The sequence below is a fragment of the Luteibacter rhizovicinus genome (assembly GCF_004342265.1).
In the GTDB taxonomy this organism is placed as follows: domain Bacteria; phylum Pseudomonadota; class Gammaproteobacteria; order Xanthomonadales; family Rhodanobacteraceae; genus Luteibacter; species Luteibacter rhizovicinus_B.
Window position 1 is genome coordinate 800,329 of sequence record NZ_SMCS01000002.1, and the last position, 56,360, is coordinate 856,688.

General features: G+C 61.6%; 57 protein-coding genes (2 of these 57 only partly in view). 28 read left to right on the forward strand and 29 right to left on the reverse strand.

From position 1 onward, the window contains the following. Positions 1 to 262 carry the 5' portion of an MAPEG family protein gene (locus tag EC912_RS07745; protein ID WP_132142553.1) on the reverse strand. Its footprint begins 128 nt before the window's first position, so the window shows 262 of its 390 coding nt (coding positions 1-262); the start codon lies at positions 260 to 262; the stop codon falls past the left edge of the window. Positions 263 to 326: 64 nt separating this feature from the next. After that, complete coding sequence (gene ftrA, locus EC912_RS07750) at positions 327 to 1,280, reverse strand: transcriptional regulator FtrA (protein ID WP_207906782.1); 954 nt, start codon at positions 1,278 to 1,280, stop codon at positions 327 to 329. 116 nt (positions 1,281 to 1,396) lie between these two features. On the opposite strand from ftrA, the gene EC912_RS07755 reads away from it, so the two are divergent. Continuing rightward, positions 1,397 to 1,804, forward strand: a complete 408-nt coding sequence (locus EC912_RS07755; RefSeq protein ID WP_132142555.1) for a rhodanese-like domain-containing protein — start codon at positions 1,397 to 1,399, stop codon at positions 1,802 to 1,804. Positions 1,805 to 1,806: 2 nt separating this feature from the next. On the opposite strand, the gene EC912_RS07760 is transcribed toward EC912_RS07755, so the two are convergent. Continuing rightward, positions 1,807 to 2,493, reverse strand: a complete 687-nt coding sequence (locus tag EC912_RS07760) for a TMEM175 family protein (RefSeq protein ID WP_132142556.1) — start codon at positions 2,491 to 2,493, stop codon at positions 1,807 to 1,809. A 788-nt stretch (positions 2,494 to 3,281) separates the two neighbouring features. On the opposite strand from EC912_RS07760, the gene EC912_RS07765 reads away from it, so the two are divergent. From EC912_RS07765 to EC912_RS07780, 4 genes are read left to right on the forward strand one after another with little or no spacing between them, the layout of a single operon-like run. Continuing rightward, a complete protein-coding gene (locus EC912_RS07765) occupies positions 3,282 to 3,947 on the forward strand; it encodes a response regulator (protein WP_132142557.1) in 666 nt (221 codons plus the stop codon). 5 nt (positions 3,948 to 3,952) lie between these two features. Further along, entirely contained in the window at positions 3,953 to 5,353 is a 1,401-nt protein-coding gene (locus EC912_RS07770; RefSeq protein WP_343136933.1) for a sensor histidine kinase, read from the forward strand. Between the two features lie 36 nt (positions 5,354 to 5,389). Further along, complete coding sequence (locus EC912_RS07775) at positions 5,390 to 6,169, forward strand: hypothetical protein (RefSeq protein ID WP_132142559.1); 780 nt, start codon at positions 5,390 to 5,392, stop codon at positions 6,167 to 6,169. Positions 6,170 to 6,217: 48 nt separating this feature from the next. Further along, entirely contained in the window at positions 6,218 to 6,754 is a 537-nt protein-coding gene (locus tag EC912_RS07780; RefSeq protein ID WP_132142880.1) for a DUF2058 domain-containing protein, read from the forward strand. Between the two features lie 10 nt (positions 6,755 to 6,764). Here EC912_RS07780 and EC912_RS07785 read toward each other — a convergent pair whose 3' ends face one another. From EC912_RS07785 to hmpA, 4 genes are all read right to left on the reverse strand, one after another. After that, positions 6,765 to 7,106 (reverse strand): hypothetical protein, encoded by a 342-nt coding sequence (locus EC912_RS07785; protein WP_132142560.1) that lies wholly within the window; start codon positions 7,104 to 7,106, stop codon positions 6,765 to 6,767. 30 nt (positions 7,107 to 7,136) lie between these two features. After that, positions 7,137 to 7,904 carry a LytR/AlgR family response regulator transcription factor gene (locus tag EC912_RS07790; protein ID WP_132142561.1) on the reverse strand — a complete coding sequence of 256 codons (768 nt, stop codon included), beginning with the start codon at positions 7,902 to 7,904 and terminating at the stop codon, positions 7,137 to 7,139. Then, entirely contained in the window at positions 7,897 to 9,141 is a 1,245-nt protein-coding gene (locus EC912_RS07795; RefSeq protein WP_132142562.1) for a sensor histidine kinase, read from the reverse strand. The genes EC912_RS07790 and EC912_RS07795 overlap by 8 nt, the downstream gene beginning before the upstream one ends. A gap of 299 nt (positions 9,142 to 9,440) precedes the next feature. Further along, positions 9,441 to 10,622, reverse strand: a complete 1,182-nt coding sequence (hmpA, locus tag EC912_RS07800; RefSeq protein ID WP_132142563.1) for an NO-inducible flavohemoprotein — start codon at positions 10,620 to 10,622, stop codon at positions 9,441 to 9,443. A 276-nt stretch (positions 10,623 to 10,898) separates the two neighbouring features. Between hmpA and EC912_RS07805 the strand changes: the two genes are divergently transcribed. From EC912_RS07805 to EC912_RS07820, 4 genes are all read left to right on the forward strand, one after another. Beyond that, a complete protein-coding gene (locus EC912_RS07805; protein WP_132142564.1) occupies positions 10,899 to 11,381 on the forward strand; it encodes a hypothetical protein in 483 nt (160 codons plus the stop codon). 86 nt (positions 11,382 to 11,467) lie between these two features. Continuing rightward, the gene (locus EC912_RS07810; protein ID WP_132142565.1) at positions 11,468 to 12,646 is read left to right on the forward strand and encodes a low temperature requirement protein A; all 1,179 of its coding nucleotides are present in this window, start codon (positions 11,468 to 11,470) and stop codon (positions 12,644 to 12,646) included. Between the two features lie 107 nt (positions 12,647 to 12,753). Beyond that, the gene (locus EC912_RS07815; RefSeq protein WP_207906783.1) at positions 12,754 to 13,485 is read left to right on the forward strand and encodes a helix-turn-helix domain-containing protein; all 732 of its coding nucleotides are present in this window, start codon (positions 12,754 to 12,756) and stop codon (positions 13,483 to 13,485) included. 70 nt (positions 13,486 to 13,555) lie between these two features. Continuing rightward, entirely contained in the window at positions 13,556 to 14,329 is a 774-nt protein-coding gene (locus tag EC912_RS07820; protein ID WP_132142567.1) for a class I SAM-dependent methyltransferase, read from the forward strand. Positions 14,330 to 14,341: 12 nt separating this feature from the next. Here EC912_RS07820 and EC912_RS07825 read toward each other — a convergent pair whose 3' ends face one another. Next, complete coding sequence (locus EC912_RS07825) at positions 14,342 to 14,761, reverse strand: VOC family protein (protein ID WP_132142568.1); 420 nt, start codon at positions 14,759 to 14,761, stop codon at positions 14,342 to 14,344. Positions 14,762 to 14,837: 76 nt separating this feature from the next. After that, the gene (locus tag EC912_RS07830; protein ID WP_132142569.1) at positions 14,838 to 15,653 is read right to left on the reverse strand and encodes a helix-turn-helix domain-containing protein; all 816 of its coding nucleotides are present in this window, start codon (positions 15,651 to 15,653) and stop codon (positions 14,838 to 14,840) included. Positions 15,654 to 15,775: 122 nt separating this feature from the next. Here EC912_RS07830 and EC912_RS07835 point away from each other — a divergent pair, with 122 nt between their 5' ends. The 3 genes from EC912_RS07835 to EC912_RS07845 all read left to right on the forward strand — a co-directional run bounded on the left by EC912_RS07835 (position 15,776) and on the right by EC912_RS07845 (position 18,968). Further along, complete coding sequence (locus EC912_RS07835; RefSeq protein WP_132142570.1) at positions 15,776 to 16,963, forward strand: FAD-dependent oxidoreductase; 1,188 nt, start codon at positions 15,776 to 15,778, stop codon at positions 16,961 to 16,963. A 166-nt stretch (positions 16,964 to 17,129) separates the two neighbouring features. Further along, complete coding sequence (locus EC912_RS07840) at positions 17,130 to 18,008, forward strand: alpha/beta hydrolase (RefSeq protein WP_207906784.1); 879 nt, start codon at positions 17,130 to 17,132, stop codon at positions 18,006 to 18,008. Positions 18,009 to 18,185: 177 nt separating this feature from the next. After that, positions 18,186 to 18,968, forward strand: coding sequence for a DUF2846 domain-containing protein (locus tag EC912_RS07845; protein WP_132142571.1), 783 nt, complete (start codon positions 18,186 to 18,188; stop codon positions 18,966 to 18,968). A 74-nt stretch (positions 18,969 to 19,042) separates the two neighbouring features. Here the strand turns inward: EC912_RS07845 and EC912_RS07850 are convergent, their stop codons facing one another. Together EC912_RS07850 and EC912_RS07855 are read right to left on the reverse strand one after the other, a co-directional pair. Beyond that, positions 19,043 to 19,357 carry an antibiotic biosynthesis monooxygenase family protein gene (locus EC912_RS07850; RefSeq protein ID WP_132142884.1) on the reverse strand — a complete coding sequence of 105 codons (315 nt, stop codon included), beginning with the start codon at positions 19,355 to 19,357 and terminating at the stop codon, positions 19,043 to 19,045. Positions 19,358 to 19,389: 32 nt separating this feature from the next. Then, positions 19,390 to 19,653 (reverse strand): hypothetical protein, encoded by a 264-nt coding sequence (locus EC912_RS07855; RefSeq protein WP_132142572.1) that lies wholly within the window; start codon positions 19,651 to 19,653, stop codon positions 19,390 to 19,392. Positions 19,654 to 19,822: 169 nt separating this feature from the next. Here EC912_RS07855 and EC912_RS07860 point away from each other — a divergent pair, with 169 nt between their 5' ends. Together EC912_RS07860 and EC912_RS07865 are read left to right on the forward strand one after the other, a co-directional pair. Beyond that, positions 19,823 to 20,233: a VOC family protein gene (locus EC912_RS07860; RefSeq protein WP_132142573.1), complete on the forward strand. Its 411-nt coding sequence runs from the start codon at positions 19,823 to 19,825 to the stop codon at positions 20,231 to 20,233. A 72-nt stretch (positions 20,234 to 20,305) separates the two neighbouring features. Further along, positions 20,306 to 20,794: a hypothetical protein gene (locus EC912_RS07865; protein WP_132142574.1), complete on the forward strand. Its 489-nt coding sequence runs from the start codon at positions 20,306 to 20,308 to the stop codon at positions 20,792 to 20,794. A gap of 145 nt (positions 20,795 to 20,939) precedes the next feature. On the opposite strand, the gene EC912_RS07870 is transcribed toward EC912_RS07865, so the two are convergent. Next, positions 20,940 to 21,371, reverse strand: a complete 432-nt coding sequence (locus EC912_RS07870; protein WP_132142575.1) for a GFA family protein — start codon at positions 21,369 to 21,371, stop codon at positions 20,940 to 20,942. 71 nt (positions 21,372 to 21,442) lie between these two features. Between EC912_RS07870 and EC912_RS07875 the strand changes: the two genes are divergently transcribed. Continuing rightward, on the forward strand, positions 21,443 to 21,664 hold the full coding sequence (locus EC912_RS07875) for a hypothetical protein (protein WP_132142576.1): 222 nt from the start codon (positions 21,443 to 21,445) through the stop codon (positions 21,662 to 21,664). A gap of 17 nt (positions 21,665 to 21,681) precedes the next feature. On the opposite strand, the gene EC912_RS07880 is transcribed toward EC912_RS07875, so the two are convergent. Then, positions 21,682 to 22,554: an AraC family transcriptional regulator gene (locus EC912_RS07880; protein ID WP_132142577.1), complete on the reverse strand. Its 873-nt coding sequence runs from the start codon at positions 22,552 to 22,554 to the stop codon at positions 21,682 to 21,684. A 148-nt stretch (positions 22,555 to 22,702) separates the two neighbouring features. Between EC912_RS07880 and EC912_RS07885 the strand changes: the two genes are divergently transcribed. Next, a complete protein-coding gene (locus EC912_RS07885; protein WP_132142578.1) occupies positions 22,703 to 23,683 on the forward strand; it encodes an alpha/beta fold hydrolase in 981 nt (326 codons plus the stop codon). Positions 23,684 to 23,691: 8 nt separating this feature from the next. On the opposite strand, the gene EC912_RS07890 is transcribed toward EC912_RS07885, so the two are convergent. The 4 genes from EC912_RS07890 to EC912_RS07905 all read right to left on the reverse strand — a co-directional run bounded on the left by EC912_RS07890 (position 23,692) and on the right by EC912_RS07905 (position 32,819). Continuing rightward, positions 23,692 to 26,757 carry a hybrid sensor histidine kinase/response regulator gene (locus tag EC912_RS07890; RefSeq protein ID WP_132142579.1) on the reverse strand — a complete coding sequence of 1,022 codons (3,066 nt, stop codon included), beginning with the start codon at positions 26,755 to 26,757 and terminating at the stop codon, positions 23,692 to 23,694. A 141-nt stretch (positions 26,758 to 26,898) separates the two neighbouring features. Beyond that, positions 26,899 to 31,578, reverse strand: coding sequence for an autotransporter outer membrane beta-barrel domain-containing protein (locus EC912_RS07895; RefSeq protein ID WP_132142580.1), 4,680 nt, complete (start codon positions 31,576 to 31,578; stop codon positions 26,899 to 26,901). A gap of 237 nt (positions 31,579 to 31,815) precedes the next feature. Beyond that, entirely contained in the window at positions 31,816 to 32,004 is a 189-nt protein-coding gene (locus EC912_RS07900; protein WP_132142581.1) for a hypothetical protein, read from the reverse strand. Between the two features lie 119 nt (positions 32,005 to 32,123). Continuing rightward, positions 32,124 to 32,819: a response regulator transcription factor gene (locus EC912_RS07905; RefSeq protein ID WP_165973534.1), complete on the reverse strand. Its 696-nt coding sequence runs from the start codon at positions 32,817 to 32,819 to the stop codon at positions 32,124 to 32,126. 167 nt (positions 32,820 to 32,986) lie between these two features. Between EC912_RS07905 and EC912_RS07910 the strand changes: the two genes are divergently transcribed. Together EC912_RS07910 and EC912_RS07915 are read left to right on the forward strand one after the other, a co-directional pair. Further along, on the forward strand, positions 32,987 to 33,643 hold the full coding sequence (locus EC912_RS07910; protein ID WP_132142583.1) for a response regulator transcription factor: 657 nt from the start codon (positions 32,987 to 32,989) through the stop codon (positions 33,641 to 33,643). Between the two features lie 44 nt (positions 33,644 to 33,687). After that, on the forward strand, positions 33,688 to 34,188 hold the full coding sequence (locus EC912_RS07915; RefSeq protein ID WP_207906785.1) for a GNAT family N-acetyltransferase: 501 nt from the start codon (positions 33,688 to 33,690) through the stop codon (positions 34,186 to 34,188). 120 nt (positions 34,189 to 34,308) lie between these two features. Here the strand turns inward: EC912_RS07915 and EC912_RS07920 are convergent, their stop codons facing one another. From EC912_RS07920 to EC912_RS07925, 3 genes are all read right to left on the reverse strand, one after another. Continuing rightward, entirely contained in the window at positions 34,309 to 35,277 is a 969-nt protein-coding gene (locus EC912_RS07920; protein ID WP_132142584.1) for a hypothetical protein, read from the reverse strand. 165 nt (positions 35,278 to 35,442) lie between these two features. Continuing rightward, positions 35,443 to 35,595 carry a hypothetical protein gene (locus EC912_RS19520; RefSeq protein ID WP_207906786.1) on the reverse strand — a complete coding sequence of 51 codons (153 nt, stop codon included), beginning with the start codon at positions 35,593 to 35,595 and terminating at the stop codon, positions 35,443 to 35,445. Positions 35,596 to 35,721: 126 nt separating this feature from the next. Continuing rightward, a complete protein-coding gene (locus tag EC912_RS07925; protein ID WP_132142585.1) occupies positions 35,722 to 36,663 on the reverse strand; it encodes an alpha/beta hydrolase in 942 nt (313 codons plus the stop codon). A 459-nt stretch (positions 36,664 to 37,122) separates the two neighbouring features. Here EC912_RS07925 and EC912_RS07930 point away from each other — a divergent pair, with 459 nt between their 5' ends. The 4 genes from EC912_RS07930 to EC912_RS07945 all read left to right on the forward strand — a co-directional run bounded on the left by EC912_RS07930 (position 37,123) and on the right by EC912_RS07945 (position 42,339). Continuing rightward, the gene (locus EC912_RS07930; protein WP_132142586.1) at positions 37,123 to 37,470 is read left to right on the forward strand and encodes a hypothetical protein; all 348 of its coding nucleotides are present in this window, start codon (positions 37,123 to 37,125) and stop codon (positions 37,468 to 37,470) included. Positions 37,471 to 38,110: 640 nt separating this feature from the next. Continuing rightward, on the forward strand, positions 38,111 to 39,217 hold the full coding sequence (locus EC912_RS07935) for a hypothetical protein (RefSeq protein ID WP_132142587.1): 1,107 nt from the start codon (positions 38,111 to 38,113) through the stop codon (positions 39,215 to 39,217). Between the two features lie 60 nt (positions 39,218 to 39,277). After that, positions 39,278 to 41,605, forward strand: coding sequence for a kelch repeat-containing protein (locus EC912_RS07940; RefSeq protein ID WP_165973535.1), 2,328 nt, complete (start codon positions 39,278 to 39,280; stop codon positions 41,603 to 41,605). Beyond that, positions 41,602 to 42,339 (forward strand): hypothetical protein, encoded by a 738-nt coding sequence (locus EC912_RS07945; protein ID WP_132142590.1) that lies wholly within the window; start codon positions 41,602 to 41,604, stop codon positions 42,337 to 42,339. The genes EC912_RS07940 and EC912_RS07945 overlap by 4 nt, the downstream gene beginning before the upstream one ends. Here the strand turns inward: EC912_RS07945 and EC912_RS07950 are convergent. From EC912_RS07950 to EC912_RS07970, 5 genes are all read right to left on the reverse strand, one after another. Next, on the reverse strand, positions 42,228 to 43,205 hold the full coding sequence (locus EC912_RS07950) for a class I SAM-dependent methyltransferase (RefSeq protein ID WP_132142592.1): 978 nt from the start codon (positions 43,203 to 43,205) through the stop codon (positions 42,228 to 42,230). The two genes, EC912_RS07945 and EC912_RS07950, sit on opposite strands and share 112 nt — an antisense overlap. 2 nt (positions 43,206 to 43,207) lie before the next feature. Further along, positions 43,208 to 44,371 (reverse strand): M23 family metallopeptidase, encoded by a 1,164-nt coding sequence (locus EC912_RS07955; RefSeq protein ID WP_132142594.1) that lies wholly within the window; start codon positions 44,369 to 44,371, stop codon positions 43,208 to 43,210. Next, positions 44,371 to 44,781, reverse strand: coding sequence for an SRPBCC family protein (locus EC912_RS07960; protein ID WP_132142596.1), 411 nt, complete (start codon positions 44,779 to 44,781; stop codon positions 44,371 to 44,373). Before EC912_RS07960 ends, EC912_RS07955 begins: the two co-directional genes overlap by 1 nt. A 33-nt stretch (positions 44,782 to 44,814) precedes the next feature. After that, entirely contained in the window at positions 44,815 to 45,813 is a 999-nt protein-coding gene (locus EC912_RS07965) for a hypothetical protein (protein WP_132142598.1), read from the reverse strand. Between the two features lie 82 nt (positions 45,814 to 45,895). Next, positions 45,896 to 46,357: a GNAT family N-acetyltransferase gene (locus tag EC912_RS07970; protein ID WP_132142600.1), complete on the reverse strand. Its 462-nt coding sequence runs from the start codon at positions 46,355 to 46,357 to the stop codon at positions 45,896 to 45,898. A gap of 333 nt (positions 46,358 to 46,690) precedes the next feature. On the opposite strand from EC912_RS07970, the gene EC912_RS07975 reads away from it, so the two are divergent. The 3 genes from EC912_RS07975 to EC912_RS07985 all read left to right on the forward strand — a co-directional run bounded on the left by EC912_RS07975 (position 46,691) and on the right by EC912_RS07985 (position 51,273). Then, on the forward strand, positions 46,691 to 49,123 hold the full coding sequence (locus EC912_RS07975; protein ID WP_132142602.1) for a TonB-dependent receptor plug domain-containing protein: 2,433 nt from the start codon (positions 46,691 to 46,693) through the stop codon (positions 49,121 to 49,123). 120 nt (positions 49,124 to 49,243) lie between these two features. Further along, positions 49,244 to 50,824 (forward strand): flavin monoamine oxidase family protein, encoded by a 1,581-nt coding sequence (locus EC912_RS07980; protein ID WP_132142604.1) that lies wholly within the window; start codon positions 49,244 to 49,246, stop codon positions 50,822 to 50,824. Next, positions 50,821 to 51,273 carry a c-type cytochrome gene (locus EC912_RS07985; RefSeq protein WP_207906787.1) on the forward strand — a complete coding sequence of 151 codons (453 nt, stop codon included), beginning with the start codon at positions 50,821 to 50,823 and terminating at the stop codon, positions 51,271 to 51,273. Before EC912_RS07980 ends, EC912_RS07985 begins: the two co-directional genes overlap by 4 nt. A 40-nt stretch (positions 51,274 to 51,313) precedes the next feature. Here EC912_RS07985 and EC912_RS07990 read toward each other — a convergent pair whose 3' ends face one another. Continuing rightward, a complete protein-coding gene (locus EC912_RS07990) occupies positions 51,314 to 52,192 on the reverse strand; it encodes a MipA/OmpV family protein (RefSeq protein ID WP_132142606.1) in 879 nt (292 codons plus the stop codon). Between the two features lie 3 nt (positions 52,193 to 52,195). After that, complete coding sequence (locus EC912_RS07995; RefSeq protein ID WP_207906788.1) at positions 52,196 to 52,852, reverse strand: DUF3313 domain-containing protein; 657 nt, start codon at positions 52,850 to 52,852, stop codon at positions 52,196 to 52,198. A gap of 234 nt (positions 52,853 to 53,086) precedes the next feature. Between EC912_RS07995 and EC912_RS08000 the strand changes: the two genes are divergently transcribed. The 3 genes from EC912_RS08000 to EC912_RS08010 are packed head-to-tail and all read left to right on the forward strand — an operon-like array spanning position 53,087 to position 54,657. Next, entirely contained in the window at positions 53,087 to 53,704 is a 618-nt protein-coding gene (locus EC912_RS08000) for a TetR/AcrR family transcriptional regulator (protein ID WP_132142608.1), read from the forward strand. Between the two features lie 13 nt (positions 53,705 to 53,717). Next, positions 53,718 to 54,281 (forward strand): hypothetical protein, encoded by a 564-nt coding sequence (locus tag EC912_RS08005; protein WP_132142611.1) that lies wholly within the window; start codon positions 53,718 to 53,720, stop codon positions 54,279 to 54,281. Further along, entirely contained in the window at positions 54,271 to 54,657 is a 387-nt protein-coding gene (locus EC912_RS08010; RefSeq protein ID WP_132142613.1) for a hypothetical protein, read from the forward strand. Before EC912_RS08005 ends, EC912_RS08010 begins: the two co-directional genes overlap by 11 nt. A gap of 36 nt (positions 54,658 to 54,693) precedes the next feature. Here the strand turns inward: EC912_RS08010 and EC912_RS08015 are convergent, their stop codons facing one another. Next, positions 54,694 to 56,115: an MBL fold metallo-hydrolase gene (locus EC912_RS08015; protein ID WP_165973536.1), complete on the reverse strand. Its 1,422-nt coding sequence runs from the start codon at positions 56,113 to 56,115 to the stop codon at positions 54,694 to 54,696. A 70-nt stretch (positions 56,116 to 56,185) separates the two neighbouring features. Further along, on the reverse strand, positions 56,186 to 56,360 hold the end of the coding sequence (locus tag EC912_RS08020; protein WP_132142617.1) for a YceI family protein. It continues 467 nt past the right edge of the window; only the last 175 of its 642 coding nucleotides appear in the window; its start codon lies off the right edge, out of view — the gene reads right to left on this strand; the stop codon is at positions 56,186 to 56,188.

The following is a 56,360-nucleotide window of genomic DNA, read 5'->3' on the forward strand; positions in this document are numbered from 1 at the left end:
CACCCAGGGCGGTTGCCGGCGACGTTCGTTGCGCCAGCACAACCGTGAGCACCGCGGCGGCAAAGAATACAAAGGTTTCAAGCAGGTTGTGCACGGCGCGGTCCGCACGAGCCGCGGCCCCGGTCAGGGCAGGCGTCGATCCGTCGCGGTTGCTTGCGTTCCAGGCCAATCCACGTTGCATGGCCCCCAGACCGGTCGCCACAACGATATAAACCAACCCCAGCAACACCGACCAGCCAAGCATCTTCAATTCGATGGGCATACCGCCTCCACGGCATTGATGGTGACCGGATCATGCGCCACGACGATCGATAGCGCCATCATGGTCAATTACCGGCGAAACGGGCCCTGTAACTGGTGGGACTGGCACCCAGACGTTCCCGGAAATGATGACGCAACGTCATCGACGTACCGAATCCGCTTTGCTGTGCGATCCGGTCCATCGACAGGCTCGTGGTTTCCAGCAGTTCGCGCGCGCGTTCCAGCCTCGCTTTGACGAGCCAGTCGCCCGGCGTCTCGCCTGTCGCCTGACGAAAGCGGCGGAGGAACGTGCGCTCGCTCATCGTCGCGCGGGATGCCAGCGCCGCGATGGTGAGTGGTTCGACGGCGTGTCGTTGCATGTAATCGAGTACCGAAGACATCGCATCGCGTTCGCGCGTGGCGACGGGTCGCTCCACGAACTGCGCCTGCCCGCCTTCGCGATGGGGTGGAACCACCAGTCGACGCGCCACCGCGTTCGCAATCGCAGGTCCGTGATCGCGGCGTACCAGATACAGGCAAAGGTCGAGGCCCGCAGCGCTTCCCGCCGACGTCATCACCTGGCCCTCGTCGACGTACAGCACATCGGCATCCACTTCGATGGCGGGATAACGCGTGCGCAGCGCATCCGCATAACGCCAGTGCGTGGTCGCCCGACGGCCATCGAGAAGACCCGTCGCCGCGAGTACGAAAGCTCCCGAACAGATCGACACCAGTCGCGCGCCGCGTTCGTGCGCGGCGCGCAACGCGCGAATCAAAGCTGGCGGAACGGGAACGTCGATACCCTTCCACCCCGGCACGATGATCGTCCCGGCCTCGGGCAACCGGGAAAGACCGTGGTCGGCCGCGATACGCATACCGTACGCCGCACGCAGCGGTCCGGATTCCGTCGCGCATGTTTCGAAGCGATACCAGCTCGCATCGAGTTCGGGGCGTGGAAGTCCGAAGACCTCGGCCGCGCAAGCGAATTCGAAGTTGCACAACCCGTCGTAGACAAGGGCCATGACAAGCGGATTGGGCATTTTCGCGGGCATCGGCATGAATGGCCTGATTTGATCGAACAATGGCAATACCGCCACTGTAAGACCGAAGGGCCCGGGGGAACAATGGCCCCACATCCACCACCCGGAACCCGCCCATGCCGACCGCAGTCACCCGCACTCCCGCCGCTCCGTCCGCACTGGCCCTGGCGCATTTCGAGGCCGGCTTCGCGTTCGAAACCGACTGCTGGGATACCCACGAAGCCATGGCCCAGCCGGACCCGGATTTCGTCGTGCTCGATGTGCGGTCGCCCGCGCTGTACGAACGCGGCCACCTGCCCGGTGCCGTCAGTCTTCCGCACGGAAAGATCATCGAGTCGCGCATGGCCGCCTGGCCGGCCGATACGCTTTTCGTCGTCTACTGCGCGGGACCGCATTGCAATGGCGCTGCACGAGCGGCGGTACGCCTGGCGCAACTGGGGCGTCCCGTAAAACTCATGGCCGGCGGTGTGACGGGCTGGCTGGACGAGGGTTTCCCGCTGGAAGAAGCGTACTCGCCCGCGTAATTTCAGCCACCCACCGCCCCGGCGTCCGGCTCGGGACGCTTCCCCCGGCGCCAGCGCGCGAACAGAACGACCACGCCCGGCATCAACACCAGCGGAAGATTGCTGAATCCGGGCCAGAAGAAGCCAAGCACGAAGGCGATGGACGCCATGATCGGCAACGCAAGACTGCGCCGGCGGATCATGGCGATATCGGCGGCGGATACGTCGGGCTTCAGGAAAGGCTCGCGCAGTGCGCGCCGGATCAGGCGTATCTGCAACAGCCCGGCCACGATCAGCGTGAACGCATAGAAAAGTTCCGGCACTCTTTCCGCCGAGTGGGAACTCATCAATGCCGTGGAGAACGGCATGAAGGCAACCGCCATCAAAAGGACGAGGTTCGGCCAGACCAGGGTGGGATCGAGGCGCCGCAGCATCCCGAACACCCGATGATGCGCGACCCACATCGCACCGACCACGATAAAGCTGAGTATGAAACCGGCGAAATTCGGAATGAGATTCGCGAGCGTAATGAGCCATTCCTTATCCGTGGACACCTCCGGATGCGGTACATGGATCTCGATAATCAACAACGTGATCGCGATCGCGAACACCGCATCCGAAAAAAACGTCAGCCGTCGAGCTGCTGATCCTGACCGGTCGACATGTATTTTCCCCAAGTGATGCTTCCCCGATCGGCATTGTACGGCCATATAACTGTGGCGCAGATCGAATGGAAAACCGGAAGCGCGACCTGCCCGATTTCCGTTGGCATGCCTCCCCCTCACCGCCGCTCCTGTGCAGGCAGGAGCCCAGTGCGGTGCAGTGGGTTATCGCGATCACGCTCGATCATCTCTTCGCCGTAGCGTCGTGCATCGATGCTTACCGCGCGCGTTTCTCGGATTAAGTCGAAAACATCCATCCGCCCTCACCGTCACCCCGGCGTACGCCGGAACGACGGTGAGGGAGTGGCAGCGGTTCGCGCGCAGGTCGCGGCAGGTCTTGTGTAGGAGCGCTCCTGAGCGCGATGTCCTCGAGGTTGCAGGAAGTGCTGAATCACCGTTATCGCGATAACCCACTGCACCGCACTGGGCTCCCGCCTGCGCAGGAGCGACGGTGAGGGGTGAGATGGACAAGGGATTGTCAGTGGTGCGCTTTGCTCGTCACACCTATTGCGTCGCCGCTCGGTGGAACCAGCCGGCCCCCTCGCCGGGCCCGGTAGGAGGGCGAGGGTGGACTGGCGGAAAAGGCCCCGCAGGGGGAAGGGGCAGGACGCCCCTTCCTCGGTGCGCGGGCAGGAAGCCCGCTCACCGAGCCCCGTCAGTCCACCCGCGTCGCGCAGCGACCGCCCGACGTGGGCCCGGCGAGGGGGTCGGCTGGTTCCATGCAGCACCCGCTCAAGTCGCGACGCTCCTCCAGCGAATAACTGGTCAAACACCGCGCAGAACACAACCAATACGATATGGTTCGCTCCGAAGGAAGACCAAGGAGACACCCACCCGTGCACATCATCGTCGTCGAGGACGACCTCCAGTTGGGCGCAGCCATTCAACGTGCGTTGGAGCGCCTCTCCTACACGGTTACCTGGCTTCGCAACGGTGGCGAGGCGCTGATGGCGCTTCGCGACCAGACCGCCGACCTGATCCTTCTGGATCTCGGCCTACCGGGTAAAGATGGACTGGACGTGCTGATCGAGGCCCGACGTGCCCGGGTCGGCACGCCCGTGATCGTCATGACCGCCCGCGACGCGCTGGAATCGCGCATTCAGGGACTGGATGCCGGTGCCGACGACTACATCGTGAAGCCCTTTCATCTCGACGAACTGGCGGCACGCATTCGTTCGCTGACCCGGCGCGCCCAGGGTCTCGCGGACAATCTTGTGGAAGCGGGTACCCTGTCCATGAATCTTGCGACATCCGAAGTCATCTATCGCGGCCAGCGGGTGGACCTGACCCGCAGGGAGTTCTCGCTGCTGCAGATCCTGCTCGAACGGGCGGGACGGATCGTGCGGCGCGAAACGCTGGAAAACTCCATTTACGGACTCGACAGCGCCATGAGCGCGAACGCGCTCGAAGTGCTGGTGCATGCCGTGCGACGCAAGCTCAGCTTCGAAGCGATTCAGACCGTGCGCGGTTTCGGTTACATGATTCCGCGGGACGCCGCATGAAATCCATGAGTATTCTGACTCGCCTGCGCTGGCTGATCATCGGCCTGATGCTGGTTATCCTCGTGCCGCTCGGTTTTTTCAGTTTCAAGAAAACACTGGCGGAAATCGACGAGCTTTCCGATGGCCGGCTGGCCCAGGCCGCGCGAACGCTGGATGTGCTGGTCAGGCATATCGGCGTGGACGCGCTGCGCGAGCAAGTGGACAGCCGACTTCACGTGCCGATTTCCGGGGTTCACGACAATCCGATCACGGTGCAGGGACACACGTTCGAATCGGAAGTCGGCTACCAGGTGTTCGATCGGCAGGGCCACGCCATCCTCGCTACCGACAATCTCCTCGTGCTGCCGCGCCCGGACGGCGCCGATGCGGATGGCGATTTTCAGGACACAAAAGCCAACGACCATTTGTGGCGCGTGTATACGTTGGCCGATCCGGATGAGGGCGTCACCATTCGCGTGGGTGAGCGCTACGACAGCCGGCACGACATTACGCATGCGTTGTGGATCGAACATGGGCTGCCGCCGCTGATCCTGCTGCCGTTGCTTGCGTTGCTTATCGGCTGGGCGGTCCGGCGCGGACTGCGTCCTCTCGACGCCCTGGTCGGCGCGCTGACGGCGCGCGAGCCCGGAAGCCACGCACCTATCGTGCTGGACGATGCGCCGCGCGAACTCGAACCGGTCGTTGCCGCGCTCAATGCGCAGATCAGCAGTATCGAAGACGCACTGGAGCGCGAACGGCGCTTCAGTGCGGACGTCGCGCACGAACTGCGCACGCCGCTTTCGTCCACCATGATCAACCTCGAAAACGCCATGGCCGTGCCGCGTGGCGAAGACGCCAGTGTCGCGCTCGGCTCCGCGCGTGAATGCCTGGAATCGCTTGCGCGACGCATCGAGCAGTTGCTGGCCCTCGCCCGCCTCGAAGCCGGTGCGGCCGCAGGACCGCGCGTGGCGGTCGATCTGGGGCGCGTCGCACGGGACACCATCGAAGAATTATCTCCGCTGATCGCCGATAGCGACGTCGAACTCAGCGTGGCGTCGCTGCCCGAACATATTCCGATGCTGGGTTACGAGGCGGCGCTCGGGGCCATGCTGCGCAATCTGCTGGAGAATGCGCTGCGCCATGTGCAGGCGGGAGGCCAGGTGTCCCTGTCTATTGCGCAGGACGCGAAGGAAGTCACGATCGACGTCGTCGACGACGGTCCCGGCATCCCTCCGGAACGCCGCGAGCTGGTATTCGCGCGTTTTCACCGTGAGCCGGGAACCGGCGGCGATGGATTCGGCCTGGGGCTTTCCATCGTGCAGCGTGCAGCGCATTTCCACGGCGCGACGATCGATTTGCTGGATTCGCCACTGGGGCGCGGACTGCGCGTCCGCGTGCGCATTCCCAATAACGGACAAGCGGCCTGACGTCGCTTTCACGGTACATCGGGAGATGATGTTTCGATGGATGCTTCCTGGCTTTATCGCATCGATGCCTTTGTCCTTTGCATGGGCCTTGCCGTCGCCATGCTGCTCGCTACCCTGGCGGGCACGGTACTGGCACGTCGTGCCAGAAGGCGCGGCATGCGGGATAATTCGATCCGTGCCGTCGAAGGTGGCCTGCTGGGTCTGTTGAGCCTGCTGCTGGCGTTTACTTTTTCGGGCGCCGCATCGCGCTACGACGCACGCGGCGCGATGATGATCGATACCGCGAACGCTATACGTACGGCGATCCAGCGTACCGAACTCTATCCCGACGATGCGGGAGCGGCGATCCGGGCCGACCTGGCGCGATACGTCGACGGGCACGTAGCGCTTTATCGCGCGGAGCAGGACCCGTCGACACGCGAAGAGATCGCGGCCCGGTTGACCGTGCTCGAAAACGATATATGGGAGCGGGTAGCAAAGCTCTCGCACGATCCTTCCAACACGCTGGCTACCGGCCAGATGTCCCCCGCGCTGGATCGCATGTTCGGTCTGTCGCATACGCGGCAGGTCGCGCTGGCCATCCATATTCCCGACGTCATCGTCCTGCTGCTGTTCGTGATGGCGACGGCTACCGCATTGACCAGCGGCTATGCCTCAGCGCTGTCCGGCGTCGTACACCCCTTCGGCCATCTGGGTTTCGCCTTGCTCACGGCACTCGTGGTCTACGTGACGCTGGATCTGGACCGGCCCGGACGCGGCATGATTCGCCGCGATGCGCAGGAACAGGCGTTCGTAACGCTGACGACAAGCCCCTGAGACGGCCACGAGCTACAATCGGCCCCGACTCAACGAATAACGATGCAGATGCGTAACCCTTTGCAGGAACAATTACTTAAGGCCGGCCTGACGACCAAGGGCAAGGTAGCCCAGGCGGTTCGCGAGCAGACGAAGCAGCGCCAGGGCAAGGCACCGGTCCCGCCGGCGGCGGAACAGATCGATGCGCAGCGCCTGAAAGCCGAGAAGGCCGAGCGCGATCGGGCCATCGAGGCCGAACGCAAAACGCAGGCCCAGGCAAACGAAGTGCGCGCGCAAATCCGCCAGATCATCGGTGCGCACAAGGTCAAGCGCGAGGGCGAACTGGAATACCGGTTCACCGATGGCGACAAGATCAAGACACTGCTGGTCAACGAAGCCCTTCGCGCACAACTAGCGAAAGGCGTCCTGGTCATTGCCCGCGACGACAACAGCTATGCGCTGCTGCCGCGCCCCGCCGCCGACAAGATCTACACGCGCGATGCGTCCGTCATCCTGCTAGACCACGGCACGCCCGGCGAAAGCACCAGCAACGAAGACGACGAGTATTACAAGCAGTTCCAGGTACCCGACGATCTGACCTGGTAACTACGCCGGCTTACGATTTCCGCGCCGCCGGCTTGCAATCGGCGGTGACCGCATCGGGCTGCTGCGTTACGCATTGCACGAAGTCGTCGGGAAGCCCTACCAGTTTCAGATCGTCGCCCGCCGCAAGCGAGAAGGTCCGGAACGAACTGCCATTGACGAACAACGCGTAGTGACATTGGCCCGACGCGCTATGCAGGCAATGAAACGCCGCCGTACCAAGATCGAGATCGGTGCGGCTGTCGAGTATGGAGTCGCCGTTGACGCTGGAGTTCACGACCATCGTGCGGCCGCGTCCATCCGTGCAACCCGCGAGCGACATCAGGCAATAAACGAATGCGACAAGGATGCGCATGACCTTTGCTCCCATCGATTGGCGCCCGCGCTACATCGCACGGAACAACGCCATGAACGGCTGGCTTACGCTCAGCGTTTCCGGCCGGTTGCGCAGTCGTAGCGCCCCCTTGCCGGTATCGTCGCGAATCACCGAGGCAATCTGCCGGAGATTCACGATCGTCGAACGGTGGATCTGGCGGAACATTCTCGGATCGAGCTGACGCAACAGGTCGCGAAGCGGCCGCGTCAGCAGTGCCTCGCCTTCCGCCGTCGCCACCAGCGTGTATTTGCTGTCCGCCCGGAAATACACGACGTCGTCGATCAGGATCAGGCGCGTTTCCCTGCCTGCGCTGGCGGTGATCCAGGTCAACGGCTCTTTCGCGGCATCCGGCTCCGGATCGTGCAGTTCGTTGGCAAGCGTCGCCAGCGCGGCCGGATCGCGACGTCCTTCCGCCAGCCTTGCGCGTACGCGGGCCAACGTGCGTTCCAGACGTTCGGCCGTGACCGGTTTCAGCAGATAGTCGATGGCGCCGCGATCGAACGCTTCGATGGCGTGCTGGTCGTAGGCGGTGACGAAGACGATCAACGTGGACGGACTGGCTTCCGCCGCGGCCGCAGCCACCTGCAAACCGTTCAGTCCCGGCATGCGGATATCGAGAAAGGCTATGTCGGGATGGTGCGTGGCAATGGCGTCGAGTGCTTCGCCACCGTCCTCGCACGACTGTGCGATATCCAGCGAAGGCCATGCGTCGCGCAACATACTGGCGAGCGCATCGCGCAGCAGCGCTTCGTCTTCGGCGATGATGCAATCAGGCATGAGCGACGCCCTCCTTCGTTCCGACCGGCACCGCGATCGTCGCGGCGACGCCATTCGGGAAGTTCGCGACGATGACGAAGGTCGCCGCGGCGCCGTAAGTCAGGCGCAGACGTTCGCGCAGATTCTTCAGGCCGATGCCCGTTCCCGCACCATCGCTGCGGAAGCCCAGGCCGTCGTCCGCCACGGTAAGCGAAAGCACGCCGTCCTGCCGCGTGGCGCGAATCCACACGCCGCCACCGCCGGTCTTCGGTTCGAGACCATGTTTGATGGCGTTCTCCACCACGGTCTGCAACATCATCGAAGGCAACGGATCGCTGCGCAGATTCGCAGGTACGTCGACGTGCACGGCCAACCGGTCGCCCATGCGCAGCCGCAGGATTTCGAGATAGGCCAGCGAACGGTCCAGCTCCTCACCCAACGTGGACAGCGATCCGTCGACGCGCGGCAAGGAACGGCGCAGGTAGTCGATCAGGTGCCCGAGCATCTCATCGGCACGGGGTGGGTCGATGCGCACCAGTTGCTGGGCATTCGCCAAGGTGTTGTAGAGAAAATGTGGCTCGACCTGGGCTTGCAGCAGACCAAGTTGCGCGACGGTCAGTTCTTTTTCGGTCGCGGTCTGTCGCGCTTCGGCCTGTTCGCGGCGACGACGCTCAGCGACACGACGCGCCATGGCACGGACGATCGCTTCGGCATTCTCGAGGCTCCCGCCACCGTCGGCGACGAACCAGTCGAACCATGCCCCATGCTCGGGTTCGCAGATAAGCGTGACGCTGCTGCTGCCGTCGCCCGGCGTGACCGTGGCCTGGAGCATGAAACGGTGCTCGCGCCGGCCTTTGCCTTTGCCAGCCGGCTGCTCACGGCTAAAGGGTTCGACCTGACGAATGCGGGCGCGAACCTGCAGGCTGTCGCGAGCACTTTCCACATGGGTAACGCGCGGCAGTTCGCGCACGGCGGCGTCGATAATGTCGAACGCTTCGTCCGCGTCGTACGGCACTTCGATATGGCGGCGCTGGCGGTTCGCCAGGAGGCTGCTGTCTTTGCGACCGGCAATCAGCTGTACGCGATGCAGGTGACTGGCCGCACGAATCAGCAGAAAGCCCAGCCATACGAAGCCAGCGGCGAACAGCACCCACGGCGGATCGCCGAACCAGCCGATGGCCAGCCACGCGATGATCGCGATGGCCATTGCCACCGCCCATGCGAACACGATCCGTGCAAGAAAAAACAGGCTGCTCATCCGATTAGCTCCCCCATCAGTTGCCGGCGAGCATAGCGCCGGTACCCGGGCAGGGAAGGCCTCTTCCGACGAAAGGCCCTTCAGGCGGGGCGAAACACCGTGTAACCCGACGTCCCTGGCAGCCACCCTCCCTGTAGGAGCCCGCTTGCGGGCGAAAGCCAACAGGGCGAGGAGGACGGATGCTCACCTCCGCGAGCCCGATCTACGGGCTGCGGATGTCACGCATGGCATCGCCGCTACGTTGGCTTTCGCCCGCAAGCGGGCTCCTGCAAAAGGCTCAGCGTGGCGCTGCAGCTGACTCAATCCAGCGACGATGGCGACCCGAAGAACCCGTAACGAACCTGTGCATCCGGCACGCCCAGCTCGCGCAAGTGGGACCGGATGGCCCGCATGAACGGCCTGGGGCCGAGGACGTATACGTCGACATCTTGCGTCGACGGCATCCATGTCGCCAGCAGGGCCGCATCGAGAAAGCCTGTTGCATCGGGCATGGGTGTCTCGCCGTCGTGTACTTCGTAGCAGTAATAGCGTTTCAACCGGGGATGATGCTCCGCCAGATCGTCGATCCAGTCGCGGAATGCATGAGCATCGCTGTGCCGTGCCGCGTGGATGAAATGAATCGGACGATCCGCGGCCAGCGCCGCCTGAAGCATCGGCAGGGTCGACGTAATACCCACGCCGCCACTGATCAGGACGAGCGGCTTCCCGCTATCGTCCAGCACGAAATCGCCCGCCGGGGGAAACAGTTCGACGGTATCGCCAGGATGCATGCAATCGTGCAGATACTTCGATACGACACCATTGGGACGACGCTTCACGCTGATGCGATAACGCTTGCCGTCCGCGACGGACGAAAGCGAATAGCTGCGACGCACTTCCACACCGTCGACGAACGCACGCAAGCCAACGTGCTGTCCGGGCTCGTGCGCGACGACCGCATCGCCGTCCGTCGGCTCGAACCAGAACGAGGTAATTTCATTGCTTTCGCGGATCTTCGCCATGACGGTGAATGAGCGTGCACCGCGCCAGCCGCCCGGACTATCGGCGACGCTGTCGTAAGCCGTTTTCTCCGCACCGACGAGAATGTCGGCCAGTTGGAAATACGCTGCGTGCCATGCCTCGATCACCGCATCGGTGGCGATGTCTTCGCCAAGCACCTCACGCATGGCGCGCAGCAGGCAGGCCCCCACGACCGGATAGTGTTCGGCACGTACCTGCAACGACACGTGCCTGTTGACGATCGTCGTCACCAGATCGCCCAGGTGTTGCAGCCGGTCGATATGCCGGGCATACATCAGCACGCCATTGGCGAGAGCTCGCTGCTGTTCGCCGCTTTGCTGGCTGGCCTGATTGAAATAGGGCCGCAGTTCCGGGTGATCGGTCAGAAGCATCCGGTAGAAGTGGGTCGTAAGCGCCTCGCCTCCGGCTTCGAGCAACGGAACGGTTGCCTTGACGATGGCGCGGTGTTCGGGAGAAAGCATGTCGTGATCTCAACAGGTGGATACGGGGCTGTATCAACGACCATGCCAAGCACGTGCCACGTATCCGCTCAATGACTTATCCGTCGACCGGGTCGTTCTGACCGGGTCAGTGGCCAGGTCGGCGAGACTCCTGACAACGTCGTTATGACCTCATTGTCGTCAGGCCAGCGGCCGTATCCCCTTCGCCACCTCGCGCTAGCTTTGTCCAAGACCCTATCGCGGGCATCCCGCACCATGCGAAACGCCACCCGCACGCCACACCGCCTGGAGAGCCCCATGAGCACCGGACTTGCCGCACTCACCGCCATCCATACGCTCATCAGCTTCGTCGCCATCCTTCTCGGGATCGGCGCCATCGCCAGTCTGATCGGCAAGCCCCGCGCCGTGGGCTGGACCACGTGGTTCCTGGCGTTCGCCGTGGCCACCAGCGTCACCGGCTTCTTCTTTCCGTACCATGGTTTCACGCCGGCGATCGGCGTCGGCATCGTTGCGCTGATCGTCCTGGCCGGTGTGTACGTGGCGATGCGGGTCGCCAACCGCGGCGGATTCTGGTGCTGGGTGTACGCGGGCGGCATCGTCGCCAGCGAGTATTTCCTGGTTTTCGTACTGGTCGCCCAGGCCTTCGCCAAGGTGCCGGCCCTGCATGCGGCGGCGCCCACCCAGCAGGAGCCGCCCTTTGCCGTGGCACAGCTGGTAACACTATTGGTCTTCGTCGTCCTTGGTGTCATGGCCGGACGCAGGTCCCGCCGGCTGGCATAACGCATGACCTGCGGGAGCGTTGAGGGTATGGTCGTTCCTGCGCCCTGACCGTAGCGGGGACGACCTTCCGCTCAGGGGAGCCTGCGATGAAACTGTTGGGATCGGCGAGCCTGCTTCGTGCGCGTGACGGCCACGAGGCGAAAGTCTCGAACATCGAATTATTTTTCGACCTCGTCTATATGTTCGCGGTCACCCAGCTGTCGCACCATCTGCTTACGCACATGGATGCCGTCGGCGCATTGCAGACGCTGGTCCTCTGGTTCGCCGTCTGGCTGGGCTGGCAATACACCTCCTGGGTGACCAACTGGTTCGATCCCGAACGGCTTCCCGTCCGTGTACTGATCATTGCGATCATGCTCGTCGGTCTGGTGATGGCCGCCTCCATTCCGGAAGCCTTCGTCGGACGCGGCCTGGCTTTCGCCGCGTGCTACGTCACGATCCAGGTCGGACGCACGCTGCTCGTCCTGCTGCACCTGGGGCGCGATCATTCGCTCGCGGCCAATTTCCGGCGCATGCTCGTCTGGTTGTGCATTGCCGCCGTGTTCTGGATCGCGGGCGCGTTCGCGACCGGCAGCACCCGCATGATGTTCTGGATCGTCGCTGTACTCTGCGAATACATATCGCCCATGACCGGCTTCCGCCTGCCCTTTCTTGGCCGGTCGAGTACGCGCGACTGGACCATCGAAGGCGGACACCTGGCCGAACGCTGCCAGCTGTTCGTGATCGTTGCACTCGGCGAATCCGTCCTCGCCGTGGGCGCGAGCTTCGCGCATGTCGCATGGGACATGCCGATCCTGATCGCCCTGCTCACCGGCTTCATCGCCAGCGTCGCCATGTGGTGGCTGTACTTCGACACCAGCAGCGGCGACGGAAGCGAAACCATCGTGCGCTCGACGGATCCCGGTCGCGTAGGCGCGTACTTCCACTATGTGCACGTCACGTTGGTGGGCGGCATCATCGTTGGCGCGGTGGGCAACGACCTGATCGTCGCCGAGCCCGCGGCGCATTCGGAGCCAGCGGCACTCGCCGTACTGGTGGGCGGACCGGCGCTGTACCTGATCGGAAACCTGGCTTACAAGGCCGTGGTTTACGGTCGCGTACCGCTATCGCACCTCGCAGGACTCGCCGCGTTGGCGGTCGTCGCCGCACTGGGCAGCCTTACCGACCATCTCATGGTCGGTGGACTCGTTACCCTGGTTCTTGTCGGCGTCGCGATATGGGAATCGTGTTCGCGGCGAATGTTTAGCCAGCAAGAAAAAACTTGACGACCACTCGCGTACGGCTGTGTTAGCTTGGTGAATTCCTGCATTGCCGCTCTCGTCATTTGGCCACCCGAAACAAAAACGACCATGTTCCGGCGGACGATCCTACCTTGACGACGCGGGATGCCGCGACGTTACTTGGCGTCTCGGTCAGCACGGCGCAGAAGTGGATCGAAAGCGGGGATATCGCTTCGTGGAAAACACCGGGGGGCCACCGTCGAATACGGCGAAGCGCCGTACTCGGGCTGCTCGACGAGCGCACTGCCGGCGGCACCCAGGCAACGGATATCCACAAACTCGTTACCGACGTATCCACCGAACTGCATCCCCTGGACGAACCCGGCTATCCGGTATCCGATGAAGAGAAAGCACGCCTGCGCGCCGTTGCACGCACCGGCCTGCTCGACACGCCCGCCGAACCCGCATTCGATCGCATCACCTGGCTGGCGGGTCTTATCGTGGGAACGCCGGTCTCGCTGCTGACCTTGCTGACCGGGCAACGGCAATGGTTCAAGTCGCGCCAGGGCACCGAGATGCACGAGACGCCACGCGACTGGGCCTTCTGCGATCACGCCCGCTCCGACAACGGCGTACTCGTCGTCGAAGACGCACGCCAGGACATTCGCTTCGCGAACAACCCCCTGGTGACCGGCGATCAACACATCCGTTTTTACGCGGGATACCCGGTCCGGTCGCCCGACGGGCATACGGTAGGCGTCCTGTGCGTACTGGACCGCAAACCGCGCTCGCTCGATGCGGTGCAGGATCGCGGCATGCGCGCGCTGGCCGCCATCGCGAACGACGCGATCCGGCTGCGGATGGTCGAGCACGGGACGTCATAAGCCGCCACACAGCGCATACACAATAATTTGGCGCACAATGCCGCGGCTACCACCCGTCATGGAGTTCGTTATGCGCCTGAACGCTATCGCTATCCTGATTGCCCTCGCCCTGCCAGCCTCCGCCATGGCTTCGCCCCCGGCGAAAACGGCCGGCGCGGCACCGGCTTATGTCACCGCCGCCGTGAACGACCCGGACCGCAAGGACGACGCCAAGAACGACGCCCGCCGGAAAGTCGCCGATCTGGCCACGTTCGCGGGTATCAAACCCGGTCAGCGCGTCGCCGAACTGATCCCCGGCAGCGGCTATTTCACCCGCGTCTTCAGCGGCATCGTCGGACCGCAAGGCCGCGTCTTCGCCATCTGGCCCACCGAGTACGCCAAGGAAGCCCAGTCCGACGTCGACGGCTCGAAGGCCCTGGCGGCGAAGCCGCACTATGCCAACGTCGTGGTGCTCGTGCAGCCCGCGGCGGCCGTGAGCCTGCCCGAGCCGGTGGACGTGGTGTTCACCTCGCAGAACTATCACGACTATCCCGATCCCTTCATGGGCAAGGTCGACCTGGCCGTCTTCGACAAGCAGGTATTCGACGCCCTGAAGCCCGGCGGCACGTTCGTCGTCGTCGACCATGTGGCCGAAGCCGGTTCGGGTCTTCGCGATACCAATACGCTGCATCGCATCGACCCGGCGCTGGTGCGCAAACAGGTCGAATCCGTCGGTTTCGTATTCGACGGCGAGAGCGATGTGCTGCGCAATCCGGCCGACACGCACACCGTCAAGGTGTTCGACCCGTCGATCCGGGGCAAGACGGATCAGTTCGCTTACCGGTTCAAGAAACCGGCGAAGTAACGCTTCGTACCGCTACGACCCCTGCCAGGGGTCGTAGCTTCCGAACCACCACAGGTGGCCTTCCGGATCGCGTGCGCTGTAGCCCGCGCCGCCGTAATCCTTTTCGGCATAGTCGTCCACGATCGTGGCCCCTACGGCTTTCGCCGTTTCGTAGTGGGCTCGACAGTCGACGACGGTCACGCAGGCACACTGCGTTTCTTTTCCTCCGATCTCGTCCGGCTGGATCACGCACTGGCCGAAATCCGTATCCGGGCGCACCGAACCGAGCATGATCATGCCGGCTCCATAGGTCAGCTGGGCGTGCTGCACATCGCCCTTCTCGTCCTCGTAAACGGCCTGGCGCTCGAAGCCGAACGCGCGACACAGGAAGTCGATGGCGGCATGCGCATCGCGATAGCGCAGACAGGGAATGATGGTGCTGCCGTTCTTCATGGGGTTCTCCGGCTTGGGTTTCGTTGAGCCGATCCTGCGCCATGGAGCACGCGGCGTATTGTAGTTTTTCCGGACGTCAGGCCAGTGGCACGTGATTGATGTGTTCGCCCCGGCGGCGCAGGTAATCGCCAGGAGTCATTCCCGCGAAGGAACGGAACTCGTGGACCAGATGCGCCTGATCGCAGAAGCCGCCATCGGCGGCCACTCCGGCCCAGTCCACTGCGCGGCCATGGCCAAGGGTCGCGATGACGACGCGGAAGCGCTGGAGCCGTGCGTACCGCTTCGCACTCAGTCCGACCTGCGCGCGGAATAGCTGCCCGAAGCGCTGTGACGACAGTCCGGTAGCGGCGACGACATCACCGATCCGGACGACCGCCGGATCGGCGTCCAGCAGACCCAGCGCCCCGCAAATGACGTCGCTGGGCCCCGTTCCCCGCGCCCTGGCGATCAGCCACGCCTGCAATAACGCAATGCGTCGCGCCGGTTCGACCGTGTGCAGTAGGCGCTCGCGCAGTGCCCGCGCCGATGCCCCGCAGACCGCGTCCAGCGCGACATCGGTGTTGCTCAGGACATCGAGGTCGGTACCGAAGAACGGCCACGCGCCTCCGGGCCGGAACACGATACCCATCACCCGCTGCTGTTCATGCGTGTCGATAACGAAACTGCGCGTGTACGGGCCGCTGACCACGCTACCCGCCGAGCGCGTGCATGAAACACCCAGATCGTCCGCATAAACGCGGGTTTCGTCTTCCAGGAGATTGAGGATCAACGACGCGCCGGGAGCGGGAAGGATGCGTTCGAAGGCATGCGCCACGGGCGCGCAGTCATAGTCCCAGATCGATTCGATCAGCGAGTCGAAAGGCTTTGGCGGTACGTGGTGGACGAAGCCCATGGCGTGGCGCGTTCCGGGTCCGGCGATGCCCCAAGATAGCCCTTCGCCATCCGGGTCGCCAAGGGGGAGTGAATCGGCACGAGGACTTGTTAAGCTTCCCCGATCAGACAGGGCGGGAAACCATGAAAGTCGCAATCGTAGGCTACGGAACGGCCGGGCAAGCGGCTGCCCTGTTTTTGTCCGCGCAGGGTCACGACGTCACCGTCTTCGAAAAGAGTCCCGTACTCGGTCCGGTGGGCGCCGGATTCCTTCTCCAGCCGACGGGCCTCGCCGTGCTCGCGCGACTCGGCCTGCACGAGAAGGCGCTCGCACTCGGGCAACGCATCGACGAATTGCACGGCGCCACGCCGCGCGGTCGCCCCGTCATGGCCATGCGCTACCGGGACCATCGCGACGATTGCTTTGGTGTCGGCATGACGCGCGGCGCGCTGTTCGAACTGCTCCGCGAGTCGTGGCCGGGTGCCGCAGCGATACGCACCGGCGTATACATCGAGTCCTATGACGCCGATGCGCATACGCTGCGCGATAGCGAAGGGTCTATCCACGGTCCGTACGAGCTCGTCGTCGCTGCCGACGGCGCGCATTCGGCGTTGCGTGCCGGCTGCGAAGGGCACGTAGCCCGCGAGACCATTTATCCGTGGGGCGCCGTGTGGTGCCTGCTACCCGCCGACGACTGGCCGACACCGACCCAGCTTCAGCAGCGCTATTCCGGCACGCGCTCGATGATCGGCATGCTTCCGGTAGGCAAGCGACCGGGGCACGAGGGCAACTGGGCAACATTCTTCTTCAGCCTGCCCGGCGAGGCGGTGGATCGTTTCGACGACGAGGCCGTGGCCGCCATGCGGGACAGCATCACCGCTATCTGGCCCGAACTGGGGCCGCGCGTCGCCCATCTCGTCAGCGCATCGCAATTGCAGAAGGCCCGCTATCGCGATGTGGTCCTTCGCTGTCCGCACCATGCACGCATGGTCGTGATCGGCGACGCCGCACACGCGATGAGTCCGCAATTGGGTCAGGGCGCCAACATGGCACTCCTCGACGCGGCCGCACTGGCCGACGCACTGGCGGATCATGGCGATGTCGACAAGGCGCTCGATGCTTACCGGCGCGAACGACGCGGTCATGTGCGCACGTATCAGTACATGAGTCGCTGGCTCACGCCGCTATTCCAGTCCGACCACGGCCTTCTTGGCTGGTGGCGCGACGCGTTCTTCGGTCCGATGGGAAAACTCCCCGGGGCGAAGTCGCCGATGCTGAAAATCCTGACGGGCGAGGCAAGTTTTCCCCGTTCGAAGCGGCGTCGATCCTGAGAGATATTCTCGGGACGACGCAGCATCTTCTCGAACGAAATTGCGACATATCAATTCATGTCTCATTAGCGCGAGCGCGGTGACGATGCGCGCTGAAAGAGGCGTGCTCGTGCCAACATCGGCCGCCGTCTTTACCTGGTACCGAACCGACTAAGGACATGGATCGATGTACGGAAAACTCTCTCGGATCGGCTTTGCCGCATCCGTTGCAATGGGACTGACTGTCCTGGCATCGATTCCCGTACATGCCCGCGCCTCGGATCGAGCGGAAGGCATCCGCGAAGAGCGGACGGACAAACACGGTGCCGGCACCCAGGTATTCAACCTTCAGCTGCAGGGTGGCGGCTCACAGCGCGTGCTCTACACCTCGCCGGCGCGACAGCGCGCCACGCTCGTAATGCTGCCGGGCGGTTCGGGCGACGTGGGCATCGAGTCCGACGGAGACGTCCGTCATGGCGATAACTTCGTCGTGCGAACAACGCAGGACTGGATCGATCGCGGCTTCGCGGTGCTGATACCCGATGCACTCGATCACGACAACCTGCGCGGCTTGCGAAGCTCGCCGGAATACGCATCGCTGGTAAGCGATCTGGTCGCCGCAGCGCATGACCGCGCCGACGGCCCGGTCTTCCTGCTGGGAACCAGTCAGGGCTCGATCGCGGCAATGAATGGCGCGGCACATGCCCGCGAGGGAAGCATCGCCGGCGTCGTACTCACCGAATCCGTCTCCATCATGGGCGGAAGCCACGAAACGGTCTTCGATGCCGACCCCGCGCGAGTGCGCATCCCCGCGCTGGTCGTCGCCAACCGCAGCGACCAGTGCGACGTCGCTCCACCCGGCGAAGCACCGCACATACTTGCTTCCATGACGCATTCGCCCGACAAGCGAATCATCTACGTCGAAGGCGGAGAGCAGAAATCCAAAAAGGCATGCGGCTCGCTGACGCCGCATGGCTATTACGGCATCGAGCAGACGGTTGTCGGCGAAATCGCGAATTGGCTTCTTGCGCATGTCGAAGATACATCCGGGAATCGCACCAAATAACATCTCGATTTCAGTGCATTGGAGTGATGTCTATGCGAACATCATCCCGCCGTTCGTACAGGGGAGGACGGTCAAGCTGTCGATGTCTTCGCGCTCCGCAGTACTTAAGGGAGGGCAGCGCGTGGCTATCCCCTGTCGGTCGAAAACTGGATTTTCAATCACCATCGGGGGCAGGACATGATTCATAAGTACATCGCCGCGGCAATCGTTGCCGTGGTTCTTGTCGTGAGCGGTTGCGCGAGCGTCCCCATGGCAAACAAGGGGGCCGATGCCGAAGCCAAGCAATTCGCTCCCATCGCGGATAAGGCTACTGTCTATATCTATCGCGATGAAATCATGGGTGCGGCGATCAAGATGCACCTGCTCGTCGATGGCGCCGCCGTCGGCGACACGGCCGCGAAAACCTACGTCCAGATTTTTCTCTCTCCCGGACAGCATGTCATTACGTCGAAAGCTGAAAACGACACAACACTCTCCGTCGATGTGCAGGCCGGTCGTTCGTACTACGTCTGGCAGGAAGTGAAAATGGGCATTTTGTACGCCCGTAGTGCGCTGCACCTGGTCGACGAGAGTAAAGGTCAGACAGCAGTACGAAAGTGCGACCTGGTCAGGCCCGCGGATCCATCGCTGCATGCGTCCCCAAGCATTGCGCGCGTACCAGCACCGGAAGCAATGCAATCCGTTACCGATAACAGTCAGTCACCTACACCCATCATCGACACGCCCGTCAGTGCGGGCGCGACGGCCCCGGCGACGGGTGGTCCCGCAAGCCTCGATCCGCGTGTCACGGTACCGATGTTCAACGCTGCGCAGGATGTCGCCGCGGTGCATCAGTGCGATCGCATGATTCGCGTGGAAAGCATAGAGGGTGAGCATGCGCGATTCTTCACATCATGCCCGTCCACAACCGCTCGTCTGGACATTGAGTGCAATGGCAATCGATGCATCGACGTGAACTAGCGCGATAGATGATCGCGTGACGTCCGACTGACGGAACGCTTAGATATGCTATGAAATTCTGAAAATGGTCGCGATCAACCCGAAACGAGAAAGTCGCTGACTGGCTCAAGATTGATTTCCGGAAGACGTTCCGCGATTGCCGCTTCTATCTGGGCAATGGCGGATACGTCCGCAGGAACGCCTGAGAACGCAAGCTCCCGGGCTTCCTTGCTCGGCCATTGCGCGTAGCTATACCAGACGCCGTCCTCCCCCTTGTGCAAACGGGACCCGAGCGAACCGCTCCGGGTAAGGAGGCCTTCGGATATGCGCGACCACGCTTCCACGAAACTCTCTTCCATGCCGGCATGCACCCGCCAGCGATAGAGCACGACAAAGCCGATACGCGGCATCACTGTCGTACTCCCCGAAGCACCCAAGATAGTCACTGCCTAGACTGGCCATCATCGCCCCAACGCCACTTAGGCGGCTCTCCTTTGAGCCAGCACACGGCAACGAAGATGCCCGAGGCAACAAAAATGCCTGCGACAAATTCACCGGTATGAATACCCGGCGGGAAGAACCATTTAATCAGGGCAAAAGAAACGACGTAAGCGGCGATCACAAACCAGCCCTGCCATCGAGTCGGAATTCCCCAACCCCATCCGTACTTCTTGGCGGGAAACCAATAGTCTTTCTCGCCAGACATGGCATCTACTCCAGAAGAGCGGGTCGGCAACGAGCCTGAATCCAACGGTCGCAGCTTGCTGGTCCGACTGCCCGATTGCAATCTACGTCAATAGTCAAAAACGGATACGGAGATAGTTAACTCATCTATGCTATCTCCGCCCCTTTTGAAAGCACGTCCGGGAGGTCTCATGCTAAACAAGCTTGTAGGTCTTACGCCGTTGTTCCAGGTATTCGATATGCCGACGGCACTGGCTTTCTACCGTGACAAGCTGGGCTTCGATGTCGTTTCGGCATCACCCGTTGTCGAAACGCCGGAAGGTCGCTTCTCCCATTGGATGTGGCTACGTTCGGGAAACGTCGATCTTATGCTCAACACAGCTTACGATTCCGGCGAGCGGCCAAGCGAGCGCGACGCATCAAGGATCGCCGCGCACTCCGACACATGCTTGTTCATCGGATGCTCGGATCTCGATAGTGCCTACGCCGCGCTCATTCAAACGGGTTTGACGATCGAGCCCCCGGCAATGTCTGGATACGGCATGAGGCGATTCAGCCTGCACGATCCAGACAACTTCGAACTGGTGTTTCAGGAGGCCTGATGTGGCCTCATCCGCTTTCGTCCCAGAGCGCACGTTCCTTCAGTACCCAACGGAAATCCATGAGGGGAACCGATGAAGAAAATTGATTTGGCGGAAGCTTTCGTCGCCATCGGTCTTAGCACGGCAGCTCTATCGTGTCAGGCGACAACAAAGCCCCTGAAGGATCAGATGTGCGCTCCCCTTAGAGCATTTGTCGCATCGGTCAAAGCGGACGAAACCAGAAAACTTGAGTTCCATACCTCATGGGGCCAGAACTTCAAGGACTCGACGGATTACGCATTCCTGGCGAAACGTTGCATACATGACAGCTACGCACCTGCTAAAGCAGTCTGTGACCACTTGATGGAGTACGGTGCCATTGAGTTCTCCGGCAACAATGCAACGCGCGCAATCGCCTGCTTGTCGCCTGGCACTCATTTTGGCTGGCCCTTCCAGTTGGATCGTGTAGAGGTAAGCTTTCCGTACGGTAGCGAACAACGCGGTAGCAACGTCACGATCCAATTCGATAAAGACAGCGAGCTGGGTGGAATGGTCCTGAAAATCACAGCGGACGGATACTGACCCTTCTGCCGCGAGCAAAGACGACGCTAAAGACTGTTACGTTTCCGGATGCATCAGACGCTCGTTGAGGTGCTTTGCCCTATCCACAACCGATTCCGTCCGGATCGTCGATGCGGAATTATGAAGCCTGACTATCTTCGCCGAACTACGGAGCCTCGTAAATCGGCCCGCCCCATCCATCGAAGTACTTTGGCAGTTCGTCGACAATGTCGACAATCCTATGGCGATAGAAAAGATGCATCGTCGGGCGAATGTCGTTCGGCAAATCGCCGCCTGCCGCCCGGGCGACGATGCTGTTGGGAAGGACGCGCATAGCCAATCGGTTCGTACCAAAAACCGTTTCGCCGCACTCCTTGCAATAAGTTCGCGATAGCTGCTTTGCCGGATGCGGATAAGTTGCCACGCTGCGGCTGTCGACGATGACCTGCGCCGCGTCCCATGCCGTTGCCGACAACATCGACGTGCCGTAGAAATCCCGGCACGATTCGCAATGACAGTAAGCTCTCGCCACCGGCAGGCCGTTCAGTTCGATGTTGACGGTGCCACACAAGCAGCGCACGAATTGCGGGACGGTCATTTACTATTACTTGTATTCGGCATCGGAACGCGAGGATTGTCGACCATGTCATTGAATGGCTCAATAGACGGATGAAAAAGCCCACGCTGCCCGTACAGAATGACTTTCCTCCGGGTTCGTCCTTTGCGATCAAGGAATTCGACGTCCCGCTCGTTCACATTCCTGGGAAGGGTTGGTTCAACTGGTTTGGTGGCACGCCCCGGCCTTACGACGCAACGTGGCTTAAAGTCGACAATCACTGGGCCGCCGATTCCTTCGAAGCATGGGTCGCGATCATTGCCGACTCCCTCTGAACCGCTGATGGCGATACTTACCGGGACGAATCCGCGACTTGCGTAGGGCTTAATCCAAGCACGCGCCGCATGCAGCGGGCCATGTGGCTCGAATGTGCGAAGCCTGTTTCCAGCGCAATATCCGTCAGACTCATTCCTCCTTCGAGCAGGCGTATCCGTGCGCGTTCTACGCGCCGCTCAAGGACAAAACGATGAACCGGCATACCCACCGCCTGTTTGAACAGCGGCTTGAAGTGCGACAGGCTGAATCCCGCTACACCCGCAAGTTCGGCGAGCGTGAGGTCTTCGTCGAGATGCGCTTCGATGTACTCGATCACGTGACGCAACCGCCATGCCGGCAGCGCGCGACCCGGCTTGGACGTCGACGCTCCGCGACGCGATTGCAGTGCAAGCAGACGCGCGGCGAGGGCCGAGGCGAGGCTGTCCGCGAACAACCGTCCTCCCGGATACGCATCGTGATCTTCGGCCTGCATCATCCAGCCGATCCGTTCGATCTGGGGATCCCGGATATGAATCGAAGGGGCGAGTTCCGCGTCCGGCGAGCGCAGGCCCATGGCGTCCGCGGTGTCCCGAAAGAGCGAGGGCGTCAGGCGGAGCAGCAACGATCGTGCGGGTCGCGATACGGTCCAGCGAGTACTGGACCGCGCGGGCACGACGCAGAACTGGCCATGGAGTCGGACGCCTTGCCGCTCGTAGTTGCCTGCGCGGTAAGAGACCGGAACCGGGTTGCCGAGGTGAAGACAAAGAACGTGACGGTCGTCCACCGGCGAATCGAACAATCCCGGGGGAACGGGTGAGGTAAGTACATCGAGCAGCGGCAAGCGCTCCCGAGCCACGCTCGACAGCAGCGCGGCCGGGGGGCCGGGGTAGCACGAAGGGCGGTCGGTCATTGGCCGATCCTTCTACTCGCCCGGGGGTTTTGCAAGTGCTCCAGTCATCCGCCTGTGCCCAGCGGCAGCCGTTTGTGCGAGCGGTCCTGGGGGCGGCGGTGCCAGCATGCTTTCACGCGACGGCATTCGCTCGCATGGAGACCCGATAGTGAAACGTAGACAGTTCCTGGCATTGACCGGCGCCACCGTGGCCGCCGCTGTCGTCGGCGCGAACATATCGCGCGCGGCTCCCTATCTCGGTGCGGCGGGCGCCGGTGCCGCACATCCCACGGATGCGGCGGCATTTCGCGCGGCGCGACGTTTCGCCGACCTCCCCTTCGGCAAAATCGCCTATGTCGAGCGCGGTTCGGGCGACGCGGCTCTGTTCTTGCACGGCGCACCGCTCAATGGTTTTCAATGGCGCGGTGCGCTCGACCGGTTGTCTCCCTTCCGCCGGTGCGTCGCACCCGATTTCATGGGCCTTGGATACTCCGAGGTTCCCGAGCAGCAATCGCTGAGGGCGGACGCACAGGTGGCCATGCTTGCCGCATTGCTCGACACCCTCGCGATCTCCCGCGTCGATATCGTCGCCAGCGACAGCGGCGGAGCGGTCGCGCAATTGTTCGCGGTCCGCTATCCCGGGCGTGTGCGGACGATGCTTCTGACGAACTGCGACGTCGAGCCCGATAGTCCTCCGCCCAAGGTCAAACCCGCCATCGAGATGGCACGCGCGGGAACACTCGCGGATGCCACCGCCAAATGGCTGACCGATAAAGCGTTGGCGCGCTCGACGTTCGGTGCGGCCGTCTATCGCGACCCCAGTCGTTTTGCCGACGAGACCATCGAGTACTACGTCACACCACTCGTCAGCTCGCCGTTACGCAGGGCGCAATACCATGCGTTCCACATCGCCCTGGAGCCCAACCCGCTGGCGGGTATCGAAGCGTCGCTCAAGCGCAGCACCGTGCCGGTGCGGATCGTGTGGGGCGCAAGCGACGACATCTTCTCGCAGGCGGACGCCGACTATCTCGACCACACGTTTCCACGGTCGCAGGGCATCCGCCGCGTGCCTGGAGCGAAGCTGTTCTTTCAGGAAGAATTCCCCGACATCATTGCCGAGGAAGCGAAACGGCTGTGGCGAATCGGTTGAAGACCGGATCAGTCGGCGTAGCGGCCGATCGTTTCATTCAACAACTTTTCCAGCGATACCCACGTCTCATCGAGGGCATCGATTCCATTCGCCTCGGCGCGTAATTCCATGGCCTGGCAGGCTTGTGCGGCATCTCTTTCACCAAGCATGAAAAGCACGCCCTTCATCGCATGTAGCCGGTCGAGAAAAGCGACACTGTCGTGTCGGCTCAACGCGTCGCGCATGGCCTGAACATCGTGGGTTCCCGATTCGACAAATGCCCGTCGCACCTTCTCCGAGGGCTTGCGTACCGGCGGCGCTGCCTGTGTCGTTTCCCGGGCAAGGTCAGGTACGTGGCGCGACATCGCCGCATCGAGCTGATCCAGCGAAATGGGTTTCAGCAGCAGGTCGGTAATGTCGGCTTCCTTGCATCGCTGTTTTTCGCTGGACAATGCCATGGCGGTGATGGCGAGAATCGGAGACGTCTCGCCGCGCTCGCGCAACGCGCGGGTCAGGTCATAGCCATTCATGCGCGGCATGTTGATGTCCGTCAGTACGGCATCGTAGAACCCGGGTTTCCACAGGCGCAGGGCATCTTCCCCGTCCTCGGCCAGGTCGGCATGGAAGCCGAGTTCGTCGAGCTGCTCGAGAATCAGTTCGCGATTCACCGGATGATCGTCGACCAGAAGCACCCTGCCCCTCGACTTGCTGCCGGCACGTTTTTTCTCGAAAGCCGTGACATCGTCGTTCGTTACCGGCGCTGTCATATCGCCATGCAGAATCGCCGTCAGCAAGGTATCGCTTGAGTAGCAGGAGACGTGCCACCCATCGTCGTGCAACATCGGCAATAGCGGTCCGTTCGCAAGGGCGCGAATAACATGCCGTGCGTCTGCAACAAGCATTCGCTCGTCCTCGCCGCTCCAGGCCTGTTGCGCGCCAAATATCAGCAACGCGTCGGCACGACGGAGCCATGCCGCATCGAAATCGGACGGCTGTCCCGCCACGACGACATCGGCACCCCGGGATTCCAGCACCGCGGATATCTCGGTACGCCACTCCGCCGCACCGGAAAGCAGGGCGATATGTTTCCCGGCAAGCTGTCTGTCGGGAGGCGCCGCATGGGGATCACACCCGACCGGCACGTCCAGCGTGAACACGCTGCCAACACCCGGCGTACTCCGCGCATCGATGGAACCACCGAGCAACTGCGCCAGCTCGTGGCACAACGCAAGACCAAGACCGCTACCGCCGAAACGTCGCGAGATACTGGCATCGGCTTGCGAGAACGGTTCGAACAAGTTAGCCAGTTGCTCTTCGGACATGCCGATACCGGAATCGACCACCTCGAATCGCAGGCGCGTCCGGGTATCGGACGGGGCACTCGCAAGCGATGCGCGAAGGCTGATTCGCCCGGACTCGGTGAACTTCACCGCGTTGCCCAGCAGATTGTTGAGGACCTGCCGGATGCGATGGGCATCCGCGATATAGCCCGATGCCAACGCGGGATCGATCCCGAAGTAAAGCTTCAATCCATTTCGCTGTGCTGCCGGTGCGAACAGCAACGTGACCTGCTCGATCAACGGCCTCAGCTTGAACGGCACAGGATCGATATCCAGCTGCCCGGCTTCGATTCTGGAAAAATCCAGCACGTCGCTGATGATGCCGAGCAATGCATCGGCGGACAGGCGCACGCGGCCCAACCGTTCGCGCTGTGCGGCTTCAAGCTTCGAACGGGACAGCAGTTCCAGATGACCAAGCATGCCATTGAGCGGCGTGCGGATTTCATGGCTCATGGTGGCCACGAATGTCGACTTCGCGCGACTGGCCGCTTCCGCCGCCAGCTTTGCCTGCTCGGAATCGTGGCGGGCCTGTCGCAGATGCGCTTCCACACGCGATGCGTCGGCAAGTGCCGGCGCGAGCACCCGTCGATCGATCCGCAGCAACAAGAGCCACAGCCCCGCCAGAATCAGCGCGGTTGCCGTCGCGGCCAGCGCCAGGTGTTCCCACAGATCCGCGAGCACCTGTCGCCAGGTATAGATGTGGACAATCGACCAGTCGACACCCTTGAGTCGATCCGCCACCAGAAACGTACCGCCACTGCGACGAAATACCGGACCGGATGGCCACAACGACCAGAGATCGGCCGACCGCAGCAATGCCTCGATCTGCGCCGGCGTGGTATCGGGCTGGCTGCGATCGATAACGACTTCGCCGTCATGGGTGATCACGACAAATTCCGAGGTCGACATCGCCTTCAGACTATCCCTGATCCTGTCCGCCGACTCGAAGGCCACCCTGCGAAAGTAGACGTTTCCATCCACCGCCATCGTCATCGTGCTCGCCAGCGAAGGCTCGCCGGTGACAGGGTTATACGCAAAGTAGAACGATATCTGGCCGCTGCGGGCCGGCACGACTTCATTCGATGTCGCCGGTTGTGCTGGGGTATCGTGGACCAGCCTGGCGAAGGCCTGTTCCCGCGTGGATACTTTCAATGCATCGAGCAGTTGCGCCTCGTCGCGCACGCCGGTCACCGCGAACAGCGAGCCACCCGGCTCGTATCCATACGCCACGAGCGGGCTGGGCGACTCAATCGCTGCGATGGTGGACGAGGTATAGGACGAGTATTCGTCGATCACACCCAGATACGCCGCCAGACGTGTCGAAGGCAGCGCCCCGCTGCCATGTCCGAGCACCAGCCAGGGGATGGCGGATTCGCTGGACTGAACGGTAAGGCTTTCGCCCTGGACGGCGAACTGTTTTGCCAGCGGCTCGCCGGTCTGGATCAGGTAGGTCTGGCGGTCGTGCCATAGCGCATTGTTGGCAAACAGACTGGCGCTATAGCCATGACTTCTCTGCAAGAGGAACGCATTGACCGCGGTCCTGCCGTCCTGAAATATCTGCCGTTGGCCGTCGTGATAGTCGGCGATGCCGAGCAGGCAGCTGCCGATGGCCGCGAGCAGGATCAGCAAGGTCAGCAGACCGCCTCCCCCATAAAGCAGCCGGCGCTGGTGCCGACGCAGCGATTCCAGCTGGCGATGGCCATCTTGCGCGACCACGGAACCGGACGGCTGACGTTCGTTTTCGGTCTGGCTCATCGATAACCCGCGGTTGGCTGATGCAAAGCCGTGCCCTGGCAATCTATATGATTTCGTGGCCGCCGGTTAGCCGCCGTTCGCGACGTAACCTGCAAAAAGAGACCCGGATGCATGGCATCCGGGTCTCCTGTCGCAACGCACTTACCAGGTGAAGCGTATACCGGCGTTGGCGGTGAAGCTGTCACGCTGGGCGTTCTTCGTCGCACCGACGCCGACCTGATAACTCGCCGAGGCATAGATGCCGAGGTTGGTCGTCAGACGTGCCGTTACGCCACCGGACACTTCCACGCGGCTCGCGGTCGACAGCAGCGGCGCACTGTCCGTACCGGAATACACCGTCGTGGCGCGTGCGCCCCGGTCGTGCCAATAGTTCACCGCGACATACGGTTCCCAACGCGCACCGCTGCTCGTATCGACCTGCCACTTGCCACGCAGGCCCACTCGACCGCTGGTGCCCTGGGTCGTACCCAACGCCACGGAACCGGCGGCGTCTTTCTCCTCGCCGAAGCGTACCTGCTGCCATACCGCCTGCACCTGCGGCTCGAGCACGAAGCTTGAACCCAGTTGCGGCATGGCGAAGGGATATCCGAACTCCAGCGAGCCCATGAAGCCTGTGCCACTGGGGCTGAGGCGCGTCGAATCCGTACTGGCTGTGCCGCGATAGGTCGAGGCCTGCACCACACCGTCGAGATACCAGCCGCTGCGACCGTAGTGTGTCCAGTACGCGCCTGCCGAATTGGCTTGCAGGTTCACCGAACCGGTGCGCTGCATCTCGTAGTTGGTAGCGGCGTCGTTGGTCACCAGGCCGCGCACTCGTACATCGGCGTTGCTGTGCGCAAGGTATCCGCCAAAGCGATAGCCACTACCGTCGCTCGACGTGCTCTGCCACAGATCGGCACCGACCTGCAGACCGGACAGATTGCCCTTTGCACGCGGCGCGGCGAACGCGCGGTAGGTGTTGTCGATATTGCTGGCGAATACGCGCGTCCACACGGCCGGACGCGAATCGTCGCGAGCCGGTGCCGGCTGCATCAGTGCACTGTCGCCAGTCCGCTGTTGCATCGTGCCCAGAGTCAGCATGCCCAGTTCGCGTGCGATCGGCTGGATGACGCCATAGGTAGCGATTTCCGGCCCGATGATCGGGTACGAACCCGGCGGCAGCGGCGGCTGCACCGGATTGGGATCGAGGACCAGATCCGGTGGACCGGGTGGGGTCGTGGGATCGGGTGCGCCGGGATCGACGGGGGTCACCGGATCGGGGCCGATCGGATCGACCGGCTTAACCGGATCGACGGGGTCCGGCACGACGAACTGATTACGCAGATACCAGTTATCCGGATTCGTGCCGGCAAGATCGCCGCGGAACAAACGATAGCTGCTCGCGCCGCTACGTGTCTGACCTTGCAGCGCAAAAGCATTGGTATCGGTCGTGCCGCCGTTGGTTGCCGCGATCACGAGGATGCCGTCATTAAAAGTCTGGCCGATCGTTGTGCTGGTGTTGTGCAGCACGACGTTGGTGGTGCCGCTGGCATTGCCGCCATCGATCACCAGCTTGCTCGACGGCGAATCGTCGGTGCCAAGGAAGCTGTTGAGGGCAAGCCGCCCGTTATTGCCGACATAATCGCCCTGGATCGTCAGCGTGCCGTAGGTCGTGTCGCCGGCAATCGCATTGCCCGGCCACAACGTGCCCTCGTTGTACACATTGCCGTGAATGACGCCGAAGCCCGACAGCGTCGCGCCAGCCGCCACGCTCGTATCGGACTGGATCGAGCCGCCGATCGACAGCGTGCCGCGCTGTACCTGCGTCGCGCCGGTATAGGTCTGGTCGCCGGAAAGATTCAGCGTACCCAACCCCAACTGGGTCAGTCTGCCCGTACCGCTGACGGCGTTGGAGAACGTCACGTCGTCGGCGCGATTGAACGCCAGCGTGCCGCTGTTGGCGACGTCGCCGAGCACACTGCCCGTGCTGCCGCCGTTGCCGAGCTGCAAGGTACCCGCGTCGATCGTGGTGCCGCCCGTATAAGTGTTATTGCCGGCCAGCACCGTCGTACCCGCGCCGATCTGTTCCAGCGCGCCGGCGCCGGAAACCGTGCCAGGCAGGAGCGACGCGTCCGCACGATCGGTGCGCAAAGTCGTACCCGATGCCAGCACGACATCGCCGACGATGCTGCCGCTGGTGCCACCGTCGCCCAGATGAAGATGACCGGCATTGACCTGCGTCGTGCCGGTATACGTGTTGTCGCCGGTCAGCACGGTGGTGCCGCCGCCGTTCTGCCACAGGCTGCCCGTACCCGACATCTGGCCCGACTGTGTCACGGTGTCGGCCCGGTCGATGGTCAGGATGCCGTTGTTGATCGCATCGCCGACGATACCGCCGGTCGTACCACCGTCGCCCAGTTGCAGGATGCCGCCACTGATCAGGGTGCCGCCGGTATACGTGTTATCGGCGGTAAGAACGGTGGTCCCGGTGCCTATCTGCGCCAGCATGCCCCGGCCCGACACTGTACCTGCCAGCGTGACGTTATCCGAGCGACCGATCGCCAGCGAACCATTGTTGACGATATCGCCGACGATACTGCCGGTCGTACCACCAGAGCCAAGCTGCAACATACCGCCGTCGATGACGGTACCGCCCGTATTGGTGTTATCGGCGGTCAATACCGTCGTGCCACCCATCTGCTGCAAGCTACCCGTGCCGGACACCTGACCCCGAAAGATTGTGCCTCCGGAAAAATTGAAGGCCAGCGTGCCGTTGTTGACGACGTCGCCAACGATGTTTCCCGTGCTGCCGCCATTGCCCAACTGCAATGTACCGGCCGCGATGGTGGTACCGCCGGTATAGGTCTGGTTGCTGGCCAGCACGGTGGTGCCAGTACCGACCTGCTCGAACGAGCCCGCACCCGAAACGATGCCTGGCAGCAGGGAGATATCCGAACGATCGACGGCCAACTTCGTGCCCGCGGTCAGCGAAACATTGCCGGCCACACTACCGCTGGTGCCACCATTGCCGAGCTGCAAGCCACCGGCATTGACCAGCGTATTGCCGGTGTATGTGTTGTTGCCAGTCAGAATGGTCGTGCCCGTACCGGCCTGCACCAGCGTGCCCACCCCAGAGATCGCACCCGCCAGGGTTGCCGCGTCCGAACGGTTGATCGTCAACTGCGTGTTGTTGACGACGTCGCCGGCGATGCTACCCGTGGTGCCGCCGTTGCCGACGACCACGTCACCGGCATTGATCTGCGTGACGCCGTCATAGGTATTGTTTCCCGTCAGGGTCAGCGTGCCCGCACCTTGCTTGATCAGCTGGCCATTGGCACCGGTGAGAGCGCCCGCCAGTGTCACGTTATTGCCGTTGGTATCGAGCACGGCGCCGTTGCTTCCCAGCGCATTGAGGCGCGTGGAAATATCCAGCGTATTGCCGGTGGCCCACTGCAAGCCGCCGCCGTCGAGCGTGATCCCGCCAGTGCCAAGATTGGCGCCGGTCTGAAAACGAATCAGGCCCTCATTGACGGTGGTGCCGCCTGTGTACGTATTGTTCGCGGTCAGCATAAGCGTACCGGTGCCTGCTTTGTTCAGCGTGCCACCAGCACCGCTGGTCACGCCACTGACAGTCATCAGCGCATTGGCGCCGTCGACCTGGAAGGTATGCGTGCCCGCCGCAGCCAGAACGATCGGTACGTTCACCGTCATATCCTGACCGTTGGCATAGTTGCCGAGCACGCCGTTGTTGAAATTGATGACACGCGTGGCGGTACCGGCCCCCGCGACGACCGATCCGGCGCGCAACGCGCCGCCGTTGAGGTTGATCGTGGACGACACCGTGCCGGTGGTGCCTGTGCGAACGCCCACAGTCACGGTATTCGCAAGGACGGTGCCGCCTCCACCGATGTTCAGGCGGGCGGTCGTATTGCCTGCACCGGATGTGCTGGTTCGTTGACCCAGCAGAATCGTATTGGCATCCAGCACGCCCTGACCCAGGGAGAACGTACCGGTCGCTGGGTTCGTGCCGAAGACCGAGGTAGCGATCGTGAGTGCATCTACTTTCGCATCCAGAATTCCGCCGGTGAAATCGGCCAGACCGACGGCTCCACTGTAGTTACTATTCGAGCCGGTCGCGATATTCCAGTTGCTGACTGCACTGATGCCGTCGGTGCCACGAATTTTTACCGTGCCGCCGGAAATTCCATCCTGAAAGTTCAGCGTGCCGTTGGTCTGATTGGTACCAATCGTGATCTGATCCGCATTGATCGTATTGGTCTGACCCAGACGTACCGTGCCTTGGTTGGTAGCGGGTCCTTGTACCGTACGGCTCGTGTCGGCTACGCCAAACGACGATGCGGTAATGACATTGGTGCCGGAGGCGAGGTTGAATGTGGTGTTGCTGACGCCCGTGGTGTTCGCCGCGCCACCCGTGGCACGGCCACTCGCGCTGAAGACAGCGGTGGGGCTGTCGAACACGAAATTGGTCAGGCCACTCATGTCCAGGTTCTGCACGGTATTGCTGGCCGTGCCGCCAATGCGGAAATCGCCACCGTTGTAGATCAGCGTGCCGCCCGTGCCGATGATGGTTCCGGTAGCGCCATTGCTGACTGTCAGGCCGTCGATGACGCGTGTATCGCTACCGATATCGACGGTGGAACCACTAGGGAAACTGATGGTATCGGCATGCACCTGTGCCATGGCTACGCCAGCCAACAGAAAGCTGACGGCAAGCGGCGTGAGGCGGCGCCGGTTCATGCGAGTGCGGCTCTTGGCCAGTTCGGACGCAACCACCCATTTACCGGTAGCGGCGTTCCAGACGATGCGATAGATGGTGTTCATTCGTATTCCTCTCAAAGACGTCGAGTGGCTCGGCGCCTTTCTCGAAGGCGCATGGCTCCAGCGCCCGGACTATCCGCGCGGCTCTGGATGCCTTGATTGGGGGAGGCACGAAAACATGGTAGGCAACGCGACGTCCGCGACATATCGGACGGGGCCTAAATACGCGGTGGATGGGGGGATCGGGGGTACCGCGGGCGCAATGACGCCAAAGCGAACCGTCGATGGCCCGCCGCTATGTCAACGCGGCGCCTTCTTTGCGCCGACTTTGCCCGCGTGAGTCCAGCGCTCTATCAGCTGGCGACGCTTATCGGGAGAAACGAACAGGAATCGGTTGAGTCCATCGACGAAATGGTTCTGTTCCGCCTTGCTCAGGTGGCAGAAACCGAGAAGCAACTGGGTGGTCTTCGCTTCGTTTGCTTCTTTCACGTTCCGGTATCCCATGCGCGGCGTGCAGGCGTGGGCCGTGCATCGACCTCTCGCGATGCAACGAGCCTAGGGATGCATGGGCGGCATAGCTATGGGACTGGGCCTATTCCCGACGACGGTCATTCATCCCGATCCGGATCGGCGGCGTTATAGCGCGCGGACTGCGATGCCGGTACAAGGCCGTGGCTGATGGCGTAACGGAAAACATCGGCATCGCGTTCGAGACCCAACTTCTTCATCGCCGCGTTTTTTTGCGTGCTGATCGTCTTGCGGCTACGTCCGACACGATTGCCGATTTCCATCACCGAAAGTCCTTCGGCGAATAAGCGGAGCACTTCCGCCTCGCGCTTGCTGAGCTTTTCGCTCGCTTCGCCCGGAACATCCGCTTCCCCGACGAAGGCTTCAACGATCCGGCGCACTTCCGGAGAAAGAAATTCCCGGCTTTCGTGCGCCATGTGGATCGCTGTCTCGAGATGAGCGTAATCGTCGGATTTGCTGACGACAGCGCGGACATCCATGTCCAGAATGCTGCGCAGTACCGTCGCGCTATCGACGCCCGTAAGCACGACCACGCTTACCGTAGGGAACCGCCGTTGCAGGAACCGAAGCAGGGAGATGCCATCCCCGTAGCGCCCCGCGGGCATCGAGAAATCGGTAACGACCACGTCGCAGGGGTTACTTCCCAGCAGTTCGACGAGCCGGGTCGAATCCGTGACCAGACCGATCACTTCGATACCCGCGAATGCCGAAAGAAGATGCTCCATGCCGGCAAGCATGGCCGGATGGTCATCGGCGACAGCAACCCGAATGGTCAAGCTCCGGCTCCTCGACGTCATCTCGCAGTGTGATCGCGATCTCGTGCCAACATCGGCACAAGGAATGAGCGGGCTGTCGTCGCCCGCTGTGTCGATATACTACGGCCGTTCGTGACGCGCCAGTTGGCGCGGGCAAGCCTTCTCTGGACCCAACGCTGGCGGTCACCATGGATAGCAAGCACATTCTCGTCGCCGTCGCCGATGACCATCCTGTCATCCTGCTCGGCATCGAAGCCGCGCTGGACGACATTCCGACGATCCGGCGAATCGGCTCCGTACGAAACTCGTCCGAACTGGTGGCTTTGCTGGATGCGCAACCCTGCCACGTCCTCGTCACCGACTATGCGATGCCCGGCGGCAGTTATGGCGACGGCCTGAACCTGCTCTCGTTTCTTGCCGAGCGATACCCGGACATCGCCATCGTAGTCATCACGTCCATGGATAAGCCGGTGCTGATCCGCACCCTGCTGGCCCGAGGCATCGACCATCTCCTCAGCAAGGCCGACGATATCTCGCACGTCGCCGCCGCCGTTCAGGCGGCGCATGTGCGGCGGCGTTATTTCTCGCCGACCATCGCCGCCATCGTGCAGGCGCTGTCGGGCGGCGAACCCATCACGAAATTGTCGGCGCGCGAAACCGAAGTGCTTTCGCTTTATGTGGCGGGCAACAGCATCAACGACATCGCAGAACGCCTTGGCCGGAGCAAGCAAACCGTCAGCACCCAGAAAGTAAGCGCCATGAGCAAATTGGGCATCGCTTCCGACGCGGACCTGTTCAAGTTCGCCGTCGAGGTGGGATTGGCCAAGCCGTCCGACGCACCCTGAAAGTAAACTGGCTACGACTTCATAAAGCACCGGAGAGGGATGTCATGACGGAAACCCGGATGGATGTGGGCAGGGCGAGCGAGGCCGATCTGGAAGGCATTCTCGAACTGCAGGAGGCAAATCAGATGACGCGTGGCGGTACGCTTTCGGCGAGTCTGCCGCGCGACCGCATCCAGTCAATGATGGACGCCATGCCGCTTATCGTGGCGCGGCGCGGTGGCCGCGTCACCGGATTCCTCATGACGACCACCCGGACGATGAATGCCGACCTGCCCATCATCAAGGCAATGTTCGCCGTCTACCACGGTTCGGCCGACGCTTATATCTACGGCCCCATCTGCGTCGATACGTCGGAGCGCGGCAAGGGACTGGCTCAGGCGATGTTTGCGGAACTTCGGCATCTGGAGCCTGGACGCGAAGGTATCCTTTTCATACGGGTCGACAATGAAGCATCGCTTCGTGCGCATGCGCGGATGGGCATGCACAAGGTCGCGGATTTCCAGTTCAACGGATTCGACTTCGCCGTTTTTTCTTATATTGGCTAGGACGCTTCCAGGAAGGTATCCGCTACGCACGAGATGAAGAACAGGACGGAGATAGTTTGAATGACGCAACCATCTCCGTCCTGCTTTCGGATGAAACGTAAAATCGAAGCATCCGGCGATTTACCGAGACAATTCCAAATTCCCGACAGGTATCGACGGCGGCTGCCCGCGCACGAGCGCCTTCACCACAAGACGGCACAGCAGAATAGACACGACAAACCAGATTAGCGCCACCAACGCGCTGAATCCTACGCCCGGTCTGAAGTAATCGACAACGGCCTGACCTATCCGAACCATGACATACGTAGAGCCGACCATGACCAGCGCACAAACCACCCATGCAGCCACGCTCGCGAGCAACAAGCGCAGGGGCCGGGTCAGTGGCATCGTCTTCGGTAGGCCAAGCAGTCCGCCGATGAAGGCTGGCAATACCAGCCCCGTGGACCCCGCATAGACTGCCAGCGGCAGCATTCCTGAGTCGTATCCGTAAGACGCGCCAAGCGAAAGTCCAACGGGAACGGCAAACTGCATGATCAGCAAGACCCACGACCAGGCAAACAGGCTGAAGATCAGCAATGCACGCCAGCGAAGATCGGCAGGATGAGATGCCGGCGTCTCGTACTTGCGCAGCAGACGAAAGACCAGCAACACCGGCAGGACGGCGAAAAGCATCTTGAGGATATGCCCTGCGATCGCATTGACGACGACCAGTACATTCATTCCCACGGTGCCCGCGTTTTTCGTAATCGCCTGCGTGATGAACCACCATGCAAAGCTCAGAAGCACGCTCAGAACCGCATAACCGACACCGATGCATATCGCGGCATATCCCGGCAAACCCCCGATCCGGCGCCGCTCCATGAGCCACTGGGTGCAGGCCACGCTGAAAGCAACGGAGACCACCATGGCGACGAACTCGTTACCCAGCACGCTGTACAGCGCACGCTGGGCAAAAGAATCGTCGCCGGACATGTCAGGCATGTGGAACACTCGGTAGACGCTGATTGCATCGAAGGCCAGGTTCACAAGAATGATGGCCAGCATCACCGCATATGGAAGAAGCGATGGCTTTTCCCTTGAAAACTGCACTATCCAAACTCCTTTATGAATCTATCGCTTAACTCAAATAATCACTATTGACGAAGTAAGCCACTTCAGACAGAAAGCGAAACGGATATTACACATCTTCCCATGCTTGATTCATTTAATCGGAAGTCCGCCCCTACCAGACACGCGTAAAATAATTCGTCCGCATCACGGGTAAGCCGTCGTGCCCGAAATATACGGCAAACGCGAAACATCGACGGTCCAGCTACCGACCAAAGGAGAAGTCGTCGATGACCGGGCCAGAGCCGGTACGCTCTGAATCGCACCTGCGATCAGCAGGATGGCAAAGAGCGCCTTCATGTGAGCTCCCCGTGGGTTGGTGGGCCGCAGGGTATGACAAAAGCGGAGTCCGGCAAAAGTCCCGGCAATCACGTCCGCTTTGGGTGGCGGACGTCACCTGCACGATCGCGCCGATGGGCTTGGTATTTAGTCCTGCACGATGTCGATCGTTCGCAGCCATACCTCGGCCAACCGAGGCCAGTCCGTGATCGGAAGCTGCGTCCGCCGCAGGCCGAAAGCATGGCCGCCGTGTGCGTACAGATGCATCTCCACCGGCACGTCGGCTTTCTTCAGCGCGGCGTAGTAAACCAGTGACTGGTTCACACCGTCCACGTTGTCGTCTTCTGCCTGCACCAAAAACGTGGGAGGCGTTTCACGGGAGACCGTAACATTGGAATTGAACGCCCCCTTGTCGGTCACGAGATGCCCCGGATAGATAGGCATAGCAAAATCCGGGCGGGCACTTTCCTTATCGGCAGCGTCTACGGGTGAGTACAAGCGCCGCTTATAGTTCGTACTGATTTCCGCCACCAGATACCCACCCGCTGAAAACCCGAGCACGCCAACCTTATGGGGATCGATGCGCCATTCCGCGGCATGAAAGCGCACCAACCTCATCGTTCTCTGGGCATCCTGCAACGAAGGCACCGACAGCTCGAAATTGTGCGGACGACAATCGCATTTCCAGACATAGGGCACACTCGGAACGCGATATTTCAACAGTACGCAGGTGATGCCCCTGGATGTCAGCCAGTCGCAGACCTCGGTGCCTTCGAGATCCATGGCCAGTATCTCGAAGCCGCCGCCCGGAAACACCACGACCGCAGCCCCCGTGTTCTTTCCCTTTGGGGCATAGACCGTCATCGTGGGCTGGGTCACATTCGTCACAGCCGTCACGGGTTTGCCTGCAATCAGATGATCTGTCCCCACGGTCATGGTTTCCGGCCCTGGCACGGGCTTTACGTCAGGTGCCGCTCCCGGCCATAAAGGCAATTGCGCATTCCCGGCGGTGGGCTGCCAGACCATCGTCTCCGCATATACGCTTCCGCTTGCAGCCAACAGGCACAGGGCGATGGCCCATAGTTTCATGATGTTTCTCCGTGTCGGCGCTCGGCCCAGGTTGCACGATCGAGGCTGGAAATCGGGTAGGACACCTCTGCCCAATCCTGCAGGTCGCTTCGGGCCTGCCGCGGTGGCTCCTGTGATTTTTTCGGGCAAGCCTGCTGCAAATGCCACCGAACATGCGGGAGAGGAAGCCGGATGCTCACATTCGCGACCCCGGTCTACGGACTGCGGATGTCACGCACATCTTCGCCGCTACGTTGGCTTTCGCCCGCAAGCGGGCTCCTACAAGGGAATCGCTCGACCGTGCCGCTCCTGTTGCGATCGTCGCCAGGGCTTCTCGTACATTGTCGGGAGTCCATGGTGTTTGCTACGGTATTCCCATACATCGGCCGATCCGGACAACTTGAACGCCTTTGCCGAAAGTGAACTTTCGGATTGTCTCCAGCCCCGCGAAGTACTTCTTCCGGCAGGACGCCAACATCCATGAATCTTGTTTCCGTTGCGTATCCCCACTCCGAACCGGAACTGGCGGTCATGCTATGTCTGCTCGAAGCGTATGGCATTCCTGCCTACGTACAGAATGGAGGTTTCGGAGGATTGCATCCCGGGCCTCAAATCGCGATGTACAACACGCGACGCATTGTGGTCCCGCGTGCCTTCGCGGAGGAAGCACGCGATGTATTGGCGGTGCTAGAACGCCCAGATGAATCGCCTCGCGAACCACAAGATTCACCCACCCCCGACAGGTGGCGGCTGGTGCTGGAGTTCTTCATTTTCGGCTGGTTCGTTCCGGGTTCCAGACGCCACAAGATGACAGTCGAAACATCGTAAGCGGAAGGACTATTCGTGGCTCGGCCGCATAGCGGAGTGCGTCGGTCAGACCGGGAACGAACAGGTAAGCCGGCGCACGATTGGCGCTTTGAGGCCCTTGCGAAAGTACCTCGAGGTCCTTCGTCAGTGCATAGAATTGCATGCCCGGAAGGGGACGAACGCCGCCATCCCCATCGGGTGGCTTAAAGTCCTTTGCAGTCTGATCGCCTGTTGAAATCAGATTTGTTTCCGAGCCCGAACCCCAGTCGAACAAGAACCAATAGCTTCGCCCGTTTGCGAGCAACAGCTGCATGGACAGGTCGGATATCCAATGGTAGCCATGTCGTACAAAGCGGATTTCGGTCTTTCCGTCGACAACCGCCACGTACCGCGCATCAACGATCTTGCAGTTCGGTGTGATGTCTACGGCCTTTGATGCGGCAGCCACAGAAGCGAACGCAAACGCGACACATATAAGCAGACTCGCAAAACCTCGCATGGCATCCCCCGTCCTTAAGACCGCGCATGCTACCAGCGCGGGAAGGCTCCATGACGGCTCCTGCCATAACGACAGACCTCCGGCCGTATCCGGCCCCAAAAGCGCCATAAAGTCTCGTCGGGTTCCTTGTAGACTTCCCACCAGGGAAACAGGGGACAGACCATGACGTACAGATACCTTATCGGGGCGCTTGCCCTGATGTTGCCGATCGCGAGCCATGCGCAGCTGCGCGTCGAACAGCTGAAGTCGCCGGTGGATCCGAAGGAAGCGGAGACGTACAAGGTCCCGCTCATCGTCGGCACGCCATCGGATGTCGCCGATCGCATCAACCTCTGGTTGCAGTACGAGCAACTGGATGTTATTGCCGGGCACTACAAGAAGTCGCCCTTCGAGCACGAAGACGGAAACTCGGGCACGACGAGCCTCGATTACAGCGTTCTGGACCAGACGCCAAACACGCTGTCGCTCGAGATCGGGGGCGAATACATGGGCGCCTACCCGAGCTCGGGTCACGTTCGCTACGTATTCGATCTCAATACCGGCCGGCCTGTCCGCATCGGCGACCTGTTTTCACCCGAAGGCATGGCTCGTTTCAGCAAGCGCGTGACTCGTGAGCGGATTGCGACGATCAATGAGACGATCGCCCAACCGGACCCCACGCGCACGAACGAAAAAGATCCCGAAGCCACGGACGATCTGAAGATGCAGCGCGAGCAGTACGAGGAGTGCAGCCAGAGTCTGGCTCAGAGCGGTCTGGACTATGACGCCCTGGTCCTTGCCGACGGCCACGTGAAAGTTCTCCGGGGTTGCGGCTTCCCACACGTGATCCAGGCGCTTGACGATATCGGCGAGATGGAGCACAGCGAGACCTATGCCGCCCTCTCCCACGACCTGAGCAGCTATGGACGATGCCTGCTCATCGACAAAAAGACCGACTGCAAGCTCCCCTCCAACAACGTTCATGCCGGCGTCTATCGCGGCAAGCTGGGTGGGCGCACGCCGATCACGTTGATGTTGGTATCGAACTATTCGAACGGTTACACGTCGTTCTATTTCTATGATCGCTACGGCACGCCGATCGGCCTCGAACTTACGCAGCCATCTCCGGGGAAAGTACGTCTGGAACGCCGCGACGATGCCGCCGCAAAGGACGCCGAAGGCAACGCACCGGTTCTTGAAACCTTCGACCTGACCCTCGGTGCGGATGGCGGCCTCACAGGCCAATGGATACAGCAGGGCAAGCCGCCGATGGCGGTTACGTTGCACTGAGCACTATTAGCGGCAGGGCCTGGCCCTGTCCCACTCTGAAAGTCTGGAACCGGGATGTTCATGGCTACGCGTATCTGGCTTTTGCCCTGCTTTCTTGCCTGCGTGTTCGTATCGACAGCCTATGCGGCCGATGCACCAGCCGCTCCGGCATTGCCGATACCGGCCGTGCCGCTCTTCGAGCATCTATATATTCCGGACATGCCGCCGCTTAACGCGAATGCAGCCGGCGAATTCGAATGGCTCGGCATCCGTATCGGGGCCGGAGCCGCGGCCGACTATCGATGCACCCGATACGCGACCTTGCGCATGCACTGGAATCCTTCCACGGGAAAGACCGGTGAAGATCCCGTTCTGCATGACGGCAAGCCGATGGAAGGATCGCCCGAGGGCCAGGTCGCGCTGGAAAACGGCGTGCTCTGGTTGACGAACAATACGTGTCCCGGCCAGGAGAAGGCCCAGTTCCATTTCCTTGGCAAGGACGGACGCCTGCTCGCAGTCGATACCGATCCCGGAATGGTGCAATACCCCCTGCAGGTTCAGGCGCTCTCGGCGACATCCGCCGCCCTTGTCATACCCGATCCGGTCTCGCGGTATCTGCGTGTGCACGTCGTCAGCGTGCGCGATGGCAAGTTGGTGGACGAAGCCATGCCGGAGCTTGCCATTCCCTATCGTCGGGATTTCGCGGCGACCGCCTATGGTTCCGGCAATCTGATGATTCTGGGCGGCTCCAATAGCGAATATCGTGGCTGCTCGCCATGCCGTTCGGACACCCATATCCTCGACGTCGCGACCCGGACCTGGAAGGACGGTCCCTCGATGCTCGAATCCCGTTCGGAACTCGACGCGACAACCCTGCCGGATGGCAGCGTGCTCGTCAGCGGCGGTTATACGCGGCTCGCCAACTGGAGCACTGGCCCGTCGCGCACGGCTGAACGATTGTTCCCGGTCGCCGACCATTTCGAAGCCATCGCACCGATGCCCGTGGGCAATGCGCGCCATCATGGTGTCTGGATGCCGGGAAGCGGGAACAAGATCCTGCTCATGGGAAGTGGCATTGGGAAGCATATCGCGGCCTATGACATCGCCAGCGGCACCTGGCGCGTCGTCGCTTCGAATACGCGGTCGAACAACGGTGGCGGTTGCGGCTTCTTTCCGTTTATGGCCGGTGGCCAGATGTATGCGTGGATACGAAATCAGAACGAAGCGAACGGCAAGTTCTACGATTGCATCGAGCAGAAACAGGCAGGGCTGGTCATGATCCGCCCGTTCGCGGACGATGTGCGTACGGCCGCTGTCTTCGACCCACAATTCCTCGCCATCAACCGCGGTTCGGCGGGCTTTCTCCCCGCCCAGGGCGAACTTCCCGCGCTTGCGATCGGCGGCGACAACACGGCCATGGTCGACGTCTTCGGCACCGACGGCCGTTTCGAGCCCGCACCCGAACTGCTGGATACGCGCAACGAAGGGAGGGTTCTGCGAATGCATGGCGGTGTGTTCGTTTTCGGCGGACACGTGAACCCGGACGAGAACCCCGACGCGGTGCCGATGGAGTGGCTGGAGTCAGGCGATCTCCGGCATTTCGGACGCTGGCGCCGCGTGGAGGGTACGCCACCGGCGAAGCTCGGCGCCGTCGCCGCGCTGAGCGACGGGAGCCTGATCGAAGTCGATGCCAAGGGTGATATCCATTTCATCACGCTGGATACCGCGCACGATCCTGTCACGCTGAAGCGCACGCCGGGACCGACGTTCGATGTTCCAAGACGTCCTTCCGAAGGCGCGCCGATCCTGATCCGACAGCTTGCCGACGGACGTATCGTGTTTGCCGGTGGCGAAACGAATGCATTGCGCGTGGCTCTGGTCACCGACGACGTGAACAAGCCGCAAGCCAGGGACACGTTCGCATTCCTCGGCACGTTCCAGCAGGCCGACACGTATACCGTCTACGATCCCAAAACGCAGCAATGGACCGCGTCGGCATCGGCCCTGCGGGTAGATGGCGTCATACGCATGTTCGGCAACGGACGCGTGGCCTGGTTCGGCGGTGCGCCTGCCGGTGGAGAGCCTCCTGCGGAGAAGTCCATCGTCGTGTCCAGCGCAACCGGAGATCGCTGGATTCCGCTGCGAGGCAAGTCGTTGCCGCATGTGGACCTCACAGGCTATATCGAGACGATCACGCTCGACGACGAGCTGTTCGTCAAAGGAAGCCTGCCGGCATCCGACAACGGACCGGGCAAGACCATCGTGGAATGGTTCGACCCGGAGGCGCTGACTTGGACCACCGTGTGGACTATCGACGACCAGCCCAGCGCCATCGCTACCTACAATCGCGTCAAGCTATGTCATTTGCCCAACGGCAAGACGGTCCTGTTGCCGGAGATGCACTCATGAAGAAGCTGGCCCTCTTTGTCGCCATGGCCAGCCTTGGCCTCGCAACGGTTATCCACGCCGATGACGACGCTACCGCATCCGGCAAGATACGCATGATCGTCGGCAACGACGTCGCCACATCCGACGAAGACTATGCGAATGGAAGCAACTGGCTGGCCCTCGATTGCGTCGCCAAAGGTTGCCAGCTTCTACCCGCGAAGCTTCAGATAAACCCCGGCCAGGGCGGCATGCACCTGCTTCATTTCAGCCTGGTCAAAGGCGACGCAGCCCATGTACAGGCATGGTTGCGTGTGGACGCCGCGCGACCGTGGATCAAACCCGGCCCGCTCGTCACATACGTCTCCGGCGAAACCGACATCAAGCATCCTGTCGGCGATATGTCCGTGGCGATCCCCACTCCCGGACATCAAGCCATGCTCGTCGGCTTGCTGGATCGCAGTCGCGAAACCGTGATGCTGCAATTGCGCGAGCCGGCTACACGGCAAATGCTCGACGCATTGACCACCTGCGCCTCGCCCGGCGACACCTCGTGGCTACGCTGGGCTGGCGACATCGATGGCGACGGCAAACCCGACTACCTGATCGTCTATCCACGCAGCGACAACGGCGTGCACGCGGTGCTCTATCTGTCGAGTGTCACCGCGGCCGGACAACTCGTCGGCGAAGCCGCTGTATTCGACTCGTCCTTGGCGTTTTCACGTTGCAGCGGTGAGGAATGGTCCCTGACTCGGTAACGCGACTGGACGCTCGGCTGCGGCATGCTGCGAAACAGTGCGGGCCGATCGGTTTCCAGCGCACCCACCGCTTCCAGCCATGGCTCCCGCGCGACGGTGGGCGTGCAAGGCCCCAGCGTGCAGATGCGAATGTCACGGTCGATCGCTTCCGTTCTCAGCTTGTCCAGAACGTCGCGCAGTATCGCACCCGTGAACGGCGTGTACAGATAGAACACCGTGCCTGCCGAGAGGTCGGCCTCCCGTGCATCCTGCTGGATAAAGGTCGCGCGACCGAGGTTCAGGGCTTGCGCGCAACGGCGGGCGCAATCGACATATGCCCCTTCCCATTCGATGCCTGTGCTTCGAGCGCCCGTACATATGGCGGCAAGCAACGGCACGTGACCCAGACCGGAGCCCAGATCGATCAGTACATCGCGCTCGTTTAGCGCACTGCGTTCCAGCATCCCGAATATGTGGCGAGCCGGCGTGGGTTGGTAGAACACCATCTCCGCCGCCAGCTCGGCAATTCGCGCATCGGGCTCGTCGATCTGCAGGACGCCGCTGATCAACGCGTCGAGATAGTCGTAACTGTCGCCGTTATGTCCATCGTCCGCACCGACCGCGATGGCCCATTCGCGCAATCGCGACGCGCCCTGCCCGTGCTGGATATCCTGACGGATGCTCTCGTAAAGCCTGCGATCGGCCGCTTCGAGACGGGCGCACAAAACCCCGATCCGGCCACGGAGTTCCGTATCCTCCGTCAGTTCGCCGGCGAGATAGGTTTCAAGACGATCGAGTACATCGCCGCGCTCGCGTAGCCGACCGGGTTCCAGCAGCGAATCGTCCCGCTCCAGCTCGTCGATAAGCGCATGCGGTGCACTCGTCATCCCTAGTTCTTCGGAAACCGGATCACGACGTCATTCAACGGAAGCTGACCATGACGGGGCTGCGGTTTATCGCTTTTCCATGCATCGCCCGTTCCGAATAGCTGCGCTTCGACTTCCGGTCCATAGAAGTCGTAACTTTCGAAGACATACGGAATACCCTCCGAACCTTCGAACGTCGCCGCGTTCGCCAGCTGGAAATGCAGATGGGGGGCGGCCGAATTTCCCGATTGCCCCAGATGCGCGAGGACCTGCCCCTTACTGACGCGATCGCCGACTTTGACCTTCACGCTTCCGCGCTGAAGATGGGCATAGTCCGCAAAGGTATCCGGACCGATTTTCAGGATCACGTAGTTACCGAACAATCCGTTGGCCGTCAGGGACGCGGGTTCGGGCTGCCCGGTGAGCGGCGCGTGTTCCTCTTCGCCGTCTCGCGCACCGACGACGGTGCCGTCGGCCACGGCGATGACATCGGCGCCGTAACCGATCCAGTCCGCGTAAACGGTTTTCTGGATATTGGCGACACCCTTGCGGATCGCACGACCCGAGTCGTCCACACCCACCAGATCCAACGCGTATCGCTGTGGAATGGTCAGGTCGCCATTCACCGCCACGAGACTTCCCCAGTGATGCGAGCCCGATGCACCGGGCCCTTCGTGCGCCAGCCACCGCCCACCCCGAAGCGGTGCGCCAATGGTCTGCACTTTGTTTTCACTGACCGGCACCCGTACCCCATCGAGAATGGCAACGCCGTTCTTGTCGGTTCCGAACTCCACGCGATGGTGCAAGACTTTCGGTATGGCCGCGCCTTGCGGCAACGTGATCCATAGATAGATCACGCCACGCTTGCCAGGGGGAATGGATGCCGAAGCACCCTCGGCCGGCGCGGGCCGGATTAAACCGGACACCGCAGCCTGATCCAGCTTGAGCAATGGCTGCGTTGCATCGTCGCCGAAGACCAGCACCGTCGAAGGCTTCAACGGACCTGTATCGCCATAGAAGTTGGTTATGTGCAGCTCGTAGGCAAGATGCGTTGCGCCATCGCTACCCACGAACGGACTGGGTGCAAAGGGTACGCGGGCTTCGACGGGCGCCAATGCTTCCTGGGCGAAAGTCAGGCCGGGCAACGACGACATGCATACGACGAGTGCGGCAATCAATCGGATCACTAGCGAGCATCCTCTGCGAGAGCTTTCAGGGAACGGAGTACATCGGGAAAATCCGCGGTCACCATCGGACCGAACTCGCTGGCTGCATGACCGGTCACCTCCGTGGCATACGTGATCCGGGTATGTCCGGACGGGAGACTTTCAATCCGGTGATACACGACGACGCGCGTACCGTCGATCGACGTCTCGTCCGTAAAGCCTTTGTTCTGCGTAACCTCGATCAACGTGCTTTCGAAGGCGTCGTCGCCCGGCGGCTTCATCGTGAAGCGGGTGCCTTTGGCGAATGGGCCATGGATATCGATGCTTTCAATGCCCGCGTTCCATGCCTTCCATCCGGGTACGTCCGAAAACAATGCCCATATCCGTTCGGGCGATGCCGTCGTCTCGATGCTTTCTTCGTGAGTCCACATAAGTTTTCCCGATGAGTAGTCGCACAAACAAGGTCAGTCGTTCTGCGATGGATTGCAGGCTTTTTCACAGGCGAACCATGCCTTACCACTCGAATAGTCGAGTGTCATCGCGAAATGCATGAAAACATTGGCGCCGACCGCCCCTTGTACCGGCTCGTCCGTGTAGGAGGACATGTGGCCATCGGCTGTCGAAAATGCTGCATCGGGACGCTCGGTGAACCAGACGGGCCCGATGGTCCAGCCAGCAATCTGCACTTTGGGAACTTCGATCAGCCTTGCTGTGAACTTGCCGGCCAGCTCGTCGCCATCGATTACAACCCGCCAATCGGGATGGAGGCGCCGCCAGCTGTCGAACACACTGGTAATGACGTAACTGGTTACGCCCGTGCCACGGATCGTCGGCGTGCCGCTCGCTTCGGCACCAGCCTTGGTCGGTTTGGCCGTGGCACCTGTATCCAGAAGCATCTGCAGCGGATGGCCGTCGACCAGCAACGTGATGCGGGCCATGCCGGTCGCGATTCGCCCCTGTGCATTCCGAAGTAAGCCAAGGTCCGCCTTATGGCTATTCCGGACCGCCGCAGGCCGCCAGTTCGTCGGCTCCAGCCAGAGTTGTTGTCGCAGATAATCGAACGTCCAGGTGTATCTGGGAAGATAGCCCGCTCCAAGCTGTCCGTCTTCGCCATCAATACTTCCGCCGCCATTCGTTACCAACGCCACGGCTCCGCACGGCGTGCCCGGAACGACCGGCAAACCTTTGCCCGATACGAAGGGGATGGGCCCGACGACGTCCGCGTGTTCATCGCCGATAGCGCAGGACGTCACCGGCAGTTTCAACCGCTGCGCTGCCTTTCCCTCAATGACGTAAAAGCCGCTTCCACCGCCACCGCCCGTATCGACAATGAGTCTCAGATTTTTGCCGTCTGGCATTTTCGGCACGGCATAGAAATGTCCCGCCTCATACACCGTCGGCATCAGTACGCGTTGTTGCGCGTGAACACCGCCGATGGACGTTGCCATGACGAGCAGGGTCACGGGGACGAATCGGACCATTCCCTTTCCTTAGATGGGCTATCGCTAACGATATTCTGGCATCGCCCCCGTACGGCGAACAGGGTCATCCGTCGTGGCTGTAGACGATGAAACCCAGATGCTTTGCGACCGAATCGTACAGGCGGCGACCGGCCAGGTTCGTCTCGTGCGTCTGCCAGTAGACCCGCTTTATGCCTGCCGCTTTCGCCTCTGCGTATACGCCCTCGATCAGCAACCGTCCGATGCCTCTGCCCCGTTCCGATTCCACGGTGAAGAGGTCTTGCAGATAGCACGTCAGTTCCAGCCGCGTGGTGCTGCGATGGAACAGGTAGTGCGTGATGCCAAGCAACTTGCCGTCCGCTTCCGCGACGAGCGCAAAAACCGGTTCGGCCGGATCGAAAAATCTCTGCCACGTGGCCTGCGTGATTTCAGATGGCAAAGCGGTTGCGTCGTGCCGTCCGTAGAACGCGTTGTAGCCATCCCATAGCGGCTTCCAGGCCGGGTAGTCGTCTTGCTGGATCGCACGTACGAAAACGGCTGGCGACATGGCGGCGGGGACTCCGGGTTTGGGATTCCGAGTTTAGCTTCGCTTCGCCTCCCAACCCGGCCGCCCGTGCGGCAGACCCCGTCGCGACCTTATGCCGCACGCCCCCGGGCGGGCTTCGGCAGGGGCAAGAAACCGGTTTCAGCCGCATGGGAGCGTCGATCTGACAGTCCCGCAACAGATTTATGACGAATCATTGACGCGGTGCAGCATGTGACATAGCCTGAGTTTGTCCCAGACATTTATCGAAAAATGCTGCGACGCAGGATCAAAGGGGAGGGAGCAACACTCATGAGAGGAATCGACTTGCCGTAACTGTCCGATTGGGGAGACACAATGAAAGAACGACTTTTGCGATGTCCGCTGGCAGCCGCACTGCTGCCCTTGCTAGGCACTAGCCTTGCCCTCGCCGCTACCGTGGCCTGGGCCGACGACACCGTCGATCCCGCAACACCCCAAAATGCCAGACAGCTCCAGCAAGTTGTCGTTACCGGCACCCGGTCCACTAACCGCACCGAAGCCGAATCACTTGCACCCATCGACGTGCTGACCCCCGCGGATCTCACCGCCAGCGGCAGCACCGACCTCGCCAGCGCGCTAAGTACCTTGTTGCCCTCGCTGGATTTCCCACGCCCCGCCATCAACGATGGCAACGATGCCATCCGTCCCGCCACGCTGCGCGGCCTGTCGCCCGACCAGGTGTTGGTGCTGGTGGATGGCAAGCGATATCACACCACCAGTCTGGTCAACTACAACTCGTCCGTCGGGCGCGGTTCGGCGCCTGTCGACCTCAACTCCATCCCGATCGCCGCGATCGACCACATCGAAGTACTTCGCGATGGCGCGACCGCGCAGTACGGTTCCGACGCTATCGCCGGCGTCATCAACGTGGTGCTCAAACACGGTGGCGGCCCCGGAACCAACAGCATCACCGCCACGGGCGGCGTCATGGACAAGGGCGACGGTGCGCAGAACGGCATACAGGGTTCTGTCGGCATTCCGCTGAGCGGTCCCGAGGGCAGCGCACCCGGCTGGGTGCGGCTGGCGTGGAACTACCAGAACGCGATGAACACCAATCGCGCCGAGAACAAGGACGTGGCCACCACCATCGCGGGGGCGCCCAATCCCAGCGGCATTCCCTACGAACGCTACGGCGATCCGGCGGTGAAGACGTATCAGATGCTGCTTAACTTCGGCTACAACCTGACGCCGAATATCGAGCTGTACGGGTATCTCAACGCAAGCAAACGCGACGTAACGTCCAACGGTTACTACCGCGCTTACAACTCGGCACGCAACGTCCCGCAGATCTATCCCAACGGCTTCCTGCCGCAGATCATCAACCATAGCAACGACATTGCCGCCGTGGTTGGCGTCAAGGGCAAGACCGATGGCGGCTGGCGCTGGGATCTCTCGGCCGATTACGGCGAGAACAACCTGGGATTCGATATCCAGAACAGCGTCAACACCAATCTGTACAACACGCTGGGTTACTCGCCGACGTATTTCAATGCAGGCACGTTTCGTAACAAGCAGGGTGTGGTCAACCTCGACCTGAGCAAGGATTTCAACTGGGGTTTCCTGCCCAATCCGGTCACGGTGGCTTTCGGTGGCGAGTACCGCAAAGAGAAATACGTCATCGATTCGGGCGATCCGGATTCGTATTTCTTCGATCCCAACACGCTCATCCCGGGAACCACGACACCGTATGCCGGCGGCTCGCAGGTATATCCGGGTCTCACGCCCAGCGTTGCCGGAAATTTCGGCCGGCATAGCGAAGCGGCTTACGTGGATATGGAAACCGATCTCACCAGCAAGCTTTCCGCCGGTGTGGCCGCCCGTTACGAAAACTACAGCGATGCCGGCTCGACCCGTTCGGGCAAGATCTCCGCACGCTATCAGTTCACCGATACGTTCGCTTTGCGCGGCACTGTATCCAATGGCTTCCGTGCACCCTCCCTGGCCCAGCAGAACTACGAGTCGGTAGTGACCCTGATCCAGAACGGCCAGCTCGCGCAGATCGGTACCTTCCGTACGTCCGATCCGGCCGCCATCGCACTGGGCGCGAAACCGCTGAAACCGGAGAAGTCGACCAACTACGGTCTGGGCGCGGTGTGGCAGCCGCTCGACAATTTCAGCGCGACGCTGGACCTGTACCAGATTCGTATCTGGAACCAGATTCTCTACTCCGATCAGATTGCCGTCGATCCGACGCCAACCAGTCAGGTCACCGGTGCACAGTTCTTCGTCAACGGCGCGACCTCGCGTACCCGGGGCGCGGACCTGCTTACCAGCTACCGGCTGGACTTCAACGACTACGGCAAGCTCAACCTGACCTTCGGCGGCAATTACAACAAAACGAAGGTTCTCGCTGTTTCGACGCCTGCATTCGGTCGCGCCAGCCAGGGTCTGCTCACCGACGCGACACCGCACACAAAGTACGTGTTCGGTGCCGACTGGTTGTTCCACGACTTCAATCTGCACGGCAACCTGACGCGTTACGGCTCGGTAACGCGCCGTGGCGATGCACAGGATGGCAGCCAGGATCAGACGTTCTCGTCTCGATGGCTGCTGGATCTTGCCGCGAGCTACAACCTCAAGGACTGGACGTTCACCGTGGGTGCCGACAACGTCACCAACCAGTACCCGACCAAGGCTGCGCTCAACAACGTCTACGAAGACCGTGCGGACGGTCTGCAGTATTCCGCGTTGTCGCCGTTCGGTTTCAACGGCCGTTATTTGTACGGCAGGGTCACGTTCCGCTTCTGATCGCTTCGCTCGCAGCGTCGCCGTTCCGGCCTGGGCCGGAGCGGTGGCGTTGCCATCGAGAACGGGCGCTCTTCGACTTTCCAGAGGTGATCGATGCAAGACGGTGGTAGCAATTTTTCAATGAAGCGCCGCGATCTGCTGCGCATGATCGGCCTCACCGCCGGCAGCGCGGCCATGTATCAGGCGATGAGCAGCCTGGGATTCGCCGCGGAGTCAAAATTTAAGCAAACCACGGGATTACAGGGCGCACCGAAAGGGGCATCGGTACTGATTCTTGGGGCCGGGATCGCCGGCATGGTGGCGGCGTACGAATTGCGGCAGGCCGGCTACAAGGTGCAGGTGCTGGAATACAACCATCGGCCTGGCGGGCGTAACTGGTCGCTGCGCGGTGGCGATTCGTTTACCGAAATGGGCGGTCTCACCCAGCATTGCCGTTTCGACGACGGCCTTTACGTCAATCCGGGTCCCTGGCGCCTTCCTTATCATCACCATGGCATCCTGAGTTATTGCAAGAAACTCGGCGTGCCGCTCGAGTCCTACGTGCAGGTCAACTACAACGCCTATCTGCACAGTGCGAATGCGTTCGGCGGAAAGCCACAGCGCTACCGCACGATCAACGCCGACTATCGCGGACACGTCGCGGAGTTGCTGGCCAAGGCCACGCAAGGTGGCAAGCTCGATGCGCCGGTAAGCAAGGAAGACCAGGAACTGCTGCTGGAATCGCTGCGCGAATGGGGCGCGCTGGACAAGAACTTCGCTTATGAGCGCGGCACGACCAGCAGCAATCGTCGCGGCTTCGATAAAGACCCTGGCGGCGGCCTGTCCGCACGGCCGGTTCCGTCCACACCGCTAGGTCTGAAGGATGTGCTCGGCTCGCGTCTATGGTCGAACCTTTCCGCGGGTGAAATCTACGAGTTCCAGACCGCCTTGTTCCAGCCGGTGGGCGGCATGGGCCGTATCGGCGAGGCCTTCGGCCGCGAATTGAAAGAACTGATTCGTTACAACGCCAGGGTTACCGCGATCCAGCAGGACGACCACGGCGTCAGCGTCGCTTACGAGGACACGAACACACCGGGTCAGACGCTCAATGCCCGAGCCGACTGGTGCTTGTGCACGATTCCGCTATCTGTCCTGGCCCAGCTTCCGATGAACGTGAGCCAGCCCATGACGGATGCCATCAATGCCGTTCCGTACGCGGCATCGGTCAAAGTCGGCTTGCAGTTCAAGCGGCGCTTCTGGGAAGAAGACGAGCATATCTTCGGCGGCATCACCTATACCGATCTGCCGATCAGCAATATCAGCTATCCGAGCACGGGCTTTCACAGCAGCGGCAAGGGCGTATTGCTCGGCGCCTATATCTGGGGACTCAATGCGTATGAGTTCACCGCGATGACTCCCGAACAGCGCGTGCGCAAGGCCGTGGAATACGGCAACCAGATCCATCCGCAGTACAAGGAAGAATTCGAACATGGCGTCGCCGTGGGCTGGCATCGCTCGCCGTTCACCATGGGCTGCTTCGGCGTGTGGTCGGAAGAAGCGCGCGCCCAGCACTACGACAACCTGTGCAAGGTCGACGGCCGTATCGCGCTGGCCGGCGAGCACGCGTCCTATCTACCTGCCTGGCAGGAAGGGGCCGTAACCTCCGCGCTCGATGCCATCGGCCGCATTCACCAGCGCGCCATGTCGGGAGCCACGGCATGAACAACATGACGGCGAAACGCCCGTGGGTACGCGTGCTGTGCGGCACGGTCCTGCTGTGTTGCGCGACATCGCTGTATGCGCAGTCATCGGACAATAAGTACTACACGCCCGGAAACCTGGGCTCGGCCAATGGCGAAGCGATCTTCCAAAGTATCTGCCAGGGCTGCCATATGCACGACGCCAAAGGTGCGCAGGGCGCGGGAACCTATCCGGCATTGACCGGAAATCCCCGTCTGATTTCGCCGCAGTACATGGCCGCGGTCATTCTTAACGGACGCCGCGATATGCCGTCGTTCGCGATGGGTGGTGGCGACGGGGACCGCTTCCTCGACGACACCAAACTCACCGATGCGCAGATTGCCGAAGTGATCAATTACGTGCGGACGCATTTCGGCAATCCGTATACCGACCGCATCGGCACCGCCGAGGTCGCATCCATGCATCGTTGAGGGGCAAGTAGCCCGGAACGGGCGATTCCGGGCTCACGCGTCAGAAAACGTGGACGTATCCCACCACAAGGCGTGACTGGGTCGATGTGTCGACGAGTGGGCTTCGGGTTATCTCGCTGCCCAGATGTTCGACGGCCGCATCGACGAATACCGAATCGCGCGGAGCGACATGCCAGGCGGCTCGCATGCCGGCTTCGACATTGACTGTCGCGCCGGGACGATAGGCCGGGCGATCCGGACGCGCTTCGTCCGGCCGGACGCCAAAGTAGTAGTTCGTATATTTGCCGTCGAGGCTGATGGCCGCGAGCCTTGGCGTCATCTGGAAACGACCGTAGTTGAACGTTCGCTCCATGGTCAGACTGACCGTCATTGCTTTGCTATAGCCAGACACGTCGCCCGTCCATTCCGCGATGACATTCATCCATGGCGATCGCCATGTCGCGGACCCACCCATCCAGAATTTGTCGCGCCGCGGGGCCATACCGGCAAGAACGGGTGAGTCCGACGCGCGATAGCCGTCCCGCGACAACCGTGCAGTGAAGGCAAAAGCGATGGGGCCCGTGGGCGGAAGCATGAAACTGGCAGCCGGGCCGTACACGCTGACCCACTTGCTGTTGTAGATCAGCAACGGAATAACCCAACGCTGCGGACTGAATCGACGGTACGGCTTCTGGATGGCGATGGCGCTCACGCCCCATCCCCAACGAACGGCTTGCGTCTCGGTGGCATCGTCGGCCCAGGCCACGCGAGCGGGGATCATCGCCAACGCCAGCAATATCGCCAGCGTCGGCAGCGGCTGCTGGATTCTCGTTGTCAGTGGCAGTTCCGACGACGGTGTCCCGTCCCGTCGCATGGCGACGGGTGGCATTCGGGGGTCGATACCCATGGGACCGGATCGATGCGCGAGTACGGTGTTCACGTATCAGTCGAGCCTTGCCACCAGATCTTCCGCCCCTTTCCGGATGCCGGTTTTCGAAGCGGTCAACGCGCCGATACTGGATTTGACGTTCATGGCATTCGGATATTGCTTCGCGACATATGCAGCCAGCAGCCGGTTCGTCGTCGAATCGTAGATTTCGACGGCATAGCTGACCGAGCCACCCATCAGGCCTTCCTTGCCGCGTATGGACTGAACCACGTTGTACGGGCCGCCGCCGAGATCGAACTTCGTAAAGGTACCCAGGAACTGCTTGGTCGGCTTTGCACCGGTGAGCGTGAGCTCGATGCGGAGGCTGCCTGGACCCGCACGGTGCGTCGTGCCGAACTTGCTCTGCAATGCCTCGCTGAACTGCGCGCGCATGTATTCGGCCAGTACGCGTTTGTCGTCCTCCGACATATTCTCGAACTGGTTGTCCTGGCCGTGGTAAATGGCAACAGAGTCGACGACGGCACTTCCGTACCGGCTCCAGTCCGTCGCGGAGGTGTATTCGTACGGAATGCGTCCGGACGGGTTACTGCTTGGCTGCAGCCTTGTCGATGACGCCAGTTCCGAATAGGGGATCGGCCGCGTGGCGGCGCAGCCCCCAAGCCAGAGCGACGTGGCGGCCAGCGCCACCGTGTACATGATTGTGCGGTTCATTGTGCTGTCCTTGGGATCGGGAGACGTTGGGTGGGTTTGGCGCTGTCTTGCCGTGCTGTATCCACGCGCGGACGAATGCGTTTCGTCGACGCGGGCAAGCCTTCGGCGCAGCCCCTTTACGGGGCTGATACAATTAAGTTTTAACAAAACCGTACAGTACGGTACATTATTGATATCGCGCTTTTGGCTTGTCAAGCAAAAGCGTACACCCCGGTTCACTTACGAGAGGTAGGGATGAAAGTTCGGACAGACACCAAGCGGGCATCTATCGTGGAAACGGCCGCGGAGCTCTTTCTGGAGCTGGGTTACGAGCGGACGTCCATGAACGAACTGGCCAAGCGGCTTGGCGGGTCGAAGACGACGCTGTACGGATATTTCGAATCCAAGGAACAGCTCTTCGAGGCCGTCGTCCGGACATTCGCTACCGGTCACCTGGCCGAGGCCGCGCACGGCATGCAGGTGAACCATGTCGATGTGACGGAACTTCAGACGACGTTGCTTCGCTTCGCCGAGCGCATGCTCCGGGTGTTGACCGACGACGCGCGCGCCATGGCCTGCTACCGCATGGTGCTTGCGGAGGCGGGTCGTTCCAACGTCGGGCAGATGTTCTATGAGGCTGGTCCGAGCGAGGCGGTGTCGACGGTGGCCGAGGTGTTGGGCGCCGCGATGAAGCAAGGCATCCTTGCCAAGCACGATTCGCTCGTCCGCGCTCATCAGTTGCTGGCACTCATTACCGCCGAGATACAGCCACGGCTTTATGACCCGGAACCCTCGCCCATGGAACGTCCGGCCATTCGCCGCTTGACCAAACGCGCCGTCGACATGTTCCTTGGCGGTGCGCTGCCGCGGTAAGGTGCGTCGACTTATGACAGGAAGCAACCAGCAAATGATCGTCGACGGGCAGCTCGATAGCGTCGAAGGCAATCTCGTCCGCGGACGATTGGGCGAATCCGCCCGACTGTATCGCTTACGTATCGACGGCCGTTGGTATTTTTGTACGGCCAGCCGTTTCGCCAGCAGCAAAGAGGCCGGGACGGTATTGCGCCATGTCCGGTTGCCGATGCGGGTAACGGCGGCTACCCATGTCTCCCACGGTCGCGGCGGCCTGTACTGGCTCTATATCCACGACACGGGCGACGCGCTGGAACCGGCCACGTTCAAGCGAGCGGGAATATCCCTGCTGTTTATTCTGCTCGCCGCGTTGCTGGGGCTTGCATTGTTTTTCGGCTGGCCCTGGATCAACCGATTGCCAACGTTTGCTTTCGCCGTTTTGTTGCCGGTAACGCTCGCGCTGATGATTGCGGCACTCGCCAGCACGGTGTTCGCGGTGTTCGGAATGGCGGATATCGTCAGCCTCCTTCGGCCGCGTCGTGTGCGCGCCTATCGCGCCTACCTGAATTTGCGGAAGGCACTCACCCATGCCAATTGAGCTGGTCAATGTCGGCGGAACGGTCGCCAGAGTGCGGGATCGCACCGTGGGCATCGAGGGAGGGACAAGCACGGGAGATGCTCCGTCCTACGTTACAACCCGGTACTTCAACGAAATCGAGATCGACGTAAGCGAGTCGGCGACACCTCTGGCCGTGCTGGCTCGCTGGCCCGACCGCCTGTTTCTCCAGAACGGCGATCGCATCGTAACCGCCGGCAACCATGAGCAAGGCAAATTCCAGGTACTGGCCCTGTGCAACCTGACGGATGGCTCGAACTACCTGTTCAGCGGCTCGCCTTCGCGGCGGCGAAAACTCAAGCGTATGTTGGCTCCGCTCTTGCCCAACGGCACGGCGGAGCATTGGTTGTCTGCTTGAAAAGAGGTGACTTCGGAAAACGGACACATAGAAGCTTCACAAGGTGCCGCTTCTGTTGCCTGGATATTGCAGCCTGATCGATTCGGCCAGGTCGCCGGCATCGCCGCTGCGGCCATGCACGCCGACGATATGATCGACCGCGAGCTTCTGTTGTGCGATCAATCCCGCCAGTTCTTTGCCGCCCTCGAAGGCAGGAGGAATAGGACCCACTTCAGGCAGATAGAAAAGATCGCCCTGGAAAAGAGTTCGGGCCTGCGGTGCATAGCCCACCAACATGGTGGATGCGTGTGTACTGGTGAGCGGGTAAACCACGACTTTGGTATGGCCCAGATCCAGTTCGCGTGCACGGGTGATTTCCTGCAGGTGCAGATCGACCTTGTCACCGAACTGGCGGCGGAGCGCTATCCCCGCCCGAGCACCGGCAAGCACCTGTACGCCGTCACCGACATAGACCGGCAATCCCGCCACATGATCACCATGCACATGCGACACGACGACATAGGCGATTGGTTTGCCGGGCGCGGCTCGCTGGATCAGCGCCTTGACCTGTCTTGCCTCTTCGACGCCGACCGGAGCATCGAACACGGCAATGGATCGCTCGCCGACGACGAAGCCGGTGTGGTACCCCGATGGTGTGCCGTCCACTCGCCAGGCGCCGTGGCCAAGATCGGTGGCGCGCAATGCGCCCCGGGACTGCTTTTCCACATAGCCGTCGGGCAACTGAAAAGCAGCAGGCGGGATCGTGGTCAACGGTCGGGCTGAAACGGCCGTCCAGTCCGCAATACGCTGTCCATTACGGAAGCGCTGCACGTGAGACGGCTGGCTCAGCTTCTCTTGAACCCGATAGTCGGCATAGGTGTAGCGGTCCTTGTCCACTTCCGCGGCAACGACTTGTGCGCGCACAGGTTCGATCGTGAGTTTGACGGCGCGTTTGGCGTCGTCGTCATATGTCACTGTCACGCCGTCCGCGCCGCTGTTGGCCACCGTTTCGTGAGCCATGGCGTCGTTGAGTAACAGGGCGGGCGACAGCAGCAACAGATCCGCGCCATCGCTCCTGGCCTGATCCGCCGGGTCGCGGAGAATCTCAATGCCTTCGCGCCAGTGCATCGGATCCACGGTGGCTTCGCCATCGCGCGAGCCAATGGTGAGAAAACGAAATTCGATGTTGCCGGGGTAGTGCGTGTCGGTCTTTAGTCGGTAGTGCCCGTCGTTGGCCCAAAGCACAGATTGCTGTGCACCGATCTCCGCCACCGCCGTGGCGGGATCGCGTGCTTGCTCTGGTGAATAGCGGATACCGCGCATCTGCAGTTCAACAGCGACCGTGCGGGGTGGAAGCGCCAGCTGGGCCGTCGCGCGCTTCAGAATCGATTGCGCGGAGAGCGTCTCCGAGGCATGGGCCAGTTCCGGCATATACGCGCCGATGAGACAACTCGTTAACGCAAACGCCATAACGCGCATGGGTGATTTCTCCATAAAAGGGTGTCACGGATTCCGATCGCTGCACGCGCGGAAGCGACAACGACCGTGGCTATTTCTTCCCCGGCGTCCTGGCATCCGCAGCCGCTTCTTCGGCTTCCGCTTTCAGATACGCCGCATAACCCTTTGCTTCGTTGGCCTGGCAGGTAATGTGGATCGTCACCTCGTCGCTGACCTGAGGGACGAACTTGCCCAGGCCGAAGTCCGAGCGCTTCAGCGTCGTCGTC

What these genes read in the sequence shown, in the direction of transcription:
- EC912_RS08015 (WP_165973536.1), bottom strand. Translation starts at nt 56,115, where the DNA reads ATGCGCGTTATGGCGTTTGCGTTAACGAGTTGTCTCATCGGCGCGTAT.
- hmpA (WP_132142563.1), bottom strand. Translation starts at nt 10,622, where the DNA reads ATGCTTTCTCCCGAACACCGCGCCATCGTCAAGGCAACCGTTCCGTTG.
- ftrA (WP_207906782.1), bottom strand. Translation starts at nt 1,280, where the DNA reads ATGCCCAATCCGCTTGTCATGGCCCTTGTCTACGACGGGTTGTGCAAC.
- EC912_RS07945 (WP_132142590.1), top strand. Translation starts at nt 41,602, where the DNA reads ATGAAGAAGCTGGCCCTCTTTGTCGCCATGGCCAGCCTTGGCCTCGCA.
- EC912_RS07795 (WP_132142562.1), bottom strand. Translation starts at nt 9,141, where the DNA reads ATGAGCAGCCTGTTTTTTCTTGCACGGATCGTGTTCGCATGGGCGGTG.
- EC912_RS07840 (WP_207906784.1), top strand. Translation starts at nt 17,130, where the DNA reads ATGTACGGAAAACTCTCTCGGATCGGCTTTGCCGCATCCGTTGCAATG.
- EC912_RS07890 (WP_132142579.1), bottom strand. Translation starts at nt 26,757, where the DNA reads ATGAGCCAGACCGAAAACGAACGTCAGCCGTCCGGTTCCGTGGTCGCG.
- EC912_RS07805 (WP_132142564.1), top strand. Translation starts at nt 10,899, where the DNA reads ATGAGCACCGGACTTGCCGCACTCACCGCCATCCATACGCTCATCAGC.
- EC912_RS07785 (WP_132142560.1), bottom strand. Translation starts at nt 7,106, where the DNA reads ATGCGCATCCTTGTCGCATTCGTTTATTGCCTGATGTCGCTCGCGGGT.
- EC912_RS08005 (WP_132142611.1), top strand. Translation starts at nt 53,718, where the DNA reads ATGACAGGAAGCAACCAGCAAATGATCGTCGACGGGCAGCTCGATAGC.
- EC912_RS07910 (WP_132142583.1), top strand. Translation starts at nt 32,987, where the DNA reads ATGGATAGCAAGCACATTCTCGTCGCCGTCGCCGATGACCATCCTGTC.
- EC912_RS07960 (WP_132142596.1), bottom strand. Translation starts at nt 44,781, where the DNA reads ATGTGGACTCACGAAGAAAGCATCGAGACGACGGCATCGCCCGAACGG.
- EC912_RS07845 (WP_132142571.1), top strand. Translation starts at nt 18,186, where the DNA reads ATGATTCATAAGTACATCGCCGCGGCAATCGTTGCCGTGGTTCTTGTC.
- EC912_RS08010 (WP_132142613.1), top strand. Translation starts at nt 54,271, where the DNA reads ATGCCAATTGAGCTGGTCAATGTCGGCGGAACGGTCGCCAGAGTGCGG.
- EC912_RS07915 (WP_207906785.1), top strand. Translation starts at nt 33,688, where the DNA reads ATGACGGAAACCCGGATGGATGTGGGCAGGGCGAGCGAGGCCGATCTG.
- EC912_RS07780 (WP_132142880.1), top strand. Translation starts at nt 6,218, where the DNA reads ATGCGTAACCCTTTGCAGGAACAATTACTTAAGGCCGGCCTGACGACC.
- EC912_RS07880 (WP_132142577.1), bottom strand. Translation starts at nt 22,554, where the DNA reads ATGACCGACCGCCCTTCGTGCTACCCCGGCCCCCCGGCCGCGCTGCTG.
- EC912_RS07770 (WP_343136933.1), top strand. Translation starts at nt 3,953, where the DNA reads ATGAGTATTCTGACTCGCCTGCGCTGGCTGATCATCGGCCTGATGCTG.
- EC912_RS07790 (WP_132142561.1), bottom strand. Translation starts at nt 7,904, where the DNA reads ATGCCTGATTGCATCATCGCCGAAGACGAAGCGCTGCTGCGCGATGCG.
- EC912_RS07870 (WP_132142575.1), bottom strand. Translation starts at nt 21,371, where the DNA reads ATGACCGTCCCGCAATTCGTGCGCTGCTTGTGTGGCACCGTCAACATC.
- EC912_RS07950 (WP_132142592.1), bottom strand. Translation starts at nt 43,205, where the DNA reads ATGACGAGTGCACCGCATGCGCTTATCGACGAGCTGGAGCGGGACGAT.
- EC912_RS07980 (WP_132142604.1), top strand. Translation starts at nt 49,244, where the DNA reads ATGAAGCGCCGCGATCTGCTGCGCATGATCGGCCTCACCGCCGGCAGC.
- EC912_RS07855 (WP_132142572.1), bottom strand. Translation starts at nt 19,653, where the DNA reads ATGTCTGGCGAGAAAGACTATTGGTTTCCCGCCAAGAAGTACGGATGG.
- EC912_RS07930 (WP_132142586.1), top strand. Translation starts at nt 37,123, where the DNA reads ATGAATCTTGTTTCCGTTGCGTATCCCCACTCCGAACCGGAACTGGCG.
- EC912_RS07860 (WP_132142573.1), top strand. Translation starts at nt 19,823, where the DNA reads ATGCTAAACAAGCTTGTAGGTCTTACGCCGTTGTTCCAGGTATTCGAT.
- EC912_RS07835 (WP_132142570.1), top strand. Translation starts at nt 15,776, where the DNA reads ATGAAAGTCGCAATCGTAGGCTACGGAACGGCCGGGCAAGCGGCTGCC.
- EC912_RS07985 (WP_207906787.1), top strand. Translation starts at nt 50,821, where the DNA reads ATGAACAACATGACGGCGAAACGCCCGTGGGTACGCGTGCTGTGCGGC.
- EC912_RS08000 (WP_132142608.1), top strand. Translation starts at nt 53,087, where the DNA reads ATGAAAGTTCGGACAGACACCAAGCGGGCATCTATCGTGGAAACGGCC.
- EC912_RS07755 (WP_132142555.1), top strand. Translation starts at nt 1,397, where the DNA reads ATGCCGACCGCAGTCACCCGCACTCCCGCCGCTCCGTCCGCACTGGCC.
- EC912_RS07820 (WP_132142567.1), top strand. Translation starts at nt 13,556, where the DNA reads ATGCGCCTGAACGCTATCGCTATCCTGATTGCCCTCGCCCTGCCAGCC.
- EC912_RS07850 (WP_132142884.1), bottom strand. Translation starts at nt 19,357, where the DNA reads ATGCCGCGTATCGGCTTTGTCGTGCTCTATCGCTGGCGGGTGCATGCC.
- EC912_RS07975 (WP_132142602.1), top strand. Translation starts at nt 46,691, where the DNA reads ATGAAAGAACGACTTTTGCGATGTCCGCTGGCAGCCGCACTGCTGCCC.
- EC912_RS07865 (WP_132142574.1), top strand. Translation starts at nt 20,306, where the DNA reads ATGAAGAAAATTGATTTGGCGGAAGCTTTCGTCGCCATCGGTCTTAGC.
- EC912_RS07925 (WP_132142585.1), bottom strand. Translation starts at nt 36,663, where the DNA reads ATGAAACTATGGGCCATCGCCCTGTGCCTGTTGGCTGCAAGCGGAAGC.
- EC912_RS07895 (WP_132142580.1), bottom strand. Translation starts at nt 31,578, where the DNA reads ATGAACACCATCTATCGCATCGTCTGGAACGCCGCTACCGGTAAATGG.
- EC912_RS07935 (WP_132142587.1), top strand. Translation starts at nt 38,111, where the DNA reads ATGACGTACAGATACCTTATCGGGGCGCTTGCCCTGATGTTGCCGATC.
- EC912_RS19520 (WP_207906786.1), bottom strand. Translation starts at nt 35,595, where the DNA reads ATGAAGGCGCTCTTTGCCATCCTGCTGATCGCAGGTGCGATTCAGAGC.
- EC912_RS07825 (WP_132142568.1), bottom strand. Translation starts at nt 14,761, where the DNA reads ATGAAGAACGGCAGCACCATCATTCCCTGTCTGCGCTATCGCGATGCG.
- EC912_RS07775 (WP_132142559.1), top strand. Translation starts at nt 5,390, where the DNA reads ATGGATGCTTCCTGGCTTTATCGCATCGATGCCTTTGTCCTTTGCATG.
- EC912_RS07830 (WP_132142569.1), bottom strand. Translation starts at nt 15,653, where the DNA reads ATGGGCTTCGTCCACCACGTACCGCCAAAGCCTTTCGACTCGCTGATC.
- EC912_RS07875 (WP_132142576.1), top strand. Translation starts at nt 21,443, where the DNA reads ATGAAAAAGCCCACGCTGCCCGTACAGAATGACTTTCCTCCGGGTTCG.
- EC912_RS07810 (WP_132142565.1), top strand. Translation starts at nt 11,468, where the DNA reads ATGAAACTGTTGGGATCGGCGAGCCTGCTTCGTGCGCGTGACGGCCAC.
- EC912_RS07970 (WP_132142600.1), bottom strand. Translation starts at nt 46,357, where the DNA reads ATGTCGCCAGCCGTTTTCGTACGTGCGATCCAGCAAGACGACTACCCG.
- EC912_RS07940 (WP_165973535.1), top strand. Translation starts at nt 39,278, where the DNA reads ATGGCTACGCGTATCTGGCTTTTGCCCTGCTTTCTTGCCTGCGTGTTC.
- EC912_RS07995 (WP_207906788.1), bottom strand. Translation starts at nt 52,852, where the DNA reads ATGAACCGCACAATCATGTACACGGTGGCGCTGGCCGCCACGTCGCTC.
- EC912_RS07760 (WP_132142556.1), bottom strand. Translation starts at nt 2,493, where the DNA reads ATGGCCGTACAATGCCGATCGGGGAAGCATCACTTGGGGAAAATACAT.